This window comes from Lutibacter sp. TH_r2 (assembly GCF_033101135.1).
Lineage (GTDB): Bacteria > Bacteroidota > Bacteroidia > Flavobacteriales > Flavobacteriaceae > Lutibacter.
In genome coordinates this window covers 1,268,775-1,326,445 of the sequence record NZ_JAWMPV010000001.1, presented here as the reverse complement: position 1 = coordinate 1,326,445, position 57,671 = coordinate 1,268,775, and the positions used below count along the sequence as shown (strand labels likewise).

The 57,671-nt window shown below is 29.3% G+C and carries 58 protein-coding genes (2 of these 58 cut by a window edge); 35 read left to right on the top strand and 23 right to left on the bottom strand.

The window, feature by feature from the left end; genetic code table 11:
* Both R3X25_RS05540 and purN read right to left on the bottom strand, forming a co-directional pair.
* Positions 1–173, bottom strand: partial view of a ribonuclease H family protein gene (locus R3X25_RS05540; RefSeq protein WP_317672682.1) — the 5' end (the start) only. It extends 460 nt beyond the left edge of the window; only the first 173 of its 633 coding nucleotides appear in the window; the start codon lies at positions 171–173; its stop codon lies beyond the left edge, outside the window.
* A complete protein-coding gene (purN, locus tag R3X25_RS05535; protein WP_317672680.1) occupies positions 166–735 on the bottom strand; it encodes a phosphoribosylglycinamide formyltransferase in 570 nt (189 codons plus the stop codon). The genes R3X25_RS05540 and purN overlap by 8 nt, the downstream gene beginning before the upstream one ends.
* A gap of 171 nt (positions 736–906) precedes the next feature.
* Between purN and R3X25_RS05530 the strand changes: the two genes are divergently transcribed.
* From R3X25_RS05530 to pyk, 5 genes are all read left to right on the top strand, one after another.
* The gene (locus R3X25_RS05530; protein WP_089380648.1) at positions 907–1,143 is read left to right on the top strand and encodes an acyl carrier protein; all 237 of its coding nucleotides are present in this window, start codon (positions 907–909) and stop codon (positions 1,141–1,143) included.
* 7 nt (positions 1,144–1,150) lie between these two features.
* Positions 1,151–2,401 (top strand): beta-ketoacyl-ACP synthase II, encoded by a 1,251-nt coding sequence (gene fabF / locus R3X25_RS05525; RefSeq protein WP_317672675.1) that lies wholly within the window; start codon positions 1,151–1,153, stop codon positions 2,399–2,401.
* Positions 2,402–2,416: 15 nt separating this feature from the next.
* Positions 2,417–3,163 carry a ribonuclease III gene (gene rnc, locus R3X25_RS05520; RefSeq protein WP_317672673.1) on the top strand — a complete coding sequence of 249 codons (747 nt, stop codon included), beginning with the start codon at positions 2,417–2,419 and terminating at the stop codon, positions 3,161–3,163.
* Positions 3,164–3,242: 79 nt separating this feature from the next.
* Positions 3,243–3,701 carry an IPExxxVDY family protein gene (locus tag R3X25_RS05515; RefSeq protein ID WP_317672671.1) on the top strand — a complete coding sequence of 153 codons (459 nt, stop codon included), beginning with the start codon at positions 3,243–3,245 and terminating at the stop codon, positions 3,699–3,701.
* Positions 3,702–3,703: 2 nt separating this feature from the next.
* Complete coding sequence (pyk, locus tag R3X25_RS05510) at positions 3,704–5,131, top strand: pyruvate kinase (RefSeq protein WP_317672669.1); 1,428 nt, start codon at positions 3,704–3,706, stop codon at positions 5,129–5,131.
* Positions 5,132–5,133: 2 nt separating this feature from the next.
* Here pyk and R3X25_RS05505 read toward each other — a convergent pair whose 3' ends face one another.
* From R3X25_RS05505 to R3X25_RS05490, 4 genes are read right to left on the bottom strand one after another with little or no spacing between them, the layout of a single operon-like run.
* Positions 5,134–6,234 carry a DUF2891 domain-containing protein gene (locus tag R3X25_RS05505; RefSeq protein ID WP_317672667.1) on the bottom strand — a complete coding sequence of 367 codons (1,101 nt, stop codon included), beginning with the start codon at positions 6,232–6,234 and terminating at the stop codon, positions 5,134–5,136.
* A 1-nt stretch (position 6,235) separates the two neighbouring features.
* Positions 6,236–8,545: a M28 family peptidase gene (locus R3X25_RS05500; protein ID WP_317672665.1), complete on the bottom strand. Its 2,310-nt coding sequence runs from the start codon at positions 8,543–8,545 to the stop codon at positions 6,236–6,238.
* Between the two features lies 1 nt (position 8,546).
* Positions 8,547–8,894, bottom strand: a complete 348-nt coding sequence (locus R3X25_RS05495) for a hypothetical protein (protein ID WP_317672663.1) — start codon at positions 8,892–8,894, stop codon at positions 8,547–8,549.
* A 13-nt stretch (positions 8,895–8,907) separates the two neighbouring features.
* On the bottom strand, positions 8,908–9,462 hold the full coding sequence (locus R3X25_RS05490) for an HNH endonuclease (RefSeq protein ID WP_317672661.1): 555 nt from the start codon (positions 9,460–9,462) through the stop codon (positions 8,908–8,910).
* 180 nt (positions 9,463–9,642) lie between these two features.
* On the opposite strand from R3X25_RS05490, the gene R3X25_RS05485 reads away from it, so the two are divergent.
* Positions 9,643–9,978 (top strand): single-stranded DNA-binding protein, encoded by a 336-nt coding sequence (locus R3X25_RS05485; protein WP_317672659.1) that lies wholly within the window; start codon positions 9,643–9,645, stop codon positions 9,976–9,978.
* Between the two features lie 183 nt (positions 9,979–10,161).
* Entirely contained in the window at positions 10,162–10,728 is a 567-nt protein-coding gene (locus R3X25_RS05480) for a DUF481 domain-containing protein (protein ID WP_317672657.1), read from the top strand.
* 61 nt (positions 10,729–10,789) lie between these two features.
* Here R3X25_RS05480 and R3X25_RS05475 read toward each other — a convergent pair whose 3' ends face one another.
* The 4 genes from R3X25_RS05475 to metG are packed head-to-tail and all read right to left on the bottom strand — an operon-like array spanning position 10,790 to position 18,524.
* Positions 10,790–11,956, bottom strand: coding sequence for a hypothetical protein (locus R3X25_RS05475; protein ID WP_317672655.1), 1,167 nt, complete (start codon positions 11,954–11,956; stop codon positions 10,790–10,792).
* Between the two features lie 3 nt (positions 11,957–11,959).
* Positions 11,960–14,092, bottom strand: a complete 2,133-nt coding sequence (locus R3X25_RS05470; protein ID WP_317672653.1) for a Tex family protein — start codon at positions 14,090–14,092, stop codon at positions 11,960–11,962.
* A gap of 13 nt (positions 14,093–14,105) precedes the next feature.
* Entirely contained in the window at positions 14,106–16,466 is a 2,361-nt protein-coding gene (locus R3X25_RS05465; RefSeq protein WP_317672651.1) for a choice-of-anchor L domain-containing protein, read from the bottom strand.
* Positions 16,467–18,524, bottom strand: a complete 2,058-nt coding sequence (gene metG, locus R3X25_RS05460) for a methionine--tRNA ligase (RefSeq protein ID WP_317672649.1) — start codon at positions 18,522–18,524, stop codon at positions 16,467–16,469.
* 102 nt (positions 18,525–18,626) lie between these two features.
* Here metG and R3X25_RS05455 point away from each other — a divergent pair, with 102 nt between their 5' ends.
* On the top strand, positions 18,627–19,532 hold the full coding sequence (locus tag R3X25_RS05455) for an LD-carboxypeptidase (protein ID WP_317672647.1): 906 nt from the start codon (positions 18,627–18,629) through the stop codon (positions 19,530–19,532).
* Positions 19,533–19,579: 47 nt separating this feature from the next.
* Here the strand turns inward: R3X25_RS05455 and R3X25_RS05450 are convergent, their stop codons facing one another.
* The 4 genes from R3X25_RS05450 to R3X25_RS05435 form a co-directional block, all read right to left on the bottom strand.
* Positions 19,580–20,161 carry a GNAT family N-acetyltransferase gene (locus tag R3X25_RS05450; protein ID WP_317672645.1) on the bottom strand — a complete coding sequence of 194 codons (582 nt, stop codon included), beginning with the start codon at positions 20,159–20,161 and terminating at the stop codon, positions 19,580–19,582.
* 48 nt (positions 20,162–20,209) lie between these two features.
* On the bottom strand, positions 20,210–21,160 hold the full coding sequence (locus R3X25_RS05445; protein ID WP_317672643.1) for a tRNA-dihydrouridine synthase family protein: 951 nt from the start codon (positions 21,158–21,160) through the stop codon (positions 20,210–20,212).
* Between the two features lie 17 nt (positions 21,161–21,177).
* A complete protein-coding gene (rsmI, locus tag R3X25_RS05440) occupies positions 21,178–21,849 on the bottom strand; it encodes a 16S rRNA (cytidine(1402)-2'-O)-methyltransferase (protein ID WP_317672641.1) in 672 nt (223 codons plus the stop codon).
* Positions 21,850–21,990: 141 nt separating this feature from the next.
* Positions 21,991–23,790 carry a long-chain fatty acid--CoA ligase gene (locus R3X25_RS05435; RefSeq protein WP_317672639.1) on the bottom strand — a complete coding sequence of 600 codons (1,800 nt, stop codon included), beginning with the start codon at positions 23,788–23,790 and terminating at the stop codon, positions 21,991–21,993.
* 331 nt (positions 23,791–24,121) lie between these two features.
* Between R3X25_RS05435 and aspS the strand changes: the two genes are divergently transcribed.
* Positions 24,122–25,870 carry an aspartate--tRNA ligase gene (aspS, locus tag R3X25_RS05430; RefSeq protein WP_317672637.1) on the top strand — a complete coding sequence of 583 codons (1,749 nt, stop codon included), beginning with the start codon at positions 24,122–24,124 and terminating at the stop codon, positions 25,868–25,870.
* Positions 25,871–25,933: 63 nt separating this feature from the next.
* The gene (locus tag R3X25_RS05425; RefSeq protein ID WP_317672635.1) at positions 25,934–27,703 is read left to right on the top strand and encodes an APC family permease; all 1,770 of its coding nucleotides are present in this window, start codon (positions 25,934–25,936) and stop codon (positions 27,701–27,703) included.
* Positions 27,704–27,726: 23 nt separating this feature from the next.
* Here R3X25_RS05425 and R3X25_RS05420 read toward each other — a convergent pair whose 3' ends face one another.
* Genes R3X25_RS05420 through R3X25_RS05410 form a run of 3 tightly spaced genes read right to left on the bottom strand, consistent with a single transcriptional unit; the run spans position 27,727 to position 30,623 of the window.
* Positions 27,727–28,800, bottom strand: a complete 1,074-nt coding sequence (locus R3X25_RS05420) for a radical SAM protein (RefSeq protein WP_317672633.1) — start codon at positions 28,798–28,800, stop codon at positions 27,727–27,729.
* Between the two features lie 55 nt (positions 28,801–28,855).
* On the bottom strand, positions 28,856–29,533 hold the full coding sequence (locus tag R3X25_RS05415; RefSeq protein WP_317672631.1) for a LysE family translocator: 678 nt from the start codon (positions 29,531–29,533) through the stop codon (positions 28,856–28,858).
* Between the two features lie 37 nt (positions 29,534–29,570).
* Positions 29,571–30,623, bottom strand: coding sequence for a ferredoxin--NADP reductase (locus R3X25_RS05410; RefSeq protein WP_317672629.1), 1,053 nt, complete (start codon positions 30,621–30,623; stop codon positions 29,571–29,573).
* Positions 30,624–30,741: 118 nt separating this feature from the next.
* Here R3X25_RS05410 and R3X25_RS05405 point away from each other — a divergent pair, with 118 nt between their 5' ends.
* The 22 genes from R3X25_RS05405 to R3X25_RS05305 all read left to right on the top strand — a co-directional run bounded on the left by R3X25_RS05405 (position 30,742) and on the right by R3X25_RS05305 (position 48,950).
* Positions 30,742–31,074, top strand: coding sequence for a PadR family transcriptional regulator (locus R3X25_RS05405; RefSeq protein WP_090118828.1), 333 nt, complete (start codon positions 30,742–30,744; stop codon positions 31,072–31,074).
* Positions 31,075–31,082: 8 nt separating this feature from the next.
* Positions 31,083–31,748 carry a hypothetical protein gene (locus R3X25_RS05400; protein WP_317672625.1) on the top strand — a complete coding sequence of 222 codons (666 nt, stop codon included), beginning with the start codon at positions 31,083–31,085 and terminating at the stop codon, positions 31,746–31,748.
* Positions 31,745–32,422: a hypothetical protein gene (locus R3X25_RS05395; RefSeq protein ID WP_317672623.1), complete on the top strand. Its 678-nt coding sequence runs from the start codon at positions 31,745–31,747 to the stop codon at positions 32,420–32,422. The genes R3X25_RS05400 and R3X25_RS05395 overlap by 4 nt, the downstream gene beginning before the upstream one ends.
* A 4-nt stretch (positions 32,423–32,426) precedes the next feature.
* Positions 32,427–33,158: a hypothetical protein gene (locus tag R3X25_RS05390; RefSeq protein ID WP_317672621.1), complete on the top strand. Its 732-nt coding sequence runs from the start codon at positions 32,427–32,429 to the stop codon at positions 33,156–33,158.
* The gene (locus R3X25_RS05385) at positions 33,155–33,868 is read left to right on the top strand and encodes a hypothetical protein (protein WP_317672619.1); all 714 of its coding nucleotides are present in this window, start codon (positions 33,155–33,157) and stop codon (positions 33,866–33,868) included. The genes R3X25_RS05390 and R3X25_RS05385 overlap by 4 nt, the downstream gene beginning before the upstream one ends.
* A gap of 65 nt (positions 33,869–33,933) precedes the next feature.
* Complete coding sequence (locus tag R3X25_RS05380) at positions 33,934–35,412, top strand: DUF5687 family protein (protein WP_317672617.1); 1,479 nt, start codon at positions 33,934–33,936, stop codon at positions 35,410–35,412.
* A gap of 18 nt (positions 35,413–35,430) precedes the next feature.
* Positions 35,431–36,126, top strand: coding sequence for an ABC transporter ATP-binding protein (locus R3X25_RS05375; RefSeq protein WP_317672615.1), 696 nt, complete (start codon positions 35,431–35,433; stop codon positions 36,124–36,126).
* Between the two features lie 94 nt (positions 36,127–36,220).
* On the top strand, positions 36,221–38,395 hold the full coding sequence (locus R3X25_RS05370; protein ID WP_317672613.1) for a hypothetical protein: 2,175 nt from the start codon (positions 36,221–36,223) through the stop codon (positions 38,393–38,395).
* A 20-nt stretch (positions 38,396–38,415) separates the two neighbouring features.
* Positions 38,416–38,817 (top strand): polymer-forming cytoskeletal protein, encoded by a 402-nt coding sequence (locus R3X25_RS05365; RefSeq protein ID WP_317672611.1) that lies wholly within the window; start codon positions 38,416–38,418, stop codon positions 38,815–38,817.
* Positions 38,783–39,019 carry an AtpZ/AtpI family protein gene (locus R3X25_RS05360; protein ID WP_317672609.1) on the top strand — a complete coding sequence of 79 codons (237 nt, stop codon included), beginning with the start codon at positions 38,783–38,785 and terminating at the stop codon, positions 39,017–39,019. Before R3X25_RS05365 ends, R3X25_RS05360 begins: the two co-directional genes overlap by 35 nt.
* A complete protein-coding gene (locus tag R3X25_RS15235) occupies positions 39,009–39,398 on the top strand; it encodes a DUF6168 family protein (RefSeq protein ID WP_411556564.1) in 390 nt (129 codons plus the stop codon). Before R3X25_RS05360 ends, R3X25_RS15235 begins: the two co-directional genes overlap by 11 nt.
* Before the next feature lie 99 nt (positions 39,399–39,497).
* Positions 39,498–40,625 (top strand): F0F1 ATP synthase subunit A, encoded by a 1,128-nt coding sequence (gene atpB, locus R3X25_RS05355; protein ID WP_317672607.1) that lies wholly within the window; start codon positions 39,498–39,500, stop codon positions 40,623–40,625.
* A 38-nt stretch (positions 40,626–40,663) separates the two neighbouring features.
* Entirely contained in the window at positions 40,664–40,864 is a 201-nt protein-coding gene (gene atpE / locus R3X25_RS05350; protein ID WP_044401428.1) for an ATP synthase F0 subunit C, read from the top strand.
* 89 nt (positions 40,865–40,953) lie between these two features.
* Positions 40,954–41,445 carry a F0F1 ATP synthase subunit B gene (locus R3X25_RS05345; RefSeq protein WP_317672599.1) on the top strand — a complete coding sequence of 164 codons (492 nt, stop codon included), beginning with the start codon at positions 40,954–40,956 and terminating at the stop codon, positions 41,443–41,445.
* Positions 41,446–41,455: 10 nt separating this feature from the next.
* Positions 41,456–42,010 (top strand): ATP synthase F1 subunit delta, encoded by a 555-nt coding sequence (gene atpH, locus R3X25_RS05340; RefSeq protein WP_317672597.1) that lies wholly within the window; start codon positions 41,456–41,458, stop codon positions 42,008–42,010.
* A 32-nt stretch (positions 42,011–42,042) separates the two neighbouring features.
* Positions 42,043–43,620 (top strand): F0F1 ATP synthase subunit alpha, encoded by a 1,578-nt coding sequence (gene atpA, locus R3X25_RS05335; protein WP_317672595.1) that lies wholly within the window; start codon positions 42,043–42,045, stop codon positions 43,618–43,620.
* Positions 43,621–43,692: 72 nt separating this feature from the next.
* Positions 43,693–44,553: an ATP synthase F1 subunit gamma gene (gene atpG, locus R3X25_RS05330; protein ID WP_317672593.1), complete on the top strand. Its 861-nt coding sequence runs from the start codon at positions 43,693–43,695 to the stop codon at positions 44,551–44,553.
* Between the two features lie 105 nt (positions 44,554–44,658).
* Complete coding sequence (locus R3X25_RS05325; protein ID WP_317672591.1) at positions 44,659–45,099, top strand: hypothetical protein; 441 nt, start codon at positions 44,659–44,661, stop codon at positions 45,097–45,099.
* A gap of 117 nt (positions 45,100–45,216) precedes the next feature.
* On the top strand, positions 45,217–46,143 hold the full coding sequence (locus R3X25_RS05320) for a hypothetical protein (RefSeq protein WP_317672589.1): 927 nt from the start codon (positions 45,217–45,219) through the stop codon (positions 46,141–46,143).
* Between the two features lie 112 nt (positions 46,144–46,255).
* The gene (locus tag R3X25_RS05315) at positions 46,256–47,011 is read left to right on the top strand and encodes an SDR family NAD(P)-dependent oxidoreductase (RefSeq protein WP_317672587.1); all 756 of its coding nucleotides are present in this window, start codon (positions 46,256–46,258) and stop codon (positions 47,009–47,011) included.
* Position 47,012: 1 nt separating this feature from the next.
* Positions 47,013–48,155 carry an ATP-binding protein gene (locus R3X25_RS05310; protein WP_317672585.1) on the top strand — a complete coding sequence of 381 codons (1,143 nt, stop codon included), beginning with the start codon at positions 47,013–47,015 and terminating at the stop codon, positions 48,153–48,155.
* 63 nt (positions 48,156–48,218) lie between these two features.
* Positions 48,219–48,950 (top strand): metallophosphoesterase family protein, encoded by a 732-nt coding sequence (locus R3X25_RS05305; RefSeq protein WP_317672583.1) that lies wholly within the window; start codon positions 48,219–48,221, stop codon positions 48,948–48,950.
* Between the two features lie 36 nt (positions 48,951–48,986).
* Here the strand turns inward: R3X25_RS05305 and R3X25_RS05300 are convergent, their stop codons facing one another.
* From R3X25_RS05300 to R3X25_RS05290, 3 genes are all read right to left on the bottom strand, one after another.
* Complete coding sequence (locus tag R3X25_RS05300) at positions 48,987–50,525, bottom strand: aldehyde dehydrogenase family protein (RefSeq protein ID WP_317672581.1); 1,539 nt, start codon at positions 50,523–50,525, stop codon at positions 48,987–48,989.
* Between the two features lie 111 nt (positions 50,526–50,636).
* Positions 50,637–51,833 carry an outer membrane beta-barrel protein gene (locus R3X25_RS05295; RefSeq protein WP_317672579.1) on the bottom strand — a complete coding sequence of 399 codons (1,197 nt, stop codon included), beginning with the start codon at positions 51,831–51,833 and terminating at the stop codon, positions 50,637–50,639.
* A 17-nt stretch (positions 51,834–51,850) separates the two neighbouring features.
* Complete coding sequence (locus R3X25_RS05290; protein WP_317672577.1) at positions 51,851–52,387, bottom strand: sigma-70 family RNA polymerase sigma factor; 537 nt, start codon at positions 52,385–52,387, stop codon at positions 51,851–51,853.
* Between the two features lie 46 nt (positions 52,388–52,433).
* Between R3X25_RS05290 and R3X25_RS05285 the strand changes: the two genes are divergently transcribed.
* On the top strand, positions 52,434–53,456 hold the full coding sequence (locus R3X25_RS05285) for an acyl transferase (protein ID WP_411556563.1): 1,023 nt from the start codon (positions 52,434–52,436) through the stop codon (positions 53,454–53,456).
* Here R3X25_RS05285 and R3X25_RS05280 read toward each other — a convergent pair whose 3' ends face one another.
* Together R3X25_RS05280 and tyrS are read right to left on the bottom strand one after the other, a co-directional pair.
* Positions 53,457–54,287: a hypothetical protein gene (locus tag R3X25_RS05280; protein ID WP_317672575.1), complete on the bottom strand. Its 831-nt coding sequence runs from the start codon at positions 54,285–54,287 to the stop codon at positions 53,457–53,459.
* Positions 54,288–54,303: 16 nt separating this feature from the next.
* Positions 54,304–55,596, bottom strand: a complete 1,293-nt coding sequence (gene tyrS / locus R3X25_RS05275) for a tyrosine--tRNA ligase (RefSeq protein WP_317672573.1) — start codon at positions 55,594–55,596, stop codon at positions 54,304–54,306.
* 84 nt (positions 55,597–55,680) lie between these two features.
* Here tyrS and R3X25_RS05270 point away from each other — a divergent pair, with 84 nt between their 5' ends.
* Both R3X25_RS05270 and R3X25_RS05265 read left to right on the top strand, forming a co-directional pair.
* Positions 55,681–56,685: an SDR family oxidoreductase gene (locus R3X25_RS05270; RefSeq protein WP_317672571.1), complete on the top strand. Its 1,005-nt coding sequence runs from the start codon at positions 55,681–55,683 to the stop codon at positions 56,683–56,685.
* The gene (locus R3X25_RS05265) at positions 56,685–57,263 is read left to right on the top strand and encodes a hypothetical protein (RefSeq protein WP_317672569.1); all 579 of its coding nucleotides are present in this window, start codon (positions 56,685–56,687) and stop codon (positions 57,261–57,263) included. The genes R3X25_RS05270 and R3X25_RS05265 overlap by 1 nt, the downstream gene beginning before the upstream one ends.
* Before the next feature lie 11 nt (positions 57,264–57,274).
* Here the strand turns inward: R3X25_RS05265 and R3X25_RS05260 are convergent, their stop codons facing one another.
* Positions 57,275–57,671 carry the 3' portion of a DUF4296 domain-containing protein gene (locus tag R3X25_RS05260; RefSeq protein ID WP_317672567.1) on the bottom strand. 110 nt of this gene lie beyond the right edge of the window, so 397 of the gene's 507 nt are visible here — the last part of the coding sequence; its start codon lies off the right edge, out of view — the gene reads right to left on this strand; its stop codon occupies positions 57,275–57,277.

The following is a 57,671-nucleotide window of genomic DNA, read 5'->3' as shown; positions in this document are numbered from 1 at the left end:
CCTTTATAATCTTCGTACTTTCCCTCTAGCGCTTTTTCGGCTTCTTCTTTAGATAAAAAAGATTTGTATTGAGCACCTTTATAATTCTCAATATGTTTTTTACAAACATTCCAAGAGGTAAAAACACCTGTTTTATGACCTTGCCATATTACATAAAACTTTTTTTTAGCCATTTTTCAAAATTACTTCTTCAATTACTTTTGGAAAATATTTATATTCTAATTCATGAATTTTTTGAGCAACATCTTCAGCCAAATCTGACGATTCTACCTCAATTTTTGCTTGAAAAATGATTGCACCTTCGTCATAATTCTCATTTACGTAGTGAATTGTAACCCCAGATTCCTTTTCATTATTATCAACTACAGCTTTATGAACATTCATACCATACATTCCTTTTCCACCATATTTTGGTAATAACGCAGGATGAATATTTATAATTCTATTTGAAAAAGCTTCAATAATTTTTTGAGGTACTTTCCATAAAAACCCAGCTAAAATTATATAATCAGCTTTTTCTTTTAATAAATCTAAAATTAAATCTGTTTCAACAAAATCCTTCCTATTAAAACTTAAGCTACTTACATTTAGGTTTTTAGCTCTTTCATGAACTTTGGCATCTTTCTTGTTAGAAAGCACTTGAGTAACAAAAATAAAATTGCTACCTTTAAAGTGCTTTATAATGTTTTCGGCATTTGTCCCAGAACCTGAAGCCAGTATTATAATACGTTTCATACAATTAAAATATTGCTCAAAAATAAAACAAATTATTAGTAACTTTTACTTGAATAATTTAAAAAATTTACAATTATTATGCACACATAACATCTTTTATAAATTAAAAGAGATTGTTTTAAATAAAGTTTTTTATTTTTGCCAAGTAATTAAATTTAAAATTAGAAAATTATGTCAGACATTGCATCAAGAGTAAAAGCCATTATCGTTGATAAATTAGGCGTTGACGAGAATGAAGTAACAACTGAAGCAAGCTTCACAAATGATTTAGGAGCGGACTCACTTGATACAGTTGAGTTAATTATGGAATTCGAAAAAGAATTCGATATTCAAATTCCAGATGATCAAGCAGAGAACATTGGAACAGTTGGTCAAGCAATTAGCTATATAGAAGACGCGAAAAAGTAATTTTTATATGGAATTAAAACGAGTAGTAGTAACTGGACTTGGAGCATTGACTCCAATTGGAAATAACGTAGAAGAATATTGGAATGGTCTTGTTAACGGTGTTAGCGGTGCTGCTCCAATAACCTATTTTGATGCATCCAAGTTCAAAACTCGTTTTGCTTGTGAGCTCAAAAATTTCGAAGTTCGAGATTATATTGATCGAAAAGAAGCACGTAAAATGGATAGATTTACACAGTATGCTGTAGTAGCATCTGATGAAGCCATTAACGATGCTAATTTTGATCTAGAAAACATGGATAAAGATAGAGTTGGTGTTATTTGGGGAGCTGGAATTGGCGGTTTAGAAACATTTCAAAACGAATGTATAAACTTTGCTAATGGTGATGGCACTCCTAGATTCAACCCATTTTTTATACCAAAAATGATTGCTGATATAGCACCTGGTCAAATTTCTATTAAATATGGATTTAGAGGTCCAAATTTTGCTACAGTATCAGCTTGTGCATCATCTTCAAATGCATTAATAGACGCAATGAATTACATTCGTTTAGGATATGCAGATGTTATGGTTTCTGGAGGTTCAGAGGCTGCGGTTACAATTGCTGGAATGGGTGGTTTTAACTCATTACAAGCACTTTCTACAAATAACGACGAGTATGAAACTGCATCTAGACCTTTTGACAAAAACAGAGATGGATTTGTTTTAGGAGAAGGAGCTGGAGCTCTTATTCTTGAAGAATACGAACATGCAAAAGCAAGAGGAGCAAAAATTTATGCTGAAATAGGCGGTGGTGGATTATCTGCTGATGCTTATCACATTACAGCACCACACCCTGAAGGGTTAGGAGCAAAAAATGTAATGTTAAACTGTTTAAAAGATGCTGGTTTAAAACCTGAAGATGTTGATGCTATTAACATGCACGGTACAGCCACTCCACTTGGAGATATTGCTGAATCAAAAGCAATTATCGAAGTATTTGGTGAACACGCTTATAATTTAAACATAAACTCTACCAAGTCAATGACTGGTCATTTATTAGGTGCTGCAGGAGCTGTTGAAGCTATTGCATCTATACTTGCTATTAATAAAGGAATAGTTCCTCCTACTATTAATCATAGTACAAATGACGATCAAATAGACAGTAAATTAAACTTTACTTTTAACAAAGCTCAAAAACGCGATGTAAAAGTTGCAATGAGTAACACATTTGGGTTTGGAGGACACAATGCTTGTGTTCTATTTAAAAAACTCGACTAAAACAAATAGTAATGAATGAATTTCATTCGTAAAATTATTGATTCTCGATCTACAAAAGACGAGGCCTTTGCTGTTGAAATAAAAAAAATAGTAGGTTTCGCACCAAAAAATATACAATTTTACAAAAAAGCTTTTATTCATAGATCTATAAAAAAGTTTAATAAACAAACAGGTAATCTAATGAACTATGAACGTCTTGAGTTTTTAGGAGATGCCATGTTAAGTGCTGTAATTGCTGCCTATTTGTTTGAAAAAGTTCCTTCTGGAGACGAAGGATACTTAACGCAAATGCGCTCAAAAATTGTAAGTAGAGAGCACTTAAATGAACTTGGTAAAGATTTAGATTTATTACGTTTTGTTAAAAGTAATGTTGCTCGTTCAAAATTTGGAGAAAACATACACGGTAATATATTTGAAGCTTTAATTGGAGCTATTTATTTAGATAGAGGATACAACTATAGTAAAAAATTTATTTTTAAACGTGTAATAGTTCCTTATGTAGATGTTCCAAAGTTAGAAGGTAAAATTACAAGCTATAAAAGTTTATTTATAGAATGGTGTCAAAAAATTAAAAAAGACTTTTTATACGATGTATACGAAGATACAGGAAATGACACCGTTAAACACTTTAGTGTAAAACTACATTTAGACGGTAAAATTGTAGCTAAAGGACGCGCAACTTCAAAGAAAAAAGCAGAAGAAACAGCTTCAAAAAGAGCCTATTACGCCTTTCAAGAAGAAATTGAAACGAGCTTAAATTAACGAATACGATTTCGTAATATTATTAGTTACTAAACATAAACAATAGTATTTTAGCAAAATTAAGAAGTAATACAATAGTATGGCTATTTTAACCTTTGAATTAGATGATGAAGAATTTACCTTAATAGGTATTCATTCAACCGAAGAAGATTATAAATTAGCATACCTTTTAAATCAACAATTAAATACTAAATTTATTAGATTTCAACAAACTTTAGATTTTCAAAATTCAACCGCAGAATTTCCGTTGTTCGAATTTAAAGATAATAGTAGTTTAGAAAACTACTACTTAATTAACAATAAAGATACTCAAGTAAAAGAAAATAAAAATACTGGAGGTTTATTTAATGGTAATTACACCACAATTTCTTATTTAATTCCAGAAAAAAAACGTGTTGATTATTTTCTAAAAATAGAGGGTTGTAATAGAGCTTTAGCTCTAAATCTAATTAATAAATTGAATAATCTTAAGCAAATTATTACTTCATATATAATTGAAACTAATACATTAAAATCAAAAAATCACCTAATATTTTAAATATGGCAAAAATCACAAAACGCACAAAAATTGTTGCAACGCTAGGACCAGCAACAAATAACAAAGAAATTATTGAATCAATGATGGAGTGTGGTGTAAATGTTTTTAGAATAAACTTTTCTCACGCAGAATACCATGAAGTTGAAAAACGTGTGAATTTTATAAGAGAAATAAATGAAGAAAGAGGATATCACGTAGGTATATTAGCTGATTTACAAGGTCCAAAATTACGTGTTGGTAAAATGAAAGATGGCGTTAAACTTAACGTTGGAGATACTTTTACTTTTACTACAGAAAAATGTGAAGGCACACAAGAAAAAGCATTTATGACTTACCAAAACTTTCCAAAAGATGTAAAAGTTGGAGAACATATTTTGGTAGATGATGGTAAACTACTGTTTGAAGTTACTGATACTGATGGAGAAAAAAATGTAACTACTAAAGTATTACGTGGAGGTCCATTAAAATCTAAAAAAGGAGTTAATTTACCAAACACTGCAATTTCTTTACCAGCACTTACTAAAAAAGATAGAAAAGATGTTCTTTTTGCTATTGGATTAGAAGTAGATTGGATTGCTTTATCTTTTGTTAGAACTCCTGATGATATTGCTATTTTACAAGATATTATAAAGGAACATTCAGCACATAAAATTCCAATTATTGCAAAAATTGAAAAACCTGAAGCACTTAAAAATATTGATAAAATTACTGCTGCTTGTGATGCTTTAATGGTAGCGCGTGGTGATTTGGGTGTTGAAATTCCTATGGAAAGTGTTCCACTTATTCAGAAAAAATTAGTTTTAGCTGCAAAAAAAGCACATATTCCAGTTATAATTGCAACTCAAATGATGGAAACTATGATAGACAATCAAGTGCCAACTAGAGCAGAAGTTAACGATGTTGCAAACTCAATTATGGATGGTGCAGATGCCGTAATGCTTTCTGGTGAAACAGCTATGGGAAAATATCCTTTAGAAGTTATACAACAAATGCGTAGAATTATTGAAAATGTTGAAAATTCACCTTTAATTTCAATTCCTAAAGAATATATTCAATGTGTTAATGAGCGTTATATTTCAAAAACTATCTGTCATCAAGCTGCTTTAATGGCAAATTCTATAGACGCTAAAGTTATTACCACTTTAACAGCTACAGGTTATACAGCTTTTCAAGTTTCATCATGGAGACCAAAATCAAATATTTTAGTATTTTCTTCTAATAGAAAAATATTAGCAATGCTAAACTTACTTTGGGGAGTAAAAGGTGTTTATTATGATAAATTTGTAAGTACCGATCAAACAATTGAAGATATTAACAATTTAGCAGCCAAAAAAGGGTATTTAAAAGAAGGTGATTTCGCTATTAATATTACTTCAATGCCAGTTAGAGAACGTGGTATGGCTAATACAATGAAAATTACTCAATACTAAGGTTAATTACTTTTTAATACAGCATATAGCGCAAAAGACGCTAACCAATGGGCTCCCGCATATTCGCCGGAGTCCATTTTTTTATAACTATAATTATAGTGTTTTGTTGCCAAATTAATCATTTTAATATTATCTAAAGTATTGCCTAATTCATACAAACACCAAGCTCTACTAAAATTTAAACCATCTAAATGAGCTAATTTACCATCGCTTCTATCAGTTACTTCAGCAATTTGAAGGTATTTAGAAGGATTGTTTCTAAAATTGGGTAAAAATTTATCTAACCAATCAATAAATTCAGCTTTAGGTAATACTTTCATCATTAAACTAGCTTCTTGCAAACATGGCGATAAAAAATCAAATCCACTTGGTTCCCAAGTAATTGGACAATCTTTATCATTTAAATAATATTCTTTTGCTTTTTCAATAATTATCTGCTCTAATTCTGGTGAATATTTTTTTGCATAATCTAATGCAAAGGACATTCCAAATGCGGTATTTGAATGCTCTCCAACTCGAATTGGATAGTTTAATTTTGGAAGAAATTCAATATACTTCTGCTCAATAAGCTTAACTAAAGGTTCTAAATTTAAATAAAGTTTATTGGCTTCTTTTGTATCCCAATCTTGTAAAGTTTCAGCTACTTTTAAAAGCCAAGCCCAACCATAAGTTCGCTCAAAACTCTTGTTGTGAACATTATCAAAATAAGCTACTTCTTTTAAAATATTTTCCTTTGTAATATTAGCTATTAACTTTTCTAAAACTTCTTCTCTAAATTCAAAATTTGGTTGTTCTTTTAAAATATTTAACAACGTCCAATGTCCGTGAACAGAAGAATGCCAATCAAAACATCCATAAAATGTTGGGTGCAATTCTGATGGCTCTTTTAAATAACTTGCATCACCCAAAACTTGTCCTAATTTATTTGGGTATTCTTGATCTATGCAGTCAAATGCAAAATGATATAAATATTCTGTGCTTTTAGCATTTAATTTTGGTTTGAGTTCTTCAATTATAGATTCTAATTCTTTATCTTTTTTAATTTCATTTATGCATGAAACTATTAGTATTAGTATTGTAAATAGCAGAAAATATTTTTTCATTTTAAAATCTAATATTAGTTTTGATTACTGTTGCATCATTTAATACAAAAGGCATCGGCATCATTTCTTCAGTTCTAGGATTAATTTTAAATTGTGGATTTGTAAACAAATCATACTTTGCTTCAAGTATATCTAAATCAAACTTTTGATTTTTGTTTACTACAAATTCTAAATCAATAATTTCATTCTCTTGCGATATATAATAGATTAACAATAATTCTTTGTCAACTTCTACAACATAATTATTATTATCCTTATTTAAAGTTTCATCATTCACTTTAAACTCTTTAAACTTAATAGTGTTATTTGCTAATATTTCAATTCGATTTGCCTTTCTGTTTGAAGAAATACTTAAACATATTCTTCGTTTTTCATTATAAATTGTATCTGATAAAATTTGAATATTAGGTTTCTCTAGATTCTTAACTTCAGCATTTTTATACCATTTTATTTTAGTTTTATATTTACTTGAAGTTGCTATTGAATTGTAACTTCCTTTAATAGGTTTTTCTCCTAAAACTTGTTTAGTAAATGAGTCTAAATTTGAATTATAACTAGCCCAATAAGCTTTGTTTTTATTAGAATCTAGTGTATACAAAATACTATTTGGTTGCTTTCTTTCTTTATTAAATCCCGAATAAAAAGTTGCCGAAATCAACGCTAGTAAACCAATTACAGCAAAAAGCTTTACTAACTTTTTATAATTTGTATATTGACTAAATACTGGAATAAATACTACAAATAATAGAACGGTAAATAAGGTACTTACCACTAGCATTTTTAAGCCTAAACCAACTGGAAACATTTTAATAAATGGCACAAAAATTATAAGTACTGGAATCCCTAAAATTGTGGCTAAATAATTTCCTTTTGATTCTTTTTTAGAGAAAATAAGTGACGTTAAAATAATTAACATTACAAACACTGGAATTATAAAAAAACCTGCTCCAGTTAAATTAAAAGTTACATATTCATTTAAAGCTATCCATAAAAATAAAGGCGCAATTAATAAATCTTTTGCTGTTCGTTTTTTAAAGAAACCTTTATAAAACCAAAATGTTATAGCCAATGCAAAGGCAACAAAACAAGCAATGTAGTAATAACCATTGTAGGTAAATCCCTGTAAAATATCGTTATATTGAGGATGAATTTTTAATAATAATTTCCAACCGTAGAAGGCAAATAAACTTGTAAAAAATAATGATAGCAATAAAGGAACAAATCCTTTTAACACACTTCTTAAAATTAATTTTTGTTTAACAAATCCAATAACCACAATTGCTATAAACCAAACTACACATATTACAAAAAGTAATTTTACCCAAGTAAATGGAAAATACACCATTCCAACAATTGGGAAATTAAAAAACACATAATCTTCTTCAGCCTTTAGGTTCTCTAAACTAGCATTGGAAAAATAATTTAAACAATTTGTTAAATAATCTACTTGATGTTTTAACGAGCTCATATCCATTCTTTGATAAGAATCTTGAGTAGTATGATAATCAAAATGATCTCCAATAAATGCAAAATTAAAACCATCAACATCTCCATCCTCTCTAAAAACTGTTAAATCAGTATCATTAGGTAGCATTTTATAAACACTGTACATTAGAGAATTTGCTGCTGGATAATTAACATTTGCCTTATGGAAAGCTTCCACAAGGTTTTTATTTCCTCCATTGGTTTCTAGTAACATATAACTTGGACCTCCGCTTCCTCTGGCTTCAAAATTTAAAACCAAACCAACATCTTTTGCCCAAGAATGGTGATTAACAAAAGCCTTTGCACCTAATAAGCCTAGCTCTTCAGCATCGGTAATACAAATTATAATATCGTTTTTTGGGGTTTTATTTTTAGCTAAAAATGCTCTAACACCTTCTAGTATAACTACAACTCCACTTCCGGCATCACTAGCTCCTAGTGAAGAGTGTGGATTAGAATCGTAATGCGTTAATAGCAACAACGCTTTTCCAGAATTAGAACCTTTTATTTTGGCAATAATATTTTTAACATTTACAGCTGATTTCCATTTTTTATTTATTGCTAATTGCTCTTGAATTTCAACCTGAAGCCCTATTTTTTTTAATTCTGAAACCAAATACTCACGCACTATTGTGTGTTCTTCAACTCCAGGAAAATGAGGTTTATTTGTAATATTATGAAGGTGGTCTAATGCCTTTTCATAAGAAAATTGAGATAAATTAGAAGTATATTCTATGTTTTCTGATGGCTTTAACGCATAAAAACTATATACTACTGAAGTAATTATAAGTAATAATGAAATTACCTGATGGTATTTTTTAAACATTCTATTCCTTTTTAATTAATAGAAAATACTCGTTTTCTAAAGGCAAATATCCTTGATCATACACATAAAAATAAGTGTTACCAGTTTTGGTTGTATATATAGAAGTGAAAAAATTGAAATCAAAATTATTATCCAATAACTTTGTTCTTGTAATTTTTGTTTTTCCTGTTGAATTTAAATCAGATAAAACTCGGTAATTTTTTCGTAATCTATTATTCACATTTCGTATTAAATTCTTACTCTCTTTATTAATTTTGTTATTGTAAGCATTTCTACAATAATCTGAACAAAATTTTTTATCAACTCTCCCTACAAATGGTTCGTTGCACTCTAAACAATTCTTTTTCATAATTGTTTTTAAATTAATCTATTGTTACGCTGCCCCAGTTTTCACCAGATTTTATGCGATACAATTGCATTTCAGAAATACCAAACTGTTTCGCAATTAAACGCATTCTAGTCCTTCTATTTGGGTCAAATATTTTCTTTTTTATCAGCTTTACTTTTGCTTCACTTAATTTTGAATACGTTCTTTTTCCATAACGTTTTGCAATATGAGGACTCTTTTTTAAATGAACTGTGAGCTCACTTCTATCCATCCATTTTAAATTAGAAGCTTTATTATTTAATTTATCAAAGTCTAAATGCGCTACAAATTTTTGATCCTCTCTTTTCTCCAAAAACAATATAGCAACTAACCTATGCGTATAACATGAGGTGGTACTTTTAAAATGAACTTTTGAAATCCAAAAACTTTCATAACCGTTTATTAACGATGTTTTAGATAACTTCCAATTCTCTTCATTTATTTTTTTCCGCTTTACTCTTCCGTAATTCGAAACTAAATATTCATCTTCTAAAGCCCAAGTTTCCTCTCTATACGGCTTCCATATTTCATTTTTAAAATCAATAATCATAATAGTAGTTTTTAGTAGTAGTTTGTTAAATATACTAAAAATAATAACCGTTTACAAACGACTACAAACGTTTACATACGAAAGTAAACAACTAACACCCGAATAAATTAAAAAATGCTACCAATATTTGCACTGTTGAAATGACCGAACGATTTTCAACTTTAATAAAAAACTTATCTTATGAATACGTTAAGAAACAAAGTACAATTAATTGGACATGTAGGAAATGCTCCTGAAATTATCAATTTAGAATCTGGAAAAAAATTAGCAAAATTTAGTATTGCTACTAATGAAAAATATAAAAATGCTTCGGGAGAATTAATAACAAATACCGATTGGCATAATGTTGTTGCTTGGAACAAAACCGCAGAACTAATTGAACAACTTTTTGATAAAGGAAAAGAAGTTGCCATTGAAGGTAAACTTACTACTAGAACTTACGACGATAAAGACGGTAACAAACGCTATATAACAGAAGTTGTTTGTAATGAATTTTTACTTTTAGGAAGTAAGTAGTTTGGAAAATTGCTATGAAAATCAAAAACCACCCAATTAGGGTGGTTTTTTTATTCCCAATTATCAATAAAAATTTTGTTTAGAAAGATTTTAAATTAAACTTCCCGTGCGATTAATAAATGTAAAAAGTAAATTTATTTTAAGTGTTTTTTTACATTTGCCAACTTAATTTTTAATAGAAAAATGAATACATATACAAAAATCACTTTCTGTATTGCAATGCTTTTTAGCTTTGTAATTACAGCTCAAGAACATCACAATGAAAACACTAATTTTACAGAAGAACACGGAAAGCATAAACTAGCTTTTTATACTGGATTTACACATATTACTTCCGCCTTCTACGAACATGAAACTCATGAAGAAAGTACTGGGAAATGGGTTCCAACTATTGGAGTAGATTATTTTTACAGCTTAAATAAAAAATGGTCTTTAGGTGCAATTGTTGATATGGAAATTGACAATTATATGATTAAACTAGCTGATGAACAGGAAGAAGAACGGTTAAATGTATTAATTACTAATGCTGTTGCAAAATATAACATTAACCATCATTTAGGGATATTTTTAGGCCCAGGAATTGAAGTAGAGTTTAGTGAAAGCACTAAAAACTTTTTTGTTATTAAAGCAGGTCTAGAATACGAAATTGAAATAGCAAATGGTTGGGAAATTGCGCCCTCTTTTATTTATGACTGGAAAGAAGAATACAAATCATATTCGTATGGTTTTAGTATAGGGAAAAGATTCTAGTTTAAGTTTTACAATACTAATTATAAAAAACCACTCAAATTGAGTGGTTTTTTATAATATTTTAATCTCTTATTACACTTACACTTCTCCTAAAATTAAACTCTCCATCATTAATTCTTGCCTGAAAAACATACTCTCCTTTTTGAGGTAATCTAATTGTTGGTTCTGTAGTGTTTGGATTGTTATTTTCAAAAATAGCTGTTGCTGGTCCTTTTAGTTGTTTCCATGAAATATCAGCATCAATTCCATCTTCATCATTATCTGTAATAACAGTTTTAATTTCTAATGTTTTACCATCTTTTAAAAGTTCTTTTGAAATTGAAATTTCTGGAGGAAAATTCTCTAATTTTTTAGTATTTGTGTTCTCAATAATTCTAGCTTCGTTTTCTACTTGAGCAGCCCAAATTATCATTCGTTGTGTAAATTCTTTATTATCTGAATGACTTAATTGCGTTCCTGCTCCAGCATTCCAAAACAAATTTCTATCAAACAAACCAATTACTCTTCCTTTTTTAATTTCTGCAATGGATAAAGATGCATCCGTTTTATCATTAAAAACTCCATCAATTTTATTAACTCGTAATTTACCTCCTAAACCACCTTCTTGAGCTTTTGCTAATACCTTTGCTGGCTTTGAAGTTCTTACAAAACTAACTCCTTCTCCTCTAAATTTTATTCCTCCTTTTTTATTGAAATTATTCAAAAAATGATTTTCAGTATAATTTTTTACTAAATAATTTCCTGCTCCATTATCAGTTAAAAAGTACATTCCAAATTGTTCTGAAATACTATTATCTGAATCTCTTCCTATAGGATTATCAACTCCAACTTCCTTATAGTCTCCACCAAATGCACTATCTGACCAAATTACCAAACCTCCACCATTTTCAACCCAAACTTTTACAGCCTTGGCTTCCGACGTATCAAACATGCGTTGGTTTGAAGCTAAAATAACAACATCTATATCTTTTAAATAATTTTTAGTAAACCTAATGTCTTGATCATACACTTCAGATATGTTCATTTTCACTTCTTCCAAAGCCTTTTTAAAGCCACTCATACCAAGTCTACCTTCATCATTCAACCGCATTTGATGAAATGGTTTTTTATCTCCTGAAGGAATACTTCCATCAGCAGCAACATCGCCATAAACATACAACACATTTTGACTGTATAGTGCCAAACTAAAAGTCAGAAAAACCAATACTAAACTTACTCTTTTAATCATGTTTTAATTTTTTACATCCTTCATTGAAAGTTGAATACGCTTGCGCTGCACATCAACTTCTAAAACCTTAACAATTACTTGCTCGTGTAAACTTACAATTTCTGTAACATCACTTATAAATTTATCGGCTAAATTAGATACGTGCACCAAACCACTTTCTTTAATTCCAATATCTACAAAACAACCAAAGTTGGTAATATTATTTACAATTCCAGGTAATAATTGACCTTCACGTAAATCTGTAATTGTTCTAATATTTTGGTTAAAAGTAAACACTTTAGCTGTTGAACGTGGATCTAAACCTGGTTTTTCAAGTTCAGCAACAATATCTTTTAACGTTGGTAAACCAACTGTTGCAGACGTGTATTTTTCTAAATCTATTTTTTGAAGAACTGCTTTATTTCCAATTAAATTCTCAACAGTAGTTTTTTCATCTTTTGCCATTTTGTTGACAATTGAATAACTTTCTGGATGCACTGCAGAATCATCTAACGGGTTTTTAGCATTTTTAATTCGTAAAAAACCTGCACCTTGTTCATAAGCCTTATTACCTAAACGTGCTACTTTTTTAATATCGTTTCTTGAAGTAAAAGCGCCATTCTCATCTCTATGTTTTACAATATTTTCAGCCAATTTTGGACCAATTCCTGAAACGTAACTCAATAAAGGTTGACTTGCCGTATTTATATTTACACCAACCGAATTTACACAACTTTCTACAACCGAATCTAAAGAAGTTTTAAGCTTTGTTTGATCTACATCGTGTTGATATTGGCCAACTCCAATAGATTTTGCATCAATCTTTACCAATTCAGCTAACGGATCTGCTAATCTTCTACCAATTGAAACCGAACCACGTACAGTAACATCGTAATTTGGAAATTCATCTCGTGCAATTTTTGAAGCTGAATAAATACTTGCTCCTGCTTCACTCACCACAAAAACTTGAACATCTTTATTAAATCGCATTTTACGAATCAAATGTTCTGTTTCTCTAGATGCCGTTCCGTTTCCAATAGCAATAGCTTCAATTTTATAAGCATCCACCAACGAATTTATCTTTTTCATGGCGCCAATTGAATCATTTTTTGGAGCGTGCGGATAAATAGTTTGGTTATACTCTAAACCTCCTTGTGCATTTAAACAAACCACTTTACAACCAGTTCTAAAACCGGGATCAATGGCTAAAATATTCTTCTCGCCCAAAGGTGAACCTAGTAACAATTGCTTTAAGTTTTTTGCAAATACTTGTATTGCATTGTCATCTGCTTTTTCTTTAGCAGCATTTAAAGCTTCGTTAGATAATGATGGCAACAGTAATCTTTTATAAGAATCCTGAATTGCCAATCTAATTTGCTCGCTACAGTTGTTATTAGAACGAATAATTCTGTCTTCCATTTTAGACAAAGCACGTTCATTATCTATTTCAATTTTTACACGAATAAAGCCTTCTTTTTCGGCACGCAAAATAGCTAATAATCTATGCGAAGGAATTCTATTTAAACTCTCCGACCAATCGAAATAATCTCTAAATTTTTGAGCTTTTTCATCTTCAACCTTCGTTTTTATAGCTTTTGTTGAAATAGTTGCATAACGCTCTAATTGATAACGAATATTATTTCTAATATCGGTTCTTTCGTTAATCCATTCAGCTATTATAAATCGAGCTCCTTCCAATGCTTTATCTTCATTCTCAACTTCATTATTTATATATTTTGAAGCAGTATACTCCAAATCGTTCACACGCTGACTCATTATCATTTTAGCCAACGGTTCTAATCCGTTTTTTCGAGCCGTTTCAGCCTTTGTCTTGCGTTTTTTCTTAAAAGGAAGGTAAATGTCTTCTAAAACAGTTACATCTGTTGTAGCTTCAATTTTTTGTTTTAATTCCGTAGTTAAAACTTCTTGTTCTTCTAAAGCTTTTAAAATAGTTGTTTTTCGTTTTTCTAACTCTTCAAATTGAGTTTTATATTTTACAATATCTCCAATTTCAACCTCATCTAAATTCCCAGTTAATTCTTTTCTGTAACGAGAAATAAAAGGAATGGTACAATCTTCATTTAATAATTTAATAGTATTTTCTATCCCTTTGGAAGGAAGATTAGTTTTGGATTGTATAAATTTTTGTAATTGCATTAATTTTTAAATTTTATCTAATAAGAGAAAAATGACCTTGAAATAATTGTCCGTCTTGAAATATCGCTTTAAACCAATAATCTGAACTTGGCATTATTTCCCCATTGAAAACTCCATTCCAACCAGAACTATAAGGATCCAACTTAATTAATAATTTTCCAAAACGATTAAATATGTAAATACTAGTTATTGTATTGTCTAATGAATTGATTCCAAAAGGATTCCAAGTATCATTATTTCCATCGTTATTTGGTGTGAAAAATTTAGGGAAACCAAAAACTGATATTTCACGGTTCATAGTATCGCATCCATTTAAATCTCTGACAGTTATAGTATGAGATCCTGGAGAAACATTTAAAAATGTGTTATCTGTTTGAAAAATCTCATTGTCTAAAGCAAATTCATAGTTGCCAATTATTCCAGAAGCTAATATAATTTTTACATCACTTTCTACACCTATTCCATTAATTTCTACATTATCTATAATTGCAGATTGAGATTCAATTACCTGAATAGTTCTTTCAGAAAAACAATTGTTTTGGTTAGTTACACGAACCACATAGTTTCCGCCTTCACTTACTTCAATTTCTTTTTGGTTCAACCCTAAATCAACTCCATTTTTTTTCCATTCAAAAGTATAGGAATCACTTGGCAATGTATTTATTAACCCTGCATTTAAAGTAACTTTTTCAGGATATATATTTAAACAATACAACTGTTCTTCATTTTCCAATAATTCTGGATTATTAAAAACGTTTAAACTTATAGGCGCAATTAATTCTCTATAAATATCTTGTGCTTTTACCCAAATTTCTTGTGAATCTATTGTTGTATTTTGGTATGAATCTGGTAATTGATTTTGATGATAAGCAGCATTATTATATGAACTATAAAAAGTAATAATAGCACTAGATGAAACTTCGGGTTCAATTAACGCTCTTAATTCATTTAAATTAAAAGTTGTAAATCCGTCGTTATTATCATCACATACATTCAATTCAGTTATTGAAGTGCTTCTATAGTTTGCATTTAAAGTTAATTTATTCACTTTAAAACAGCCATACTCATTTTCAATTCTAGCATATAAAACCTGATTGGCTACTGTATTAAAAAATACTGATGTGTTTTGAATTGGATTTGTATTATTGATTGCTTCATTCTCATCTAAATAATAACCTATAAGATTTGTTGTAGGATTGTTAAACAAAAAAAACTGTTCAGAGAGATTTAAATCAAAAAATGAAAGTCCATCAGTATCGTTATCTGCTAAATCTAAAGAAACATCATTTACATTAAAATCTGCTGTATATTCTATTTCTATTTCTCCATAAGAAACACAAGTACCGTTAGTTGTTACTTCTACACTGTATGTTCCTTCATTTTGAATTGTATAAATAGTATTGCTTTCTCCAATCAATTCTACTCCATTTTTAAACCATTTGTAAGTTACATTGGTTCCTGGAGTGTAAGCATCTAGGTCTAGTGTATTGTTAAAACAAATTGGATTATTGGTAGCAAACAACCTATCTTGACCTAAATCAACGGTAGATTGAAAACTTCCAGCCTCAATAAATACTGCAGAATCATATCTATAATTCTGCTCATCGGCAATCACTAATTTTACATGATAAATTTGATTTGGAACTACTGCTGCTGATGCAGTTAAAACCTTTGTTTGTCCATTAAAGTTTATGGGAGAACTAGCATTGTTCCAACTACCAAAATATTCTTCATTAATAGCAGAGCAACCATTAGGTATATTAGGATGTACAGTTGTAACTTTTACTGGTGTATTTGTATTTGGAACTAAAGCAATATTTGTATAATCACTTTCAGAAATTGGTCGAATTAAAAAACCAAACAAATCAGAATAAACACATGTATTTGAATTGTTTTCTTGGTATTCTTCTGAAGCAAAAATATAATTGAAACTAATTTGATTTGCTACAGAAGTAAATTCAAATTCAATAATTGTTGCGTTTGTAGTATTGGTTTCATTTAGAACGTTTTCTAAATCCGAATCTCCATCCCAATTTGTAGCATCGTCATCACTTAAAGTTGTATTTGGACCTTCAACATTTGATAATTTTCCGGTACTTAAAACCAACCCTTCATTAAAAGGAAAACTAGAGCCATTTGCATTAAAATAACCAAAACTTTTATCGGTAGCTCCAAAATTCCCACCAACTACATTAGTAACAGTTACATTGCTAACGCAGCTATTGTTAATTAAAATATTTTCAACTAATTGCTGCGCAGAATATAAGTTTGCATTTGTTTGAACATTTTGTGAAAATGCTGAAATACTAATTAAAAAGACAGCTAAATAGATGTTTTTTTTTAACCTAGTAAGTATTTGTCTACCGCTAAACATTTAACTTACTTGCTCACCATTTTTTACTGAATCGTTTCCTGGCTCAACAAATGCCAGTTTTCCATCAGGTGTATCAGTCATTAAAATCATTCCTTGGCTTTCAACACCACGTAATTTTCTTGGCGCTAAATTTACCAATACAGTAACTTTTTGACCAACAATATCTTCAGGTTTAAAACTTTCAGCAATACCAGAAACAATGGTTCTAGTATCAATACCAACATCAACTTTAAGTTGTAATAACTTTTTAGTTTTCGGCACTTTTACAGCTTCAATAATAGTTCCAACACGCATATCTAATTTTGTAAAATCATCAAACTCAATAGTTTCTTTTTGTGGTTCAACAACTTTATTTTCAGCTTCGTTCGCTAATTTTGTAGCTTCTAATTTATCTAACTGAACTTGAATATCTTTATCTTCAATTTTAGCAAATAATAATTCAGCTTTTCCAATAGTGTGGTTTGCAGGAATTAGTTCTTCTTTTGTTTCAACATCATTCCATCTTATTTCTTCTGAAATATTCAAAATCCCTTTTAACTTTTCAGCAGAAAAAGGTAAAAATGGTTCAGCAACAACTGATAATCCTGCAGCAATTTGCAAGGCAACATACATAATAGTTTTTACACGTTCTGGATCTGTTTTCACTTGTTTCCAAGGCTCTTCATCAGCCAAATATTTATTACCTAAACGTGCTAAATTCATTAACTCTTGCGATGCTTCTCTAAAACGGTAACGCTCAATTGAATTTGCTATAATTCCTGGATATTTTTGTAGTTTTTCTAATGTTTCATTATCAACATCAGTAAATTCAGTTGGTTCAGGAATTAAACCTTCATAGTATTTATTTGTAAGTACTACTACTCTATTAATAAAGTTTCCAAAAATAGCAACCAACTCGTTATTATTTCTTGCCTGAAAATCTTTCCAAGTAAAATCGTTATCTTTTGTTTCAGGTGCATTTGCCGTTAATGTGTAACGCAACACATCTTGTTTTCCTGGAAAATCTGCTAAATATTCGTGTAACCAAACCGCCCAGTTTTTAGACGTTGAAATTTTATCGCCCTCTAAATTTAAAAACTCGTTTGCTGGAACATTTTCAGGTAAAATATAACTTCCTTCAGCCTTTAACATTGCCGGGAAAATTATACAGTGAAATACAATATTATCTTTTCCAATAAAGTGAATTAATTTAGTGTCTTTATCTTTCCAATAAGGTTCCCAATCTTTTCCTTCACGTGCTGCCCATTCTTTTGTTGATGAAATATAACCTATAGGCGCATCAAACCAAACGTACAATACTTTTCCTTCGCCACCTTCAACAGGAACCGGAATTCCCCAATCTAAATCTCGTGTTACAGCTCTTGGTTTTAAACCATCATCTAACCACGATTTTACTTGACCCAATACGTTTGTTTTCCAATCGTTTTTATGACCTTCAACTATCCATTCACGTAACCATTGCTCGTATTTATCTAATGGTAAATACCAGTGTTTTGTTACTTTGGTTGTTGGAACATTTCCAGTAATTGCAGATTTTGGATTGATTAAATCTGTAGCATTATGACTTGTTCCACATTTTTCACATTGATCTCCATAACTTTCATCGTTACCACATTTTGGACAGGTTCCAATTACAAATCTATCTGCTAAAAACTGGTTTGCTTCAGCATCGTATAATTGTTCTGTAGCTTCTTCAATAAACTTTCCTTCATCATATAATTTCTTAAAAAATTCTGAAGCTGTGTTGTGATGAACTTTTGCTGATGTACGCGAATAATTATCAAATGAAATACCAAAATCACTAAAAGATTGCTTAATAATTGCGTGGTATTTATCTACAATATCTTGTGGTGTTACACCTTCTTTTTTTGCTTTTAAAGTAATTGGTACACCGTGCTCATCAGATCCACAAATGTAAAGTACATCGTTACCTGTATTTCTTAAATAACGTGCATAAATATCAGCTGGCACATAAACACCTGCTAAATGACCAATATGAACTGGTCCGTTAGTATAAGGTAATGCCGCTGTAATGGTATATCTTTTTGAATTGCTCATCAACATAATATTTTGAAAGTGCAAAAATACGGATTGTTTGTTAGAAAAATGAATAGTTCATTGGCTTTTCGTAATTTGCAATTACATTTAAAATAAAAAAAATTGATTGAACCTGCTTTTTTACAAAAAAACGACACCGTTGCCATACTTTCAACTGCTAGAAAAATTACATTAAATGAAATTCAACCAGCTATAGATTTATTAAAAAATTGGGGATTACAAGTTCAAATTGGAAAAACAATTGGTTTAGAAGAGAATCAGTTTGCGGGAAGTGATGAAGAAAGAGCAAACGATTTTCAGCAAATGCTAGATAACCCAAAAATTAAAGCTATTTGGTGCGCTCGTGGTGGTTACGGAACGGTTAGAATTATTGATACATTAGATTTTACTGAATTTAAAAAACACCCAAAATGGATTATAGGTTATTCTGATGTTACAGTTTTACATAGCCATATTCATAATTTAGGCTTTCAAACATTGCACGCAACAATGCCTTTAGATGTTTCTAAAAACACAAATGAAGCTTTAAGTACTTTGAAAAAAAGTTTGTTTGGTGAAACTATTTCTTATCAAATTGAATCTTCAAAAGAAAATAAATTTGGTAATTGTTCTGGTGAATTAGTTGGCGGAAATTTATCTATGTTTTATAGTTTATTAGGAAGTGAAAGTTCTATAAATACTAACGATAAAATACTATTTATTGAAGATTTAGATGAGTATTTATATCATATAGATAGAATGCTAATGAATTTGAAAGGAAACGGTTATTTTGAGAATTTAAAAGGATTAATTGTTGGCGGAATGACAGATATGCACGACAATGCAATTCCGTTTGGGAAAAGTGCCAAAGAAATTATTTTAGATGCTGTTTCAAAATATGATTTTCCTGTTGTTTTTGATTTTCCTGCTGGACATTTAAAAGATAATAGAGCTTTGGTTTTAGGAAGGAATATTGAATTAGAGGTTAGGGAAAATAATACTAAACTTAAATATACATTACAAATATAGAATGACAATACAAGCCATGAGTCTAATTACTTCATTTAAGAAATTTACTAATTCAACCGTAAAAAATAAATTGGAAAACCTAAAGAGTTATCTTCTTTAAAAACCTTAAATCCAAACTTTTTATAAAGAGTTACATTCTTTTTTGAAGCTGCATCAACAATAACCGGTAATGTATTATTTTTATAATGGTTTTTAACTTCTATCATTAAACGTGCAGCTGTTCCATTTCCTTTAGAATCATTTAAAACACCCATAATTAAAGGTATAATATACTCACCTTTTGGATAATGTTTTTTCACTTTATCTTGCCTCTTTAAAACTTTAAAAACACGATTAATTCCAATACATTTAAAAGCCAATTTAACTTTTGAAAACAATGTTTTCAGAGTTGTTTTTTCTTGATGAGGAAATAATAAAAGAATACAAGCCTTGTTATTAGTTGAAATATAAATTTCCCCAAAATTATAAGCTCTTTCAAATAAAAATTCCATTAAAACTTTCATTCGTTGAGTTCTTTTTTCATCTTTTTTTACAACAAGATTAATAGAATTTTCTTCTCTTAAAGGTGAAAAAGCTGAAACTAATATTTCGGCTACTAAATTTTTATCTGTGTGACTGGCAATTCTCAAATTAGATGCTGCTTTGATTTCTGAATTAAATATAGCTTATTTACATTTTTAAAAACCTTCTTTCTTAAAAATTTCTTCAACAGCTAGTTCGTACTTTTTTATGTTTTTTGCCTTTTTAATCATTTTTAAAGCTTTTGGAGTTTGGGTAAATAACGGTGAAAAATATTCCCATAAATGATACATTTTCAACAATAAATGCGTTGCTCCAGACAAAGATTCACCATATTGCTCATATAATATATTATGAAAATTATTAAAAACTTCAAGCTTATTATCAGGGTAATCTAGCGTATTATTTTTAATCATACTTGGTAAAAACGGATCAGCTATTAAACCTCTACCAATCATAAAATTATTTATGGAAGGAAAACGTTCTTGCATTTCTTTAAACTTGGTAACCGAAGTAATATCGCCGTTGTAATACAGCGTATGTTTTGTATTATCTATACAACTTTGAAAACCATCTAAATTAACACCGCCTTTGTACAATTGCTTTCCAATTCTAGCGTGAATAGCAATGTTTTTTAATGGATACTTATCTAAAATAGGCAACGTGTTTAATATTTCTTCACTATTTTCATATCCCAATCTCATTTTTATTGAAACGGTTATATCGCTTTCATTATGAACTTTATTCAGTATTTCATCTATTTTTTCAGGGCTATTAATTAATCCTGAACCCATTCCGCATTTAGTTACCATTGGATACGGGCAACCTAAATTCCAGTTTAACTCTTTGTAACCAAACTGTTGCACATAATTTGCTACAAACAAAAACTCTTCTGCATTGTTTGTAATTACTTGAGGAATTACTTCAATATTTTTATTGTTATCTGGTAATATATCACGCTCATAAGCAGCTTTTACCGTACGTTTTCCATTTAAGCGAATGTATGGCGAATAAAACGTATCAATTCCTCCAAACAAATGGTTAAATGCATTTCTAAATCTATAATCTGTAAATCCTTGTAATGGTGAAGAAAGTAATTTATAACTCATAAAAAGTGCTGATAATATTATTTCTTACCTCCAACTACAATAACAAATTCACCTTTTGGAGCTTTTTTAGTAAAGTGTTCTATAATTTCTGCAATTGTACCTCTAACAGTTTCTTCGTATAATTTGGTTAATTCTCTAGATACTGAAATTGATCTATCTTCACCAAAATATTCGGCAAAATGAGTCAGCGTTTTTAACAATTTATGAGGCGATTCATAAAAAATCATGGTTCTAGTTTCTTCAGCTAAAAAAATTAATCGTGTTTGTCTTCCTTTTTTTACAGGTAAAAACCCTTCAAACACAAATTTATCATTTGGCAAACCACTGTTAACCAAAGCAGGCACAAATGCTGTTGCTCCAGGTAAACATTCTATTTCTACTCCATTTTCTATACAAGCTCTACTTAATAAAAATCCAGGATCGGAAATTGCTGGCGTACCAGCATCAGAAATTAAAGCAATGTTTTCACCACTTTTTATACGCTGAACTATATTGTCTACCGTTTTATGCTCATTATGCATATGATGACTATGCATATGTGTAGAAATTTCAAAATGTTTTAATAATTTTCCGCTAGTTCTAGTATCTTCTGCTAAAATTAAATCTACTTCTTTTAAAACTTTTATAGCTCTAAAAGTGATATCTTCTAAATTCCCAATTGGTGTTGGTACTAAATATAATTTGCTCAAAATGATAGTTTATTTAAAATTCAATTTACGCCATTACAAGGAGTGAAACAACGAAGTAATCTGTACATCGAAAACACAGCTTGCTTCAACCTAAAGGTTTCGCAATGACGAAGTGTTAATTTATGAAAGCAAAAATACTAATTAATCTTTATACATTTTATCAATAAGTTCCTTGTATTTTTTCTGAATTACTTTTCGTTTTAACTTTAAAGTTGCTGTAATTTCACCAGCTTCAATACTGAACTCTTTAGGTAATAAGGTGAATTTTTTAATTTTTTCAAATCCAGAAAATTCTTTTTGTAGCTCCTCAAAACGTTTTTCAAACATATCTTTAATTTGATTATGCTTAATCAATTCTTCAATATTTTTAAAACTTATTGAATGCTCATCGGCATACTTTTTTAATCCCTCATAATTAGGAACCATTAAAGCTGTAACATACTTTTGTTGATCTCCAATTACGGCTATTTGCTCAATAAAGGAATCACCTACCATTGCCATTTCCAATTTTTGTGGAGCAATATATTTACCACCAGAAGTTTTCATTAAATCTTTAATTCTATCTGTAATTACAAGGTTACCAAACTCATCCATTACACCAGCATCACCAGTTTTAAACCAACCATCTTCTGTAAAAACTTCGGCTGTAGCTTCAGGTTTTTTATAATAGCCTTTCATAACTCCAGGTCCTTTAACTAAAATCTCGTTATTCTCACCAATTTTAATTTCAGTTCCAGCAATAGCTTTACCTGCAGAATTAAATTCGAAATGTTTGTACCCAAATAATGAAACTGTTGCTGTAGTTTCAGTTAAACCATAACCACACATTATATTTAAACCAAACGAATGAAAAAATGAAACCATATCAGCTTGTAAAGGTGCGCCTCCACAAGGCATAAATTTTACATTACCACCAAATACACCTCGTAATTTACTTAAAACTAATTTATCGGCTATTTTAAATTTTATTTTTAACCCTAAAGGAACTTTTTTATCAAGTCGTTTATACTTGTTATGGTATCTATTTCCAATTCCTAACGCCCAACTTGCCATTTTCATTTTAGTTGGTGAAGCTTCTTTTCTTTTTTCCTGTATAGCGTTAAATATTTTTTCAAATATTCTTGGAACTGTACACATTAACGTAGGTTTTACTTCTTTTAAAACCTCTGCAATTTCTTTAGGATTCTGGTTGAAATAAACTTGAATTCCTGATTGAATACAGAAAAACACCCAACTACGTTCGTAAATATGACTTAAAGGTAGAAAGCTTAATGACACATCATTTTCATTCACGTTTAATTCTGTTTCATGTGCTTTTAATGAAGCTGCAAAATTATTGTGATCTAACATTACACCTTTTGGCTCTCCTGTTGTACCTGAAGTGTAAATAATACTTGCTAAATCATCTAATTCATGTTCAAAAAAACGTTTTTCTAGTTCAGTTTCAACACTTTTTGGAAATTCGGCTTCTAAAAAATCTGTAAAATAAACTGCGTTAGAATGATTTCTTAAATCTACAGTTGGTTTTAACGCAACTATCAATTTTAAAAATTTATTAGTTTTAGAGATTTCTTCAACCTTATCAAACTCTTCTTGATCACCTACAAAAATTACGCTTATTTCTGCATCGTTTACAATATATTCTGTTTCTTTTTTAGAATTGGTTGCATAAATAGGAACTGTTACAGCTCTAGTATTCATAATTGCAATATCTGCAATTATCCACTCTGCCATATTTTGAGCAAAAATTGCAACATTCTGTTGTTCTTTAATTCCAAAACTTATAAGTGCTTTTGAAACTTTCTGAATTCTAGTGTAAAAACTACTCCATGAAATTCCATCCCATGTTTTAGTTTTACTATTTTTATAGAAAATTGCATTTTTAGGTGAAAAATGCTCTGAATTTTCTTTTATTACTTCGGTTAAGTGCTTATAATTCATTAAAATTTGTTTCGTAAAATTAAATTCCTAACTTTTACATAGCCTACAAAGTTACAAATAATTTAGCTGTTTAAATTGTTTTGAGAGTTTTGAATATTACAATTAAGTGTAAAAAACATCACTTTTAACACAATTTTTAACTTAATAACCAACGCGTTAGGGATTGAAGCATTTGTTTGAGCTCTTTTTTTAAACTTTTTGGTTTTAAAAAAAGCGAGTGCGCAAAGCCCGACATTTGCTTTTGCAAATGGAACGCCCAAAAAATTAATAAGAACGCTTTAAACTACGGTTGAAATGACTAAATTTGCACATTCTTAAAAAAATCAGGAAGATGTATAGAACACATTCAAACGGAGAATTACGATTAGCAAATGTAGGCCAAGAAGTTACTTTGGCTGGTTGGGTGCAAAAATCGCGCGATAAAGGATTTATGATTTGGGTTGATTTACGTGACCGTTACGGTATTACGCAATTGATATTTGATGAAGAACGTACTCCAAAAGAAATGGTTGAGAAAGCTAAAACACTTGGAAGAGAGTTTGTTATACAGGTAACTGGTGAAGTTATTGAGCGTGTTTCTAAAAATGCAAATATACCAACAGGTGAAGTTGAAATTCTTGTAAAAAAACTAGATATTTTAAATGCATCGTTAACTCCTCCATTTACTATTGAAGATGATACTGATGGTGGTGATGAGTTAAGAATGAAATATAGGTACTTGGATATTAGAAGAAATCCTGTGAAGGAAAGTTTAATTTTCCGTCATAAAGTAGCTATTGAAGTTAGAAAATATTTATCAGACAAAGGTTTTATTGAAGTTGAAACTCCTGTATTAATTAAATCTACACCAGAAGGTGCTCGTGATTTTGTAGTACCAAGTAGAATGAACGAAGGTCAGTTTTATGCGTTACCACAATCGCCTCAAACATTTAAGCAGTTGCTTATGGTTGGTGGTTTAGACAAGTATTTTCAGATTGTAAAATGCTTTAGAGATGAAGATTTACGTGCCGATAGACAACCAGAATTTACACAAATTGATTGTGAAATGGCGTTTGTTGAGCAAGAAGATATTTTAAATGCTTTTGAAGGCTTAACACGTCATTTATTAAGTGAAGTTAATGGTGTTGAAATTTCAGAATTTCCACGTATGACGTATGCTGAAGCAATGAAACGTTATGGAAACGACAAGCCAGATATTCGATTTGGAATGGAGTTTGGTGAATTAAATACTGTTGCGCAACATAAAGAATTTGGTGTTTTTAACAATGCTGAATTAGTTGTTGGTATTGCTGTTCCTGGTGGAGCAAGTTATACTAGAAAAGAAATAGATAAATTAGTTGAATGGGTAAAGCGTCCACAAGTTGGTGCTTTAGGAATGGTGTATGTAAAATGTAACGAAGATGGAACATTTAAATCATCTGTAGATAAGTTTTACGATCAAGAAGATTTAGCAAAATGGGCTGAAGCCACTGGAGCAAAACCAGGAGATTTAATTTGTGTATTAAGTGGTGTTGCAGATAAAGTGAGAGCACAATTAAGTGCTTTACGTATGGAATTAGCAACACGTTTAGGTTTACGTGATCCAAAAGTATTTGCGCCATTATGGGTTGTTGATTTTCCATTGTTAGAATGGGATGAAGAAACAGAACGTTACCATGCAATGCACCATCCGTTTACATCTCCAAAACCAGAAGATATGCATCTTTTAGATACAGATCCTGGAAAAGTAAGAGCAAATGCTTACGATTTAGTGTTGAATGGAAACGAAATTGGTGGTGGTTCCATAAGAATACACGATAAAGCAACACAAGCATTAATGTTAAGTCATTTAGGGTTTACACCTGAACAAGCAAAAGAACAATTTGGATTTTTAATGAATGCTTTTGAATACGGAGCACCTCCACATGGTGGTTTAGCTTTTGGACTGGATAGATTGGTTGCTATTTTAGGCGGACAAGAAACTATTCGAGATTTTATCGCATTCCCAAAAAACAATAGCGGTCGAGACGTGATGATTGATGCTCCATCAAATATTGATGATGAACAACTTAAAGAATTAAATCTAAAATTAGATTTGTAAAACAATATTAAAAACCTCGCAATTAGCGAGGTTTTTTTTTACAATAAAATAACACAAAACAAAGTGGAAACTAAAAAAATTCACAAAAAACTAAATGAATTAGCCTCAACGGCTATTTGTGGAAATGACATTAGCTCATCAGTACTATACGTATCCGCATTGGCAATTGCATTTGCAGGTCAATATGCTTGGATAACATTATTAATTGTATCATTTGTTCTATTTTTATTTAGGAAAATTTATGGTGAAGTTGTTGGAGCCTTGCCTTTAAATGGTGGAGCATACAATGCTCTGTTAAATACTACCAGCAAAGGAATGGCTTCTTTTGCAGCTACGTTAACATTATTATCTTATATGGCAACCGCTGTAATTTCAGCTAATGAAGCTATTCATTATTTGCACCACTTAATACCTGCAATGCCAATTATAATTTCAACCATTGTATTGCTAGCATTTTTTGCGCTATTAACTATTGGTGGTATTACAGAATCATCTAAAGTTGCTATTGGAATATTTATTTTTCATTTATCATCATTGGTAATTTTAGCAGGATTTATTTTCTTTTTTTTAATTCAAAATGACTTATCTGTTTTTATAAAAAACTGGAACGCTCCTGTTACAAACGGTAGCATAAGTAATGCTATATTTTTAGGTTTTGCAGCATCTATGCTTGGCGTTTCTGGTTTTGAAAGTTCTGCCAATTTTGTTGAAGAACAACAAAAAGGTGTGTTTCCAAAAACATTAAGAAATATGTGGGCAATTGTGAGTATTATAAATCCGTTAATGGCTGTTTTAGCTTTGGCTTTATTTACCATTCCGGTTTTACAAAGTAGTGAATTTCAAAATACACTACTAATTGAAATGGGACATTATGTTGGTGGAAAATGGGTTGCAACATTAATTGCTATTGATGCATTTTTAGTATTAAGTGGTGCTGTTTTAACAAGTTTTGTAGGTGTATCTGGTTTATTAGAACGTATGACTTTAGATAGAGTTATGCCTCAATTCTTCCTTAAAAAAAGTTCTAGAGGAAGCTCGTACAGAATTATACTTATGTTTTTCTTTTTATCAGTTTCTGTATTATTGATAACAAACGGAGATGTAAAATTATTAGCAGGAGTTTATACTATTTCATTCTTATCTGTAATGGCTTTATTTGGTATTGGTAATATTTTATTGAAAGTAAAACGAAAATCACTACCTAGACCTGAAATAGCTTCATGGTTTTCTATTTTATTAGCAATTGGAGCTGTAATAATTGCTTTAATTGGTAATATAACAATGGAAACAGAAGGTGATGCACCAAGTAATTTAATGGTGTTCTTAGATTACTTTGTACCTTCAATTATATTTGTTGCATTTATGTTAAACAGAACTTTAATACTAAAGATTTTACTTAATATAATGTATACTGTTTTTGACCCTATAAGAAATTTAGTTTTAAATATGGATAAAAAAATAATGAAAACCATAGATAAAATTAATTCTCAAGAATTTGTGTTTTTTACTAAAGGAGATAATATTTCTACATTAAATAAAGTAATGCTATACATTATTAAAAATGAGCACACTAAAAAAATTAAGATTGTTCTAGCGCATGGAAAAGATGAAGTTATACCTCCAAACCTTCCACTGGAAATTGAATTTTTAGGTAAAGAATATCCTGAAATAAATATTGATTTTATAATTGTTGAGGGTAAATTTAGTCCTAAATTAATTAAAGAACTTTCTGAAAAATGGAAAATACCTATTAACTTTATGTTTATTGGTTCTCCAAGTGATAAATTTCCTTATAAAATTGAAGAATTGGGTGGCGTTCGTTTAATTATATAAATTTAATAAAGAGTAATAAATATCTATTTATTTTGACAATCAACACCTATTAAATGGCATTTTTCACAGAATGATGGAGTTTCATTTTTAAACCATAGTTTTCTCCAATCTTTCATTTCTTTATTATTTAATACTTTCATTAAATTACCATCAAAAGCGCTTCCAAAATGCAACTCTTTAGGAAAAGGTTTAGCACAACATGGCGGAACATATCCATCCCAAGAAACATAAAAATGCGACCATGGAAAATGGCAGTTTCTAAAACCATCGTCTAAATTAAAATTTCTACTAGTTACATATACTTTTGAGTGTTTTAATATTGCTTCATCTAATTCTTCTTCAGCTTTTAAAAATTCTTCAGATTTATAAAATTGATAATACGAAACATCAATATTTGTTACTGAAGCTAAATTAAACATGGTAAAATCCATATAATCTATTCCCATTTTTTCTGAATACTCAACTAGTGCTGGCATTTGAAAATAGTTTTCTTTTGTAACTACCATATTTAACATTAAGGTAGTATTAGTTCCTTTGCATAACGTTTTTAACTCTGCTAAATTTTTGTGAAGCGTCTCAAATTTAGCGTTTAATCTAATTTGTTCATAAACTTCATTTAAACCATCAATAGAAATTTGAATAGTATCAATTTTATTTACAACGCGTGAAACTCTTTTTATAAAACTCGGCAACATGGCATTTGTTGAAACCGATATTATAATTCCTTTATTTTTACTTTTAATATAATCTACAACCTCTTCAATATCGTTATACATAAAAGTTTCACCCATTCCTGTTAAACCAATTGAGTCTAAATACGGCCACAATTGATCTATAATTTTTTTAGCCTGATTAATATCCATCATCCCTTGATTCATTTGCTTTCCATAAGCATATTCTCTTGGGCAAGTTGTACAAGCTAAATTGCATCTATTAGTTAGTTCTAACATTATAGTTGAAGGGTATGCAACTTTGGTAGATTTTGTGGCTTTAAAATAAATATGTTTTATTTTATTAAAAACATATTTGAAGAAATAGACTCCTTTAGGTAAATATTTAATTCTTTGTAAAGCTTTATTTAATCTTCTTTTATTCATTTTTCAATGTTTTTTCTAACTTTTAAAACTAAAATTATGTAACTAAAAACAATATTTATTTTTCCACTTTTTCAATTACATTATCAAAATTTAGTTTTTGTTTTGGCAAGAAACCTTTTAACATTAACGCAATTCCAAAAATCATTAATAAAACTCCCATCCCACGTTTTACTTTATAAATTACCGACGGTGTTAACCTACGTTTTAATTGTTTTGCTAATACTATTTTTCCAATATCTGTAATAAAATAACTTACCAAAATAATAGTAAAATAATTAAATATTTTTGAAGGATTCATTTCTAAATTAGGTCCTATAACTACAATCATTCCTAGCCAAAAAGCGAGTACTCCAACATTTATAAAGTTTAATAAAAATCCTTTTAAAATTAGTTTGAAATAATTGCTTTTTTCTGGCAATACCAAAGTTTCGTCTTGTATTGCTCTTTTTTGACTTTTATCTAAATAGGTAATCACTCCATAAATTAATAAAATAAGTCCACCAATGTAGAACATTCTGGGGTCGTCTTTTATTCTTTCTAAAAGACTTTTACTACCATAATACGCCATTAAAATAAACACAATATCACCTAAAATAACGCCAAAATCAAACGCAATTGCGGCTCTTGCCCCTTTAATTATACTTGTTTGAATCAGCATAAAAAACACAGGTCCAATCATAAAAGCTAGTAAAAAGCCTATAACAATAGCTTCTTTAAAATCGATAAACGACATACTTATTTTTTAGAATTGTTGAATTTACTATAATTTATTAAACATCATCAAAATCTACCTTAATTTTTTGAGTTGTTGGATGCGCTTGGCATGTTAAAACAAATCCTTCTTTAACTTCTTCTTCAGAAAGTACAGAATTTTTATCCATTACAGCTTTTCCTTCCGTTACTTTTGCTAAACAACTACTACAAATTCCACCTTGACAAGAATATGGCACGTCTAAACCTTCTTTTAAGCTAGCTGTTAAAATAGTTGCTTTAGAATCCATTTTAAATGTTTCCTCTTCATCATCAACAATTACAGTTATTTCACATTCTCCTTGATAAACATCCATAGTTTCATTAGTTAAAGTTGGTGTAGTAAACAATTCAAAATGAATATTTTCATCATTTAAACCATACGCAATTAAAGTTTCTTTTGATGAAGAAATCATAGCTTCTGGCCCGCAAATAAAAGCTTCATTAAATTGAATATTTTTAAATTTATTTTTTAGAATAAAGTTTAAATTTGCTATATCAATTCTTCCAAATAAAGCTTTTTCTTGATCTTCTCTACTTAACACATATTGTACTTTAAATGTTGAAGGAAATTTCTCGATTAAAGCATCTATTTCAGATTTAAAAATAGTTTCGGCTTCTGTTTTATTTCCATAAAGTAACGTAAAAGTACTATTTGGCTCTTCATTTAAAACTGCTTTAATCATAGATATTATTGGTGTAATTCCACTTCCAGCCGCAATACCTAAATAGTTGTTTGAATGTTTTGAAAACGTTTCTAAAACAAATTTTCCTTCAGGCTTGGAAACATCTAAAGTGTCACCTTCTTTTAAAATTGTAGTTGCAAACACTGAAAATGTTCCGTTATCAACTGCTTTTACAGCTACTTTAAATTCGTTTGAATTTGGTTGAGAACATAAAGAGTATGCCCTTCTAACTTCCTCACCAATTAACTCTTTTTTTATAGTAACATATTGACCTGCTTTGTATTGGAATTCGTTTTTTAAACGCTCTGGAATTTCAAAAGCAATTGAAACTGCATTATCAGTTTCTTTTATAATTTTTTTAATAGTAAGTTTATAGAAATTTGACATTTTTTAGTTTTAAGACTACAAATGTATTGAAACTAAACTCTTTTATTAAAAAAAATAATACATAATCTATTTATGCATAAGGAAATTATGTATATATTTGAAATGAAATTCTATAACTATGGGCAATCAAAAACTATACAAAGGTTCTTTACAAACCATCATTTTAAAATTACTAGAAGAAAATGATAAAATGTACGGTTACGAAATAACTCAAAAAGTAAAAGAACTTACCAAAGGTGAATTAAAAATTACAGAAGGCGCCTTGTACCCAGCATTGCACAAATTAGAAGCCGAAGGCTTGTTAGATGTTGAAGTTGCTAACGTTGGAAACAGATTGCGTAAATATTATAAACTTACCGAAACTGGCACTAAAGAAACCGTAAACCGTCTGGCTGAACTGGAAGAATTTATTGCCACAATGCAAACAATTGTTAACCCTAAACTTGCATAAAACCCGCTATGAAACTCAATGAAAAACAATTGCAACAAGTAAAAGATTATTTAAAAAACAAAGATGTTGAGTATATAGACTTGCATTTTGAAGTTGTAGATCATATTGCTTCAGATATTGAAACTAAAATGAAAATTTCTAAACTAGATTTTGAAACTACTTTTGAGAAAGTGAAAGAGAAATGGAAAAAACAGCTAAGCTTAAAATCAAGTTTTTGGATAGGTTCTCAAAACTACAAGTCTCGTATTTTAATTGATAAATGTATCAAAATATATCGTCCATTAGTTTTAAAAAGTGTCATTACTGCTACAATAGTACTTGCCTTTATTTATGGGATGATGAAATTTCTAGATATAAATATTATTAATTTTTGGGCTATTTATAAGCTTATCGTATTAATTACATTTTTATATTTCACCTCTTCATTATTGTTTTGGAGATATAAAATAAAGAAAATGAAATTCAAAACTTCCTATAGTTTTCTTTTTCAAAAACAAGTTTTTGTAAATATCTATTTTTCTCTTTTTATAATTGGTCAACTTTTTAGTAGTGATGCTGAAAGTTTTGATTTTTTTGAAGTTATAGTTTTGGCATCAATAGTTTTAATAAATATTTTAGGTAAAATAATTTATGATAAACATATTGAAACTATTAAAAAATATCATTTGCTATGAATCTTTCCACAGAACAAATAAAACACATAGACAATTACATTGCTAGTTGTGGTATTGAGTGGATTGATGTTAGAGCTGAGATTGTCGATCATTTTGCAAATAGTTTAGAAGAAAAATTGGAAAAAACCCCAAACTTAAATTTTAAAGAAGCTATTGTTAACGAGCACAAACAATTTAGTAATTCTGGATTTAAAAAATTATTAAAAACTAAACAAAAGTCTGTTGAAAAAAAATTTTACAAACAAGTATTTAAGCAACTGAAAACATTTTTTACACTACCAAAAATTATTATTTCTGCAGATCTATTTTATGGTTTTATATTAATCATGAATTTATTTTCAAATAAAGAATATTTTTTTATCGGCTTAACAGCTCTAGTTTTATTAATAATTATTGGTTTGATTTTTAGAATTTCAAATGAAAGAAATAACGGAAAAAAACAATTTTTAATTTTAGACAAAACCAATCTTTTTTTACAACTATTTAATGGTTTAATGATTCTTTTTTCAAACATTACAACTTTAAGAAGCGAAGAAAGTTTTAATATTTTAATTTACAATTACATGCAAATAGGTGTATTTGTCGTTTTATTATTGTTTTACTGGTGCGCAGAATATGTGTTTTTAGAAAATAAAAAATATGTAAAAACTAATTACCCTAAAATTGCTATTTAACACTATGAACCTCTCCAAAGAACAAATAACATATATAGATGATTATTTAAAACATCACAACATAAAATATTGGGATGTTAGAATAGAATTGCTAGACCATATAGTTACTAAAGTTGAAGCTTTAATAAATGAAGGAAAAGACTTTGATAAAGCTTTAGAAGAAGTTCATTTAAGTTTTGGTAACAGTTTAAAACGTTTTTGGAATTCTGGCATTGAATATGGAATTCTGGAAAATGGTGTTGGATATGAGAATTTAATGGATGCAAAAAGAAGAGAAATTAATAAAAAATATCGCCGATTATTATTTCAAGAAATAAAAACATTTTTTACAACACCTAAAACTATACTTATTTCGGTTTTATTATTTGCAGTTTTATATTACACGTTTATTATTTTTAAAATTAAAGCTCTAGAAATTTCTATTTTTATTAGCCTTATACTTTTTTCTGTTAGTATTTATTTAGTTCCAATAAAACATTGGTTTCAAAAGAAAAGAGAAAAATCAATTAATCTTCAATTTGCTTCAAACTATATGCTTATATCTATGATGTTCACAAATTTCTTTGGTATAATGAAGCCAGAAGGAGACTCATCATTATTAACAGTTGAACAATTCGATTGGTTTGTTGTTACAATGCTATTTCTATATTTTATTACTAATTATTGTGGCGCACAAGTTTATAAAAGAACATTTGACTACTACAATAACTTGTATGAAAAACTTCAACAGCTATGAAAAAAATAACCGAACAACACATACAAGAACTCTATAAATTTACAAGGCAACATTACGTAGAACATTTTGATGTTCAAACCGAATTGGTTGACCATTTAGCAAATGATATTGAAACTATTTGGAAAGATCAACCAAACTTATCTTTTAACGAAGCAAAAAAAATGTCGTTCAAAAAGTTTGGAATTTTCGGGTTTCAAGATGTGTTAGCAGAACGCCAAAAAGCGCTAAGTAAAAAATATTGGAAACTCATTTGGAACTTCGCTAAAAACTGGTTTAAACTTCCTAAAATTATATTAACCGCCTTAATATTTATGTGTTTTTACACTGTTTTTAATAGTGAATATAGAGTGTATTTTCTATTTGGAACATTAATTTCAACCTTTATATGTGCTTTGTATAAAGGAATAATACTTAACAAAACATTGAAAACAAATTTTAAACAAACAGGTAAAAAATGGATGCTAGAAGAATTGATTTTTAAAACTGGGTTAGGCTCATTTTTGTTAATCCCTGTCAATTTAGTAAATGCAGTTAATCTTACAAATTTTGAACATACAACAAACACATTCAATTGGGTAGCAGTATTCTATTCAGCTATAATTACTCTTTTAATTATTGTACTTTATATTGCTTTAATAATTTTACCCGATAAAGTCGAAGAGTTGTTATCGAAACAATACCCAGAATACAAACTAGTTTCAAAAGCATAACTATTAAATTGTAACAAAAACAAAAAACCTTATACTAATTCATTAACAATCACAAACCAAACAGTATGATAAAACATTTTGCAAACTTTGAATGGAAACAATTTTTTCGTTCAACGTATTGGCAAAAAAGCATAGCTCTAAATATTTTGCTAGGTTTTTTTGCTGTGTATATGATGGTCTCCTTTTTAGTTATGGGAGTTGCCATTTACCCAGTTTTAAAAGATAAATTTCCAGATAAAAATCCTTTAACTATAGTAAATGGAGTTTTGTTTTTTTGGTTTTTAACAGATTTATTAATGCGTTTTTTCTTACAGAAATTACCGGTAATGAACATTAAACCGTTTTTAATTCTTCCTTTAAAAAGAAACAAAATTGTAAATTATGTTTTACAAAAATCTGCCTTATCATTCTTCAACTTTCTACCATTATTTGCTGTAATTCCTTTTGGAATTATGTTAATAGCAAATGATCACGGAACATTAACAGGCTTGGTTTGGATTGCGGCAATGCTAATATTTACTTTAATTATAAACTATTTGAACTTTATAGTTGAAAGTAAATCGGCCGAAACGGAGTTAAGCTTTTTACCAATAATTGTAATTGCTTTAGCGTTGTTTGCTTTAAACCATTTCAATGTAATTTCATTTTCATCTTTATTAGGTTCAGCAATGAATGCTATTGTTGAAAATCCTATATTTATACTTGTTCCAATTGCTTTATTAATAGGTGTATATTTTACCAACTATAAAATTTTACGTAAAAAATTATATATAGATGAAGGTGTAAAAGCTAAAACACAAGAAGCTTCAACAACCAATATGGAATGGACTAGAAAATTTGGTTCTATTGCTCCATTTTTACAATTAGATTTAAAATTAATAACCAGAAACAAACGCCCACGTTCATCTATTTTTATTTTATTGATTGGTTTGTTCTATGGTTTAATTTTTTACCCAAACCCAATGTATAATAGTTGGGAATGGATGTTTGTATTTGTTGGGATTTTTATAACAGGAATTTTTATGATCAACTTTGGTCAATTTATTCCAGCTTGGGATAGTGGATATTATAAACTATTAATGAGCCAAAACATTAAATACAAAGAGTATTTAAACTCAAAACACTCATTAATGATTATGGTAAGCATTTTAATGTTTATTTTAAGTATACCCTATGTTTATTTTGGATGGAAAATATTAGTAGTTCACTTTGCTGCCCTTATTTACAATTTAGGAGTTAATGTATATGTTTTATTATACGCAGGTTCTTTCAACCGAAAAAAAATAGATTTAACACAAAAAGCCGCATTTAATTATCAAGGTACAGGAGCTGTACAATGGTTAGTAGGTATTCCACTTTTATTTGTGCCAGTTTTAATATTTTTATTACCTTATTATACTTTAGGTTTTGAAGCTGGAGTAGCCACTCTAATTATTTTAGGAATTATTGGTGTTATTTTTCATCAAAAATTAATGACACTCATTACTAAAAAATACCTACAATCAAAACATAAAATGATTAGCGCATTTGACCAATCTAACTAATTTTAATTTCTCTCAATAATGATACAAGCAACTCAATTATCAAAAAGATATAATAAAAACACAGTTTTAACAATAGACTCATTAGAAATTCCAAAAGGTCAAGCATTTGGTTTAGTAGGAAACAATGGGGCTGGAAAAACAACCTTTTTTAATCTATTATTAGATTTAATAAATCCTTCAGAAGGGCATATTAAAAATAATGAAATTCAAGTTAATAAAAGCGAAGATTGGAAACCTTTTACGGCTGCATTTATTGATGAAAGCTTTTTAATTGGTTATTTAACTCCTGAAGAATATTTCTATTTTATTGGAGAACTTCGAGGAATGAACAAAGCTGATATAGATTCATTTTTAACTCAATTTGATGAAATTTTTAATAATGAAATTTTAGGAGGAAAAAAATACCTGCGAGATTTATCTAAAGGAAATCAGAAAAAAGCTGGAATTGTAGCTGCTTTAATAGGAGATCCTGAAGTAATAATTTTAGACGAACCTTTTGCTAATTTAGATCCAACTACACAAATTAGACTCAAAAAATTATTGAAAGATTTAACTACAAACAGCAAAGCAACTATCTTAATTTCTAGTCACGATTTGGGCCATGTTACCGAAGTTTGCGAACGTATTGTAGTGCTAGACAAAGGTGAAGTTGTAAAGGATATTAAAACTTCTGAAGAAACTTTAAAAGAATTAGAAACCTATTTTTCAGCCTAAAGCTCTATAATACCAAGATTTTTGTATTTTTACATTCTCTTTACAATAAATGCATTTATTTAATAGTTAAAGGGATGTAAAAATTTAACAGCTTTTGAAATCTACAATCAAAATATTTTCTAGTTTTTTAGTGCTACTTATTGTTATAAGTTGTTCTACTAAAAAAGATGCTTTCTTAAACCGATCGTTTCACTCAATAAACACAAAATACAATGTATTATTTAATGGAAAAGAAGCATTTAGAATTGGACTGGAACAACTAAACCAAAATTACCAAGATAATTATTGGGAACGATTACCAATTGAACCTTTAAAAGTTGAAGAATTAGGTTTGCCTGGAATGAAACAAGATGTTGACAATTCTCCCCAAGAATTTGGAAAAGCTGAAGAAAAAGCTGTAAAAGCAATACAAAAACATTCTATGCTTATTGCACGTCAAGAGCGAAATAGTCAAATTGATGATGCTTATTTATTATTAGGTAAATCACGTTATTATTCTAAACGATTTGTTCCTGCATTAGAAGCCTTTAACTACGCAATTACTAACTATAGAAGAGCAAGTTTAATTGGCGAAACTAGAATTTGGCAAGCAAAAACACATATACGCTTACGCAATCCAGAACAAGCTATTGAAAACCTAACTTACCTTTTAAAAAATGATAATTTAGAAGATGAAATAAAAGAAGCTGCACATACTGCAATGGCAATGGCTTATACCGAAACCGATAGTATTCATAAAGTAGTTGAACATTTATTAAAATCAGTTGAAACAACTAATAATAAAGAACAAACAGCAAGAAATTTATTTGTTCTAGGTCAAGTTTACCGAGAAAATAAAATATTAGACACATCAAACATAGCTTTTCAACGTATTTTAGAACTGAAAAAAGCACCTTATAAATATAAAATTCATGCACAATTAGAAATTGCAAAAAATGCATTAGAAGTTGATAGCTTAAACTCTGGAGTTATAGTTAAATTAGAAAAACTTGCCAAAAACAGAGACAATCGTCAATATTTAGATGCAATTTACTACCAGCTTGGACAATTAAAAAGTGAAAAAGATACAGCTACTGCCATTGATTATTACAAAAAATCTATTGCTAATAGTTCAAAAGCAGATTATCAAAAAGAACTTTCATACCAAGCATTAGGTGATATTTATTTCGATAAAGCACAATTTATTTCAGCAGGAGCATATTTTGATAGTATTTTACAAATATCAACAGATACAAACTCTAAACGTATTAGAAGATTAAAACGTAAAAGAGAAAAACTAAACGAAGTTATTGCTTTTGAAACCATTGCAAAAAACAACGATAGTATTTTAAAAATTGTAGCTATGAGTAAAGAAGAACAAAACACTTTCTTTACCAATTATGTTGAGAAACTTAAAAAAGAAGCCGAAGAACAACAACAAAAGCAAATAAACACAGGATCTAGCATTGTCTCATCTAATACTAATAAATACAATTCTGGTAGCGGAAAATGGTATTTTTACAACAATGCAACTGTAGGTTTTGGTCAACAAGAATTCAGACGCGTTTGGGGAGATAGACCTTTAGAAGATAATTGGCGTTTAAGTGACAAAACAGTATTCAATTCAAATAACACCAATACACCTTTAGAGAAAATACTTACAGACGAAGAAAAGTTTGATGTTGAATATTATCTAAAAAATATCCCTTCAGATTTAGCAAAAATTGATAGTATTAAAGTTGACAGAAATAATGCATATTATAATTTAGGAATTATTTATAAAGAACAATTCAAAGAAAATGAATTAGCTATTAATAAATTAGAAACACTTTTAGATTTTGAGCCTTCAAAAGAAATTGAGCTTCCTACTAAATATCATTTATATAAAATATACCAAGAAACAAATGCTTCAAAAGCTGAAACTTTAAAAACAGATATTACAACTAATTTTTCATCATCAAAATATGCTCAAATTATTATCAATCCAATTGAATATTTGAATAAAAATGACGATGAAAATAGCCCAGAAAAACACTATGTTGAAATTTTTTACGAATACAAAGATGAAAACTACGATAGTGTAATTGAAAAAGCTACAGCAGCTATTACAAAATATCAAGACCAACCTATTTTACCTAAATTTGAATTATTAAAAGCCTATGCAATTGGTAAAAAAGAAGGTTTAAATGCTTTTAGTGAAGCATTAGATTTTGTTGCCATGAATTATCCCAATACTGAAGAAGGAAAAAAAGCGTTAGAAGTAGTAAATTCAATTAAAGCAAAAATGTAAAACCCTTAAATTAGCCCATTATGTTTTCAGAAAAAAAAGACAAACAACTTCAAGTATTAGAACGAAATATTATTGGAAAAAACACTTCAATTATTGGAGACATAAAATCCGAAGGTGATTTTAGAATAGACGGTAAAGTAGAAGGAACCATTGAAACCGAAGGAAGAGTAGTTATTGGTAACTCTGGAAGTGTAAGTGGTAAAGTAACCTGCCAAAATGCAGATATTGAAGGTAAATTTTCTGGAGAATTATCCGTAAACAGTTTACTTACTTTAAAATCTACTGCTAAAATTTCAGGAGATGTACTAATTAGTAAACTTTCTGTAGAACCTGGAGCAGATTTTAATGCAACTTGTGCAATGAAGGGAACTGTGAAAGAATTAAACAATGGCAAATCTAAAAAAGCCGAAAAAACAGCTTAATAAATATATTAAATTCTCATCTATTGCCTTTCAAATGGGCTTAACCATTTTGGCAGGTGTATATTTTGGGCAATGGTTAGATGAAAAATTTAACAATGAATATAAACTATATACAGTTATATTTTCATTAGTATCTGTTTTTGCTTCATTATATAATGTAATAAAACAAATTATAACAATAAGTAAACAAGATGAAGAATAGTATTGTGTTTTTTTTAGTAATATTAACCGTAACAATTTCAGGTTATTTTTTACAAAATTTTATAATTAATAACTATTTTAAACATTTAACATTTGCTTTTACAACATTTGCTATTTATAGCTTTCACTTTACAATAACAGTTTTTCTATATCTTATACTATTAGGAATTAGTAAATTAAATGCAGATAAATTAGGTTTTGCTTTTATGTACGGAACTATTTTAAAAATGGCAGCTTGTATTTTATTTTTCTTATTTTTCCCAAATAAAAACCTAACAGCCAAAAATGTTGATATATTCGCTTTTTTTATTCCTTATTTTTTATTTTTAACAATAGAGACTGTTTTCACAATCAAACTTTTATCTCAAAAAAATAATTAATCCTAAATCATTTTTAATTAGGTCTTTTTATTTTAATATATTTGTTTATGTTTGCACAAATTTATTGAAATTAACCAAAAATATATATTGAAATTAATTATGATAGCACCTAAATCTATCAAGAACTTTTTTATATCGGTTTTTATGTTATTATCTTGTGTTCAAGTAATACAATCACAAGAAAATCACAACGATAAGTCTCATGATTCTCATCAAGAAAGTCATCAAAAAAATAACCATGATGAACCTTTTGATGCTAGCGAAATGATTAATCATCATATAGGTGATGCTCACAGTTTTCACATTGTAGATATTAATAAACATTCATATTCATTACCATTACCAGTAATTTTATATACAGATAATGGATTGGTTACATTTATGAGTAGTGAATTTCATCACGATAACGACGGTAAAGTAATTGTAGAAAAAAACGGTCAAAAATTTGTTTCAGTACACGAAAACATTTACCAATTAAACGAAGGCGAACAAACTTTAGCCTTTGATGCAGAACATCACCCAACAAATGCAAAAAAACCTTTAGATTTTTCTATAACTAAAAACGTATTCTCAATGCTAATGTCAGCAATAATTTTATTTTTATTGTTTTCAGCCGTTGCCCGTTCTTATAAAAAAAACCCAAAAGCTCCAAAAGGATTAGCAGGTTTTTTAGAACCTTTAGTACTTTTTGTACGTGATGATATTGCTATCCCAAATATAGGTGAACATAAATATGCTAAATTTATGCCATACCTTTTAACTGTATTTTTCTTTATTTGGATTAACAACCTTATTGGATTGGTTCCAATTTTCCCTGGAAGTTCAAACTTAACAGGAAATATTGTTTTTACAGGAGTTCTTGCTTTTATTACATTTTTAATTACCACCTTAAGCGGTAATAAAAATTACTGGAGTCATATTTTAACACCGCCAGTACCAAAAGCATTATACCCTATTATGATTCCTATTGAAATTATTGGAATGTTTACTAAACCTTTTGCCTTAATGATACGTTTATTTGCAAATATTACTGCAGGACATATTATTATATTAAGTTTAGTATCATTAATATTTATATTTAAAACAGTAGCTATAGCTCCTGTTTCCGCAGCGTTTGTGTTATTTATGAGTGTATTAGAACTATTAGTAGCAGCTTTACAAGCGTATGTATTCACGTTGTTATCAGCGTTATTTATTGGTCAAGCAGTAGCGGATGACCATCATTAAAATGAATTGTTTAATTATTAATTATAAATTTTAGAATTATGGTATTAGCTGGAATTGGTGCTGGATTAGCTGCTATTGGAGCAGGAATTGGTATCGGAAAAATTGGTGGATCTGCAATGGACGCAATTGCACGTCAACCAGAAGCTACTTCAAAAATTCAAACTGCAATGATTATTGCTGCAGCCTTAATTGAGGGTGTTGCATTATTTGCTGTAGTGGTAGCATTAATTGCTAAGTAATTTTTGAAAAAAGTTATTTAATCCTGCAACGGTTGGTTGCAGGATTATTTTAAAAAAAGAATTAATAACAACTATAACACAATATAATTATGAATTTTGTAGCACCAGAAAGTTTAGTATTTTGGACAACAATAATATTTATAATATTACTTTTCTTACTACGTAAATATGCGTGGAAACCAATATTAGGAGCTGTAAACGATAGAGAAAATTCTATTAATAATGCTTTAGAATCTGCAGAAAACGCACGTAAAGATATTCAAAACTTAAAAGCAGACAACGAACGTATTTTAAAAGAAGCTCGTGCTGAACGTGATGGAATGTTAAAAGAAGCTCGTGAAATGAAAGACGCCATTGTTGCTGAAGCTAAAGAAGAAGCTCAAGTACAAGCATCTAAAGTTATTGAACAAGCACAAGCAACTATCCAATCAGAAAAACAAGCTGCAATTGCCGATATTAAAAATCAAGTTGCAGAACTTTCAGTTGGAATTGCTGAAAAAGTTGTCAAACAAGAATTATCAGACAAAAACAAGCAAATTAAACTTGTTGAAGATATGTTAAAAGAAGTTACAATTAGCTAATACAAATTAAATGAGTACAAGAGCAGCATTACGCTACGCAAAAGCAATTTTAAATTTCTCACTTGAACAACAAAAAGAAGTTGAAGTGAACAATGATATGTTGCTTGTTGCAAAAACAATTGACGAAAGTGAAGATTTACAATTGTTGCTTAGTAGTCCCGTATTAAAATCAGAAGTTAAAAAATCAACATTAAAAGAAGTTTTCTCCGGAAAAATTTCACCATTGTCTTTTGGTCTAATTGACTTATTAATAGAAAACAAACGAATTAACCTACTAGGGCTAGTTGCTAAAAAATTTAAAACTCTATTTGACGAGTTAAAAGGAATTCAAATTGCTAAAGTAACTTCAGCAGTTCCTTTAACAAAAGATCTAAATATAAAAATTTTAGCAAAAGTAAAAGAACTTACAGGTAAAGAAGCTACCATACAAAACATTGTAAATCCTGAAATAATTGGAGGATTTATACTTCGTGTTGGAGATATCCAATACGATGCAAGTGTAGCAAACAAATTACAAGTATTAAAAAGACAATTTGATAACAATAGTATAGTTTCAAATTTGTAAAATAAAAGAAATAGTTTTAAAAAATAGTTAAAATGGCATCAATAAAACCAGCTGAAGTATCAGCAATTTTAAAACAACAATTAGCAGGATTTGACGGTTCTGCCTCATTAGATGAAGTAGGATCAGTTCTACAAGTAGGTGATGGTATTGCACGTGTTTACGGTTTAGCAAACGCACAATATGGAGAACTTGTTGAATTTGAAGATGGGTTAGAAGGAATTGTATTGAACCTAGAAGAAGACAATGTAGGTGTTGTATTATTAGGGCATTCTAAAACAATTAAAGAAGGATCTACAGTAAAACGTACCGAACGTATTGCTTCTTTAAATGTTGGTGAAGGAATTTCAGGACGTGTAGTAAATACATTAGGAGAACCTATTGATGGTAAAGGTCCAATTCAAGGTGAAACTTTTGAAATGCCATTAGAACGTAAAGCTCCAGGTGTAGTTTTCCGTGAACCAGTAACCGAACCATTACAAACAGGTGTAAAAGCAGTAGATGCTATGATTCCTATTGGAAGAGGTCAACGTGAGCTTATTATTGGTGACCGTCAAACTGGTAAATCTACCGTTGCTATTGATACTATTATCAACCAAAAAGAATTTTACGATGCTGGTGAGCCAGTTTATTGTATATATGTTGCAATTGGTCAAAAAGCATCTACAGTTGCTGGAATTGCAAACCTATTAGAAGAAAAAGGAGCTATGGCTTATACAACTATTGTAGCAGCTAACGCTTCTGATCCAGCTGCAATGCAAGTATATGCTCCAATGGGAGGTGCTGCAATTGGTGAATATTTTAGAGATACAGGTAGACCTGCTTTAATTGTTTATGATGATTTATCTAAACAAGCCGTAGCATACCGTGAAATCTCATTATTACTACGTCGTCCACCAGGACGTGAAGCGTATCCAGGTGACGTTTTCTACTTACACTCTCGTTTATTAGAACGTGCTGCTAAAGTTATTAATGATAATACTATTGCTGCTCAAATGAATGATGTACCTGATTCTTTACAAGGAAAAATAAAAGGTGGAGGTTCATTAACAGCTTTACCAATTATTGAAACACAAGCAGGTGACGTTTCGGCTTATATTCCAACAAATGTAATTTCAATTACTGATGGACAAATTTTCTTGGATGGAGATTTATTTAATTCAGGTGTACGTCCAGCTATTAACGTAGGTATTTCAGTATCTCGTGTAGGTGGTAACGCACAAATAAAATCAATGAAAAAAGTTGCAGGTACTTTAAAATTAGATCAAGCACAATACCGCGAGTTAGAAGCATTTGCAAAGTTTGGTTCTGATTTAGATGCTGCTACTTTAAATGTAATTGAAAAAGGAAAACGTAACGTTGAAATTTTAAAACAAGCACAATCCGATCCATTTAAAGTTGAAGATCAAATTGCTATTATTTATGCTGGTTCTAAAAATTTATTAAAACAAGTTCCTGTTAATAAAATAAAAGAATTTGAATCTGATTATATTCAATATTTAAATGCAAAACACAGAGATACTTTAGACACTTTAAAGGCTGGTAAATTAACTGATGATGTTATTGACACCTTAACTAAAGCAGCTAAAGAAGTTTCTGCAAAATACGCTTAAAAAGAATTTTAGTATTAAGTGTTGAGATACTATTTTCAATACTTAATACTCCATATTAGATACCAGAAATAAATGGCAAACTTAAAAGAAATACGTAACAGAATTACATCCATTGGATCAACAATGCAAATTACCAGTGCCATGAAAATGGTATCGGCTGCAAAGTTGAAAAAAGCACAAGATGCAATTACACAAATGCGTCCGTATGCCAATAAGTTAACTGAACTTTTACAAAGTTTAAGTGCAACTTTAGATGGTGATGTTGGTGGTGTTTATTCTGAACAAAAAGAAATTTCAAAAGTTTTATTAGTAGTAATTACATCAAACAGAGGTTTATGTGGTGGTTTTAATTCATCCATTACAAAAGAAACTATTAAATGTATTGAAGAAAATTACAAAGAAAAACAAGTTGATTTGTTAACCATAGGTAAAAAAGGAAACGATATTTTATCTAAAACAAATACGGTTATTGAAAACCACAACGAAGTTTATGATGATTTAACTTTTGACAATGTTGCTGTAATTGCAGAAAAACTAATGAGTTTATTTGCTGAAGGTACTTACGATAAAATTGAGTTAATTTACAACCGTTTTAAAAACGCTGCAACTCAAATTGCAACAATTGAACAGTTTTTACCTATCAAACCTATTGAAGGAGATAACAATGTAAATATTGATTATATTTTTGAACCTTCTAAAGAAGAAATTGTGTTAGAATTGATTCCTAAATCATTAAAAACACAATTATTCAAAGCTATTAGAGATTCTTTTGCTTCAGAACATGGTGCTAGAATGACAGCTATGCACAAAGCTACTGATAATGCAACCGACTTACGTAATGAATTATTATTAACGTATAACAAAGCTAGACAAGCAGCTATTACTAACGAGATATTAGAAATTGTTGGTGGTGCCGAAGCATTAAACGGATAAAATCAATTTATTATAAATACAATACTTAAAAGAGCTTATCAAATTAGATAAGCTCTTTTTTTGTAATTTGGTATAAGATTTGATTTATTTAAAGAAAACAACAGTATGAAAATAATTAAAGTAATAACTTCATTACTAATTTTTATTAGTATAATCAGCTGCAAATCTGCAGAATCAATACTAACTAATAAAACACCTTTTAAAATTGAAAAAGCAACTTTCAGTACATGGCATGGAGGAGTTAGAGGTGTAAGTGGCTATAAACTAGAACTTAAACTAAATAAACCTTACAAACTAGATTCTATTTATTTTAGAAATCAAAAAGGCGCTTTGGAATTAGACAAAACAAAAAATGTGTACACAGCAGTATTTACTATTAGAAATAAAACTAGAAATCCATTTGGAAACAAGAAACCAAACAATCAAAAAAATATTCCTTTTGAATTAAAAAAAGACGAAGCAGTTATTTCATTTCAAACAAATAAAGGAATACAATATTATAAAATAACAAACGTAGAAGAAGTTGAAGGGAAAAGATTCCCATAATTTTTTTTAAAACATAAAAAGCTAATTATCAATACAAAAGAACTCTTATCTAGAGTTCTTTTTGTTTTTGGCACGGAAATTGAAATTTAACTATCACAACCCAAAAAATCAAAAATTATGAAAACTTTAAAATTACTTTTTGCTACATTAATACTTGGAGCTTTGGTTTCATCATGTAGTGTTTCAGTACACAATATAGAAGATGAATATTATGCTAGTTTAGAAGATGTTGTAACTGCCTATGATTTATGGTATGTAGATTATCATAAAACTTCTGGAAATAGTCAACTAGAATTTATGAATATTGCTTTTACCTTAAGTTTTCAAAATGGAAGAGTTTATGCAAACAATAATATAGTTGGTATTGGAAGTACTGGAAATGGTTACGGAATCCAAGTTGGTTATTACGATACTTACAAAGGGTTTTTAGAAATTGACCATCAAATTGATGGATATGTAGATTTTGATGTTATACAAATTTCTTCCGATAGAATTAAATTAATTGATAACTACAACAATGTAACCTACTATTTAGAAGGTTATTATAAAAACAATTTCGATTTTGATCAAGTTTTTTACGATAATATTGAATACTTTTTACAAGAATACGAAGCTTGGGGAAAAACATATACAAGCGATGAAGGTGATTTAAATGAATTTGATAACGAAAATTACTTGGCTTTTACACCCGAAAATAATACAACCTTTTACTCTTCTCAAGACCAAGTTGGCACAAATATTGATAACTTATTATGGGATTATGAAGGAGAATATATAGTGTACGATGTTAACGGATATGATAATCTAAAAATTTTAACACTAAATTATGATTCGTACGGTACTGAAGAATTTGAATTGAGCGTTATAAATGACGGAAGAATAAAATTATATCATAATGCATCTGGTACAACTTATAAGTTTGATGGATTAGGTTACATACAGCTAATGAAAACTTCAGCAAATAAATCTGAAAAAAGTGTAAGTAATCAATACAGAAAACGTACTAAAATAATAAGAGAAACAAAAGATAGACAAAAACATTAAAAATAAAGTTTGGTTAGTTGATTTTTGATTGGTTATTTTCATAACCAATTAAGTAAAACGGCTCTCTCCACGAGAGTCGTTTTTTTGTATATTTATATTTCAAAATTTAAATATGAAATCACAAACTGTTTTTATAACCGGAGCAACTTCTGGAATAGGAAAAGCAACTGCAGAATTATTAGCAAAGCAAAAATTTAATCTAATTCTTTGTGGAAGAAGAAAGGAACGTTTACTAGATCTTCAAAACAAATTAGGAAAACTTACAAATGTTACCACATTAGCATTTGATGTTAGAAATAAAGGAGAAGTTTTTAAAGCTATAGAAACATTACCTACTAAATTTAAAAACATAGACGTTTTAATCAATAACGCTGGAAATGCACACGGATTAAGCACTATACAAAATGGTGATTTAGATGATTGGGATGCTATGATGGACATTAACGTAAAAGGTTTGCTATACGTATCAAAAGCTATTCTTCCAAAAATGATTGAAAACAACAATGGCTTTATTGTAAATATTGGCTCTATTGCGGGTAAAGAGGTGTATCCGAATGGAAATGTATATTGCGCATCAAAACATGCTGTAAACGCCTTAAATAAAGCTATGCGGTTAGATTTAAACAAATACAACATAAGAGTTGCTGGAATTCATCCGGGAGCAGTTGAAACTGAATTTTCTGAAGTTAGATTTAAAGGAGATACTGAAAGAGCTAAAACTGTATATGAAGGCTATAAAGCCCTTCAAGCGGAAGATATTGCAGATATTATTCATTTTGTAATAACACGTCCGTACCATGTAAATATTGAAGATTTAGTAGTATATCCAACAGCACAAGCAAGTGCCACTATTTTGAATAAAGAGTAAAATGATTAACAAACGGCTTTTAATTAAAAACCTTTTAGCTCACAACGATGAGAATAGCTTTTACGACAAAAAACGTAAAATAACGTTGGCCACAAAAGAAGGAAAAGCAAAATTTTTAAAACACGTTTGTGCGCTTTCAAATTCAAATCCCGAAAATAACTCGTACATAGTAATTGGTGTTGAAGATGTTGACAATAAAATTGAAGGCGTCGATTTTTTTGACGATAGTAAAATTCAAAATTTAATTGATTCTTATTTTACCAATCCTCCTAAAATTCAATATGAAAATGTAGCCTTTCCTCGTTTACCAAGGCATAAAGTAGTTGGCTTGGTTACCATTTATCCAATTAACAAAGTTACTGCACTTAAAAAACCAATTTGGAAATATGTAAAAGGAAGAATTTTTTATAGAAGAGGAAGTACCTCTATGTCTACATTAGGCAAATTTGAATTAAAAAACACAAACAAATCAATTGTTAACGCTATTGAAAAAAATGCTAGCAATAATATTGAGTTAACGTTAGATGGAGTTTTTAATTTTTTTGAACGGCACAAAAATGAATTTAATCCAACCTATAAAGTTTTTAACGAACAGTTTGTACTGTGTTGGGCAGGAAAAAAGAAAATAGTTGAAGACAAAACATTTTATTCTAGAGTAGATATTGAACTAGTTAACGAACAAGTTCGATTATTTTATTCGGCTTTAGATGAAGTAAAAATTGAATATAATCATAGATCTTTTATAATAACTGAATACGTATTTTTAAAAATAAACAATGAATTTGACTTTTTTCCATTCGAAAAAACAGTCATTCATTTTAAAGACAACGGAAAACACGATATAGTTACCGAATTTTTATTTGAACCACCTCAATTCAATAGAAAAGATTTATTGCATGTTTTTAACAATTGCAATTCAATTCTAAAAAAACTTAAAAAAAATCAAGCTTTAACAGAAATAGAATTAAAAGATTTACAAGAATTGCCAACACATTATTTAATATGTGTTTTAAGTGATATTCCTACTGCTTATTCAAAATTAAAAGCTTCTAAAGTTTATCTGAAAAATTTAGAAGATAAATCTATCTACATAAAATACAAAGAAGCATTGCGAGTTCTTCGTAAAATTAAGTACAATAAATAGTAACTAAAACTTCATATTAAAATTAATTTAAAATACTATTTTTGACCTCGAATTAGATATAATATGAAAGGAAGACAATTAGTTATTGGTGATATACATGGTGGCTTAAAAGCTCTAAAACAAGTTTTAGAAACAGCAAATGTTACAGAAAATGATACTCTTATTTTTTTAGGTGATTATGTAGATGGTTGGAGCGATGCTGCAAATACAATTCGTTTTTTAATTAAATTGAAATCTACACATAACTGTGTGTTTCTAATGGGAAATCATGATGAGTTAACTCTAAATTGGTTAAAAACTGGAAATTATAAAAAACAATGGTTGTTACATGGTGGACAAGCAACTATAGATTCTTACACTAATGTTTCTAACAATGAAATTGATTTACACATACAATTTCTAGAAAATTTAGAAGATTACTATCTAGATTCAGAAAACAGATTGTTTTTACATGCAGGTTTTACAAACGAAAAGGGTGTTGAAAACGAAATTATTTCAAAAAATTTCTATTGGGATAGAACGTTATGGGAAATGGCCATTGCAATGGATAAAAATTTAACTACTGAAAGTAGTTGTTATCCAAAAAGGTTGAAACTTTACAATGAAATATATATTGGACACACTGTGTTATCTAGAATTAATGAAACAACACCGCAACAACGTGCCAATGTTTGGAATATTGATACTGCTGCAGCTTTAAAAGGTCCGTTAACAATTATAAATGTAGCTACAAAAGAATATTGGCAAAGTGAACCTGCTTTTGAGTTGTACCCAAACGAAAAAGGAAGAAATTAAAATAAAAAAAGCCGCTTATCGCGGCTTTTTTTAATATTATAAATCAAACTTTATACCTTGGGCTAAAGGTAAATCTGTTGTATAATTAATAGTATTTGTTTGTCTACGCATATAAATTTTCCATGCATCAGAACCAGATTCTCTACCTCCACCTGTTTCTTTTTCACCTCCAAATGCTCCTCCAATTTCAGCACCTGATGTTCCAATATTCACATTGGCTATTCCACAATCTGAACCTACATGAGATAAAAATGCTTCAGCTTCACGTAAATTATTTGTCATAATTGCAGAAGATAAACCTTGCACAACGTTATTTTGAATTTCAATAGCGTTTTCAACACCTCCAGAATACTTCAATAGATATAAAATTGGTGCAAAAGTTTCATGCTGAACAATTTCAAAATGGTTTTCAGCTTCTACAATTGCAGGTTTCACATAACATCCACTTTCAAAACCTTCACCACTTAAAACACCACCTTCAACTACTAAATTACCACCTTCTTTAACTGCTTTAGCTAAAGCATTCTCATACATTTTAACAGCATCAGTATCAATTAAAGGTCCTACGTGGTTACTTTCATCTAAAGGATCTCCAATTTTTAATTGTTTGTAAGCATCAACCAAAGTGTTTTTTACTTTAGTATACATAGATTCGTGGATAATTAATCTTCTTGTTGAAGTACAACGTTGACCAGCAGTTCCAACTGCTCCAAAAACTGCTCCAATAATAGAAATTTTTAAATCAGCATCTGGCGTAATTATAATGGCATTATTTCCTCCTAGTTCTAATAACGATTTACCCAAACGTTCAGCAACAGTTTTTCCAACAATTTTACCCATTCTAGTTGAACCAGTAGCTGAAATTAAAGGAACTCGCTTATCAGTTGTCATATATTCACCTACTTTGTAATCACCGTTTATTATACATGAAATTCCTTCTGGCAAATCATTTTTCTGTAAAACTTCAGCTATAATATTTTGACATGCAATTGAACAAAGTGGAGCTTTTTCTGAAGCTTTCCACACGCAAACATCTCCACAAATCCAAGCTAAAGCTGTATTCCAACTCCAAACTGCAACCGGAAAATTAAATGCTGAAATTATTCCAACTATTCCAAGTGGATGGTATTGCTCATACATTCTATGTCCAAAACGCTCTGAATGCATTGTTAAACCGTGTAATTGTCGTGATAATCCTACCGCAAAATCGCAGATATCAATCATTTCCTGAACTTCACCTAAACCTTCTTGTAGTGATTTTCCCATTTCATAAGAAACTAGTTCACCTAAAGGTTGTTTTAATTCACGAAGTTTATCTCCAAACTGACGAACAATTTCACCTCTTAATGGTGCTGGAGTTGTTTTCCAGGATTTAAAAGCTATTTGCGCAGTTTCAATTACTGTTTCATAATCTTGTTTAGTTGTAGTAGTAACTTTTGCTATTAGTTTTCCGTCAACTGGTGAGTATGACGAAATTTTATTACCACTTCCAAAGAATTTTTGACCTGTTGAAGTTCCTTTATTAACTTCTTGTATTCCTAAATTTTTAAGTGTGTTGAAAATTGTAGTTTTCATAGTTTGAAATTATAATTGGTATCACAAAATTACGGAAAAAAGAAAAGCCATTTTAATACTAAAATGGCTTTCTTCATTCAATATTTGGTAACCAACCAAATAATAAACCAACTAAAACTTATAATTTAATCCTGTATAAACTCCTAAATAGTATGGTAATACACTACCCGAGTTTTTTGAAAAGGTATTTGTTTGTACTTTTAGCATAGGGGAAACATTGATGTATAAATTTTTACGGATTGAGTAATCCACATCTAAACCTAAATTTCCACTAAAATTAATTGAACGTAAATTATTAGACTCTCCCAAACTTTGTGAAAGACTGTTTGTTTCAACAAAAACTTCATCTCTATTTAATAGCAGAGTACTAAATCCACCAACTACATTTACTCCCAATTTACCGTCTGCAACATTATACTTTAACTCTATTGGTATTTCTACATACCCAAAAACCTGATTTACGCTACCAACAGAATTTAATGCTTTTTCTTCTAGATTTTCACCTCCAGATTTTGCTGTTAAATTGTTAAGTGGTTGTGCAGATAAATTAGAAAAACCTACAACAGAAACACCAGACGTTACATGAACATTGTCTGTAGTATAACCCATACTTAATAAGTTAATACCAGATTGTACTGAAAATTTATCGCTTAATTGATAGGCAAATTTTAATCCATAAGAATGGGACGAATTCCCAGAAATAGGACTATCTCCAAATTGTTCACCTACACCTGATCCATCACCAAAGGAATTTAAATAAATTGGCGCATAAATAGTTGCAACTGTAAATTTTGACTCTTCTTTATTTAAATTTAATTGTTTTTTTGCTGCATTTTGCTCTTTTTCAACAACATCTGCTATGTCTAACTTTGGAAGTGTTTTGGTTTCAAATTCTGAAGATGTTTTTTCTACAATTTCTTCAGCATTTTCAATATTAACATTACTTTCAAAATTAGATTCAACTTTCGGTTTTACAATTGTTGTTTTTTTATTTTCAACAACCTTTTTACCGTCTATTAAATTTTCATCTAACTCTTTATCAAAAATAGTAGAAACACTATCTTTATAAGTAAAATAACTATTTGCAAAATTCTCTTTTGGAAGTAAATAAATAGTACTAACCGTAAATAAACATAAAATAACTGCAGCTACACTTGCAATTCTAAACCATTTGGTATTAAATATGCTTTTTTTAGGAACAGGAATTAAATTCTGTTCAATTTTGTTCCACGCCTTGTTAGGTGGAAAAACCTCAAATTCCTTTAAGTTTTCCTGAAATAATCTATCAATGTTCTTTTCTTCTCTCACTTTTCGCTACTATCTTTCTAAATAGACTGTTGTTGTTCTTGATATTCTTCTACTCTTCTTTTTAAAATTGCTCTGGCTCTAGCTAAATTAGATTTAGATGTACCTTCAGCAATATTTAACATTTCTGAAATTTCTCTGTGCGAATAACCATCTAACACGTATAAATTAAAAACTAATCTATAACGTTCTGGCAATTCACGAATTAAATTAAGTAAAAAATCTAACGAAATTTCATCATCATCAACATCAACAACAACCTCGTCAGGTATCTCTTCACTTACAATGTTTAACACTCTTTTTTTTCTATACTTTAAAAGCACAGTGTTTAACATAACTCGTTTTACCCATCCTTCAAACGACCCTCTAAAATTAAATTGGCCAATTTTATTAAAAATGGTTATAAAACCATCTTGAAAATTGTCTTGAGCCTCATCTCTATTTTTAGAATATTTTAGACAAATAGAAAATAACTTACCAGCATATAAGTGGTAAATTTCTTTTTGTGCTCTTCTATCGTTTTTAGCACATTGTTTTATGAGTTTCTCTAAACTCAAATACGAGCTTTTTAATTGTTAATAAGATACCTAAAAAGATATTAGGTTGCGTAAATTTACATTACTTTTGTCATGTATTCAAAATTTTGAACTTATTAATCCCGTTTTTAACATACAATCTGCCACTAATTTTAATAAAAAAGCGCTTGAAATTTTTCAATTTCAGGCAGCTAATAATTCTGTGTATAAAACTTTTTTATCGCATTTAAAAACGGATATTTCGGCTGTTAAAACTATTGAAGAAATCCCTTTTTTACCTATTCAATTTTTTAAAACGCATCAAATTTTATCTTCAGAAAAAACCATTCAAAAAACATTTTTAAGCAGCGGTACTACTGGAATGACTCAAAGTAAACATTTAGTTACTGATTTAAGTTTGTATGAAGAAAGCTACTTAAAAGGCTTTAAACATTTTTATGGTAATATTGAAAATTATACTGTTTTGGCTTTGCTTCCATCGTATTTAGAACGCGATGGTTCATCATTAATTTATATGGTTGATGATTTAATTAAAAAATCGAAAAAACCAAAAAGCGGATTTTATCTTCATAATTTATCTGATTTGGCTGAAACTATCACTGAATTAGACAAAAAGGGTGAAAAAACGTTATTAATTGGTGTTTCTTTTGCACTATTAGATTTAGTTGAAAACTACCAGTTTAACAATCTGAAAAACATCTTTATAATGGAAACTGGAGGAATGAAAGGTAGACGAAAAGAATTGATTCGTGAAGAGTTACACTCAATTTTATGTGAAGGATTTGGTGTTTCTGAAATACACTCTGAATATGGAATGACGGAGTTATTAAGTCAAGCCTATTCTAAAGGAAATGGAATTTTTAAATGTCCACCTTGGATGAAAATACTAATTAGAGATACTGAAGATGCACTTACTTTATTGCCTAAAGGAAAATCTGGAGGAATTAATGTAATTGATTTAGCTAATGTAAATTCGTGCTCATTTATTGCTACTCAAGATTTAGGTAAAAAACGCCCAGATAATTCTTTTGAAATTATTGGACGTTTTGATAATTCTGATATAAGAGGTTGTAATTTATTAGTGCTTTAATTAATCACCAATAACATAACTTGTTATAGTTTGTGTATTTGAAACTGATCTACTAGTTTCAAAATCAAATTCTACATCTAGAGCTTCTAACAATAAAATTGTTGTTTCGTCGAACTCATAATCTATTACACTTTCAGATTGAATTAAACCTACATTTTCTGCAAAATAAGAATCTATACTTAAAACATCTTTATCGCTAAGTAATTCAAATTCTTTATCAGCTCCTTGTACTTCTATAGTTGTTGAAACACTCATTGTTAAAAGAATATTTCCACTTGTTACATCTGTATAAGTTGTACTATTAACACTTTTTGAACTTTGATCTTTTAACTTGTTAAATGTTAAAGTATATGAAAACGTTAATGGAATATTATTTATAGTTTGAGTAAACTCTTTAGTAATTTCATTTAACACTTCATTATTATCAGCATTTAAATCGTATAAAATTACGTTGTTTAAATCAATAGTAATATCATCAATACCAATAATTGGCATATCAATTTGACCATCAATTAATAATTTAGAATCTGTTCTAGTTAAAGAGCTATTAGCTAAAATTCCACTCATTGTACCATAAGCGCTACTTCCATTGTTTACTTCTAAATCAAAACTTGTTCCTGAAGTGATATCAACACTTAAAAAATCTACGTAATCTTCTGAAGTATTATCGTTGTTATTTTTTACAACAACATTATAATTCCAATAACTTGTTTCAGTTGATGGGAAATAATCTCCTGTAACTACTTTTGTTTCATTATCATCATCATTAGATGAACAGCTAGTAAGTACTAGCATTACCATTAAAAATGCAATTAAATTTCCTTTTCTCATTTTTTTCTTCTTTTTTTTAGTTAATTTTTAATAAAAAATAATTCTTTTTTCCTCGTTGCAACAATACGTATTTATTTGCTATTAAATCTTTAAAAGTAATTAAATAATCTTCTTTTACTTTTTCTTTATTTACTGATATTGAGTTTTCTTTTAAAGCTCTACGTGCATCTCCATTAGATTTCAAAAAGTTAGTTTTTGCTGCTAAAGCGCCAATCATATCTAATCCGCTTTCTAATTCAGTTTTAGAAATTTCAGCTTGTGGAACGCCATCAAACACATCTAAAAACGTTTGTTCGTCTAAACTTTTTAAATCATCAGCTGTAGATTTACCAAATAATATATTTGAGGCTTTTATTGCGTTATCATACGCTTCCTTTCCGTGAGTCATTACAGTTACTTCTTCACCAATTTTCTTTTGAAGTAAACGAGTATGCGGTGCTTCTTTATGTTCTGTAATTAATGCTTCTATAGTGTTTTTATCTAAAAATGTAAATATTTTTATATACTTTTCAGCATCTTCATCAGATGAATTTAACCAATATTGATAAAATTTGTATGGCGAAGTTCTATTAGCATCTAACCAAACATTTCCACCTGCTGTTTTACCAAATTTAGAACCATCGGCTTTTGTTATTAACTTACACGTTAGCGCATATGCTTTTCCTTGTGCTTTTCTTCTTACTAATTCTGTTCCAGTTGTAATATTTCCCCATTGATCTGAACCTCCCATTTGAAGCATACAATTTTTCTCTTTGTACAAATGGTAGAAATCATAACCTTGAAATAATTGGTAAGTAAATTCAGTAAAGCTCATTCCTGTTTTAGAATCTTCTCCTAGTCTTTTCTTTACAGAATCTTTCGCCATCATATAGTTAACAGTAATGTGTTTTCCAACATCACGCACAAACTCAATTAACGAAATTTCTTTCATCCAATCGTAGTTGTTTACTAATTCTGCTGGGTTTTCAACATCTGTACTATCAAACTTTAAAAAACGTGCTAGCTGACCTTTTACACCTGCAATATTTTTAGCTAACGTAGCTTCATCTAACAAATTTCGTTCATCAGATTTTCCTGAAGGGTCACCAACCATACCTGTTGCTCCTCCAACCAAGGCAATTGGATTGTGACCAGCTTTTTGGAAATGCATTAAAATAATAATAGGAACTAAACTTCCTATATGTAATGAATCGGCAGTTGGATCAAAACCAATATAACCAGTAGTTTTGTTTTTTAATAAATACTCTTCGGTTTCTGGCATTATGTCGTGTAACATACCTCTCCAACGTAATTCTTCTACAAAATTCATTTTTCAAAAATTAAATTATGCGCAAAGATAAAATTTTACTTTGTAGAAAACTGCTGAAAGCAACATTTTTGTTACATTCGTTTTATGATTTTAGTTACAGGAGGAACAGGTTTAGTTGGTGCGCATTTATTATATCAACTTTCTACAGAAAATGATACTATAAAAGCTATACATAGAGCCTCTAGTAATTTAGACGCTGTAAAAAAGGTTTTTAGTTATTATTCTGAAGAGTATGAACGTATTTTTAATAAAATTGAATGGATTGAAGCTGATATAACTGATATTGTAACTCTAGAAAAAGCTTTTGAAAACGTAACTAAAGTATACCATTCGGCTGCTTTGATTTCTTTTAACCCTAGAGATTATAAAGCAATGCGTAAAATTAATATTCATGGCACTTCAAATGTAGTTAACTTATGCATTGAAAAAAAAATTGAAAAGTTATGTTTTGTAAGTTCTATTGCTACTGTTGATAAAGATCCAAATTCTAATAGTATTAATGAAACTAATGAGTGGAATTATGAAAATAATAATTACGGTTATGCTATTACTAAATATGGTGCTGAAATGGAGGTTTGGCGCGCATCTCAAGAAGGTGTAAATGTTGTAATTGTAAATCCTGGAGTAATTTTGGGTGCTGGCTTTTGGAAAAATGGTTCTGGCGTTATATTTAATAAAATTTATAACGGATTAAAATTTTATTCTGAAGGAGTTACTGGTGTTGTTTCAGTAGAAGATGTTGTAAAAGCTATGATTGGTTTAATGAAAAGCTCTATTAAAAACGAACGTTTTATTCTAGTTTCAGAAAATAGTTCATTCAAAGAATTATTTTTTAAAATTGCAGATAATTTTAAAGTTAAAAGACCTACTATTAAAACTAAAAAATGGATGAGTGAGTTACTTTGGAGAATTGAGTTTGTAAAGAATATTATTACTGGTAAAACTCCTTTATTAACCAATAATTCAGCAAAATCAATACATAACAAGTTTTACTACTCTTCGGAAAAAATTAAAAATATGTTAGGCTTTGAATTTGAAAGTATTGACCATAGTGTTAAAAGAGTTTGTAACCAATATTTAAAAAAATAATGAATACTATTTATAAAAATTTAGTGGAAAAATGGACGCAAAATCAATCTTTTGAAGAGAAAATTGTTACTCTTTTTGAAAAGGTTAGAGATATACCGTATGGAAATATTGGCTCAAGAAATCCGTTAGATATATTAGAGCAAAATAGAGGAACTTGCTCTGGAAAACACTTTCTTCTCAAAGAATTATATAAAGCAATAGATGTACCTGTAAGAGATTTTATAGTTATGCACTCATTTAATGATATGGATATTAATTTTCCTCCAGAAATAAAAGAATTTTTAACTTCAGATCAAATTATTGATCCGCATAATTATATCCAAATTAAACCTTTTAATAAGTGGATTACCATTGATGCTACTTGGAATTTACCTTTAAAAAAATATAATTTTCCTGTGAATGAATTTTGGAATGGAAAAACTAGTATGCCTATTTCTGTAGTTGTTTCAACCAATATTTATGAAACATCTGAACCAGAAAACTTAAAAAAACAATTGATTGAGAAGTTAAGTATTAAACAACAAAAAAGTCGTAAATTATTTTTAAACTTGTTAACTAACTGGTTACTTAATATTTAGTGAGTTAACATTTATTGCTTTTTAATACTTTTATTTACTTTATTTTCGGAATTTTCGGAATTTTTAAAAATAGAATCTTTACTTTTTATTAATCTAGATTTACTTTCAGTAATAGAGTCCTTTTTCAACTTTTTAAGCTCTTTTTCAACTTTTTTAAGTGAGTCTTCAACATCTTTAACAGCTTTTAACTCATCTTTTTTTAATGAAAGGCGTTCATTCACAGCTTTTAAAATATCGTTATAATCATCAATTCTTGAAATATAAAATGCGCTACTTTCTTCAAATTGTAACGAATCTATTTGGTGTTTTTCAAAAACTAAAGGGAAATAATTAATCTTTCTTTCTAAATCTAAATTTTTAATGTTTTTCCCACCCGAAGCCAATAGCACATCTGTTAAAACATCTGCC

Bases quoted from the DNA above. Each gene is read 5' to 3' on its own strand.
- R3X25_RS05390 (WP_317672621.1), top strand. From the start codon at position 32,427: ATGAACCTCTCCAAAGAACAAATAACATATATAGATGATTATTTAAAA.
- R3X25_RS05420 (WP_317672633.1), bottom strand. From the start codon at position 28,800: ATGAATAAAAGAAGATTAAATAAAGCTTTACAAAGAATTAAATATTTA.
- R3X25_RS05375 (WP_317672615.1), top strand. From the start codon at position 35,431: ATGATACAAGCAACTCAATTATCAAAAAGATATAATAAAAACACAGTT.
- R3X25_RS05345 (WP_317672599.1), top strand. From the start codon at position 40,954: ATGAATTTTGTAGCACCAGAAAGTTTAGTATTTTGGACAACAATAATA.
- R3X25_RS05310 (WP_317672585.1), top strand. From the start codon at position 47,013: ATGATTAACAAACGGCTTTTAATTAAAAACCTTTTAGCTCACAACGAT.
- rnc (WP_317672673.1), top strand. From the start codon at position 2,417: ATGAATTTCATTCGTAAAATTATTGATTCTCGATCTACAAAAGACGAG.
- R3X25_RS05365 (WP_317672611.1), top strand. From the start codon at position 38,416: ATGTTTTCAGAAAAAAAAGACAAACAACTTCAAGTATTAGAACGAAAT.
- R3X25_RS05270 (WP_317672571.1), top strand. From the start codon at position 55,681: ATGATTTTAGTTACAGGAGGAACAGGTTTAGTTGGTGCGCATTTATTA.
- atpA (WP_317672595.1), top strand. From the start codon at position 42,043: ATGGCATCAATAAAACCAGCTGAAGTATCAGCAATTTTAAAACAACAA.
- aspS (WP_317672637.1), top strand. From the start codon at position 24,122: ATGTATAGAACACATTCAAACGGAGAATTACGATTAGCAAATGTAGGC.
- R3X25_RS05265 (WP_317672569.1), top strand. From the start codon at position 56,685: ATGAATACTATTTATAAAAATTTAGTGGAAAAATGGACGCAAAATCAA.
- R3X25_RS05400 (WP_317672625.1), top strand. From the start codon at position 31,083: ATGAAACTCAATGAAAAACAATTGCAACAAGTAAAAGATTATTTAAAA.
- R3X25_RS05530 (WP_089380648.1), top strand. From the start codon at position 907: ATGTCAGACATTGCATCAAGAGTAAAAGCCATTATCGTTGATAAATTA.
- atpH (WP_317672597.1), top strand. From the start codon at position 41,456: ATGAGTACAAGAGCAGCATTACGCTACGCAAAAGCAATTTTAAATTTC.
- R3X25_RS05515 (WP_317672671.1), top strand. From the start codon at position 3,243: ATGGCTATTTTAACCTTTGAATTAGATGATGAAGAATTTACCTTAATA.
- R3X25_RS05415 (WP_317672631.1), bottom strand. From the start codon at position 29,533: ATGTCGTTTATCGATTTTAAAGAAGCTATTGTTATAGGCTTTTTACTA.
- R3X25_RS05435 (WP_317672639.1), bottom strand. From the start codon at position 23,790: ATGAATTATAAGCACTTAACCGAAGTAATAAAAGAAAATTCAGAGCAT.
- R3X25_RS05480 (WP_317672657.1), top strand. From the start codon at position 10,162: ATGAATACATATACAAAAATCACTTTCTGTATTGCAATGCTTTTTAGC.
- R3X25_RS05475 (WP_317672655.1), bottom strand. From the start codon at position 11,956: ATGATTAAAAGAGTAAGTTTAGTATTGGTTTTTCTGACTTTTAGTTTG.
- R3X25_RS05305 (WP_317672583.1), top strand. From the start codon at position 48,219: ATGAAAGGAAGACAATTAGTTATTGGTGATATACATGGTGGCTTAAAA.
- R3X25_RS05320 (WP_317672589.1), top strand. From the start codon at position 45,217: ATGAAAACTTTAAAATTACTTTTTGCTACATTAATACTTGGAGCTTTG.
- pyk (WP_317672669.1), top strand. From the start codon at position 3,704: ATGGCAAAAATCACAAAACGCACAAAAATTGTTGCAACGCTAGGACCA.
- R3X25_RS05470 (WP_317672653.1), bottom strand. From the start codon at position 14,092: ATGCAATTACAAAAATTTATACAATCCAAAACTAATCTTCCTTCCAAA.
- R3X25_RS15235 (WP_411556564.1), top strand. From the start codon at position 39,009: ATGAAGAATAGTATTGTGTTTTTTTTAGTAATATTAACCGTAACAATT.
- metG (WP_317672649.1), bottom strand. From the start codon at position 18,524: ATGAGCAATTCAAAAAGATATACCATTACAGCGGCATTACCTTATACT.
- R3X25_RS05405 (WP_090118828.1), top strand. From the start codon at position 30,742: ATGGGCAATCAAAAACTATACAAAGGTTCTTTACAAACCATCATTTTA.
- R3X25_RS05445 (WP_317672643.1), bottom strand. From the start codon at position 21,160: ATGAGTTATAAATTACTTTCTTCACCATTACAAGGATTTACAGATTAT.
- atpG (WP_317672593.1), top strand. From the start codon at position 43,693: ATGGCAAACTTAAAAGAAATACGTAACAGAATTACATCCATTGGATCA.
- R3X25_RS05505 (WP_317672667.1), bottom strand. From the start codon at position 6,234: ATGAAAAAATATTTTCTGCTATTTACAATACTAATACTAATAGTTTCA.
- fabF (WP_317672675.1), top strand. From the start codon at position 1,151: ATGGAATTAAAACGAGTAGTAGTAACTGGACTTGGAGCATTGACTCCA.
- R3X25_RS05410 (WP_317672629.1), bottom strand. From the start codon at position 30,623: ATGTCAAATTTCTATAAACTTACTATTAAAAAAATTATAAAAGAAACT.
- R3X25_RS05380 (WP_317672617.1), top strand. From the start codon at position 33,934: ATGATAAAACATTTTGCAAACTTTGAATGGAAACAATTTTTTCGTTCA.
- R3X25_RS05495 (WP_317672663.1), bottom strand. From the start codon at position 8,894: ATGAAAAAGAATTGTTTAGAGTGCAACGAACCATTTGTAGGGAGAGTT.
- R3X25_RS05325 (WP_317672591.1), top strand. From the start codon at position 44,659: ATGAAAATAATTAAAGTAATAACTTCATTACTAATTTTTATTAGTATA.
- R3X25_RS05490 (WP_317672661.1), bottom strand. From the start codon at position 9,462: ATGATTATTGATTTTAAAAATGAAATATGGAAGCCGTATAGAGAGGAA.
- R3X25_RS05465 (WP_317672651.1), bottom strand. From the start codon at position 16,466: ATGTTTAGCGGTAGACAAATACTTACTAGGTTAAAAAAAAACATCTAT.
- atpB (WP_317672607.1), top strand. From the start codon at position 39,498: ATGATAGCACCTAAATCTATCAAGAACTTTTTTATATCGGTTTTTATG.
- R3X25_RS05395 (WP_317672623.1), top strand. From the start codon at position 31,745: ATGAATCTTTCCACAGAACAAATAAAACACATAGACAATTACATTGCT.
- tyrS (WP_317672573.1), bottom strand. From the start codon at position 55,596: ATGAATTTTGTAGAAGAATTACGTTGGAGAGGTATGTTACACGACATA.
- R3X25_RS05300 (WP_317672581.1), bottom strand. From the start codon at position 50,525: ATGAAAACTACAATTTTCAACACACTTAAAAATTTAGGAATACAAGAA.
- R3X25_RS05485 (WP_317672659.1), top strand. From the start codon at position 9,643: ATGAATACGTTAAGAAACAAAGTACAATTAATTGGACATGTAGGAAAT.
- R3X25_RS05280 (WP_317672575.1), bottom strand. From the start codon at position 54,287: ATGAGAAAAGGAAATTTAATTGCATTTTTAATGGTAATGCTAGTACTT.
- purN (WP_317672680.1), bottom strand. From the start codon at position 735: ATGAAACGTATTATAATACTGGCTTCAGGTTCTGGGACAAATGCCGAA.
- R3X25_RS05315 (WP_317672587.1), top strand. From the start codon at position 46,256: ATGAAATCACAAACTGTTTTTATAACCGGAGCAACTTCTGGAATAGGA.
- atpE (WP_044401428.1), top strand. From the start codon at position 40,664: ATGGTATTAGCTGGAATTGGTGCTGGATTAGCTGCTATTGGAGCAGGA.
- R3X25_RS05385 (WP_317672619.1), top strand. From the start codon at position 33,155: ATGAAAAAAATAACCGAACAACACATACAAGAACTCTATAAATTTACA.
- R3X25_RS05360 (WP_317672609.1), top strand. From the start codon at position 38,783: ATGGCAAATCTAAAAAAGCCGAAAAAACAGCTTAATAAATATATTAAA.
- R3X25_RS05500 (WP_317672665.1), bottom strand. From the start codon at position 8,545: ATGTTTAAAAAATACCATCAGGTAATTTCATTATTACTTATAATTACT.